Origin of the sequence: Streptomyces acidicola (assembly GCF_009377235.1) — a bacterium.
Taxonomy (GTDB): Bacteria; Actinomycetota; Actinomycetes; order Streptomycetales; family Streptomycetaceae; genus Streptomyces; species Streptomyces acidicola.
The window spans coordinates 1-40,886 of record NZ_VMNX01000067.1 but is presented as its reverse complement, the minus strand read 5'-3'; the positions used below and the strand labels follow the sequence as shown (position 1 = coordinate 40,886).

The following is a 40,886-nucleotide window of genomic DNA, read 5'->3' as shown; positions in this document are numbered from 1 at the left end:
CGCGGCATTGCCACCCGCTATGACAAGACCCCCGAGAGCTACCTTGCCGGACTCCACCTACGAGGCGCCGTCATCTGGATCCGCAGCCTTCAGCCAAGTCGCTGATCACGACTCCGTACAGGCCCTAGTGCGGCAGCCAGGTGAACTTGTCGCCGCCGACCCAGCGGACCACATCGGGGTCGTCGAGGTCGTGGACTCTGATGCCCGCCGCCGAAGCGGCGGCCAGGACGTCGGTGATGGCCGTGGCCTCGCCGACGACCTGGCCGTCGATCTCCACGATCCGGAACGGGGGTGTGCCGGGCTGCACCCCGAGCACCAGGATCCGCGGGTGAGGTACGCGGGGGCTCGCGATTTCGGTCATACAAGAGAGCGTAGATCGCATCGGGTCAATAGGACCCAAAGCGGACCCCATCTCCTCGGCGAGTGGGTCACGGACAGTGCGGCCCCGTGTGCGGTCCGGGCGCGGTTGGGCAACGCTGGACGAGGAGGTGCCCATGGAACCCGTCGAGGCCCTGGACAGGATCGCGTTCCTGCTGGAGCGGTCCCAGGCGCCGGACTATCGCGTACGGGCGTTCCGTACCGCGGCCGGCGTGCTGGGCGCGCTGCCCCCGGACGAGGTGGCCGAGCGTGCGGCCGACGGCTCGCTGGAGTCGCTGCGCGGGGTCGGCCCGAAGACCGCACAGGTGGTGTGTGAGGCGCTGGCCGGTGAGGTGCCCGATTACCTCCGGAAGCTGGAGGACGAGGCCGGGGGGCCGGTCGCGTCGGGCGGCGAACGGTTGCGGGCGCTGGTGCGCGGCGACTGCCACGTGCACTCCGACTGGTCGGACGGCGGGAGCCCGATCGAGGAGATGGGGCGGACGGCGGCCCGCCTCGGGCACGAGTGGGTGGCGCTGACGGACCACTCGCCCAGGCTGACGGTGGCCCGGGGGCTGTCCCCGGACCGGTTGCGCGAGCAGCTCGACGTGGTGGCCGGGCTCAACGAGCGGTGGGCTCCGTTCCGGCTGCTGACCGGCATCGAGTGCGACATCCTCGACGACGGGTCGCTCGACCAGGAGCCCGAGCTGCTGGAGCGGCTCGACGTCGTGGTGGTGTCCGTGCACTCGAAGCTGCGCATGGACGCGCGGGCGATGACCCGTCGCATGGTCACCGCCGTCCGCGATCCGCACGCCGACATCCTTGGGCACTGCACCGGACGGCGGCTGTCCGGGCAGGAACGGCCGGAGTCGGAGTTCGACGCGGAAGAGGTCTTCGCGGCCTGCGCCGAGTCCGGCACGGCCGTGGAGATCAACTGCCGCCCCGAGCGGCTCGACCCGCCCAGACGGCTGCTGCGCCGGGCGCTCGACGCGGGCGTGCTGTTCTCGATCGACACCGACGCGCACGCCCCCGGCCAGCTGGACTGGCAGCTCCACGGCTGCGCAAGAGCCGAGGAGTGCGGGGTGCCCGCCGAGCGCGTGATCACGACGTGGACCGCGGACGAAGTGCTGGCCTGGACGCGGGAGGGCCTGGTGCCGTCGCGCGTGGGGAGCGCGTGACGCGGTACCCGGGGCGCACAGGACCTGCGACGCCGGATTCGGGCCGTCAGCCGTGAGAAAGGAGGACACGTACATGGGCCGAGCAGCCGTGTTCGACGTCGACGGCACGCTAGTCGACACCAACCATCTCCACGTGACGACCTGGTGGGAGGCGTTCCGGCAGGCCGGTCACGACGTGGAGATGCACGCGATCCACCGGGCTGTGGGGCTCGCTCCGGGCGATCTGATCACCCACGTTCTGGGCGAGAACCCGGACTCGGACGAGGTGTCCGCGCTCAGCGCCGCTCACAGGGCCCTGTACGGCACGTACTTCGACCGGCTGCCCGCGCTGCGGGGCGCCGGGCGGCTGTTGCGGCGTCTGGACCGCGAGGGCTGGAGCGTGGTCCTCGCCACGTTGGCCGGCGGTTCGGAACTGTCCGCGCTGCGCCGGGCGATCGACGCCGACGACGCGATCACGGCCACGGCGAGCACCGACGACGTGGTCGCCGGGAAGCCCGCCCCCGAGCCGGTCGCGTACGCCCTGGAGCTGGCCGGGGTGCCCGCCGGGCGCGCGGTCTTCGTCGGCGACACGGTGTGGGACATGCGCGCGGGCACCCGCGCCGGAGTGCGCTGCGTGGGCGTACTGAGCGGCGGTATCCCCCGCGCCGACCTGGAGGCGGCGGGCGCCGAGGCGGTCTACCGCGACCCGGCGCATCTGCTGGCGTCCCTGGAGGAGAGTCCGCTGGCGGCGGACGTGTGACCGGGCGCGGCCTCGCGTTCCCGGCCGGTACCCGCACGGACCGCGTGACGGTGCCGCCCACGAACGACACGGTGCCGTTCCGTGGGCGGCGGCAGGTCGACGTACCGAAAAACCCGTCCGGCTTCCGTCGCTGGACTTCCCTCGGTGGACTGCAGTTGGTGGACTCAGTCGGTGGACTCGTACGGCACGGGCTGCTCGGGGTGGATGCTTCCCGGCTTCGGGACGCCTCGTCTGCCCGAGCCCGCCTCGTCCGTGTCCGGTACGTCGGTGGCGGGTGTGGCCTCGCCGTTCGGGTCGCCGTCCTCGGGGACGACGTCCCAGGGGTCGTCGCCGCCATGGGCCTGCTGGTCGGGCATGTCTCGCGGTACGGGCTCCCCGTTCGCGCCGGGACCCCCCTGACGGTGATCGGTCACGGCGTACTCCCTTCGTCTCGCCCCGGCGCGAGTACCTCGGGTGGGGCGGCCGAAACCAGGTGCGTCGGCCGGGACCCGTGTCAACCGCCGAGCTCGTCCAGGGCCGCCGTGAGCTGAGGTGCCACCACCTCGCGCACCCAGCCGACGTGCTCGTCACCCGCAGCGCGCGGCACCGTCTCGGTGAGCATGATCAGATAGAGGTAACTGCGGTAGAGGGCGAGACGCTGACGGGCAGTCGACGTGAACTCGACCTGTCCGCCGTCCTCTTGATACACGGTCAGGAACTCAGGGTCGTCCTCGATGTTCCCGAGCAGCGCGAGCGACACGAAGTCCGCCAGCGGGTCACCCCAGAACATGCGCTCGCCGTCGATCAGTCCGCCGACGCGCGGAGCGCCGTCGCGCTCCACGAGGATGTTGCCCTGCCACAGGTCGAAGTGGACGAGATGCGGGACGGTGACCTCGTCGAGTGCGTCGTACGCGGTCTTCGCCGTGCGCGCCACCTCGTCCACGGTGCGCGGCAGCCAGGCCCGGAAGCGGCGCGCGTCGGCGAGTACGGCGTCGTACATGGCGGTGAAGGCGGTGCGCCAGTCGGGGGCGAGCGGACCGAGGGCGCCGGACGGGTACCCGAAGCCGGGGCCGGTCACGCGGTGGAGCCGGGCCACCAGGCCGCCCAGCTCCCGGCGCAGCGTCCGCTGTTCGGCTTCCTCCAGGGAAGCGAGGTGCCAGGGCGTGCCGGGGCATGCGGTCATCAGGAGGCGGCCGTGCGCCAGGACGACCACGTGCGGAGCGGGTGCGCCGACGGTGGCGGCTCCCCGGTAGAACTCGGCCTCCGCCCCGAGGAGTTCATGTTCATGGCGCAGGGCGGGGGCCTGAGGCGGCGGTGGTGTTTTCAGGATCAGTCGACGGCCGTCGGTGAACACGAGTTCCTCGACCGTGTTGTAGGTACCGCCGTCGAGTGGCCGGACCGTCACGAGGTCGTCCTGGCCGAGCCCGGCCGCGGACAGGATCCGCCGTGCCCGTTCCACCGCGTCCGTCACCGTGCGCTTCCCCCTCGTCCATACCGCCGCCGGCCCACACTCTCGCAGGTCGGCAGTGCGCCCGTACACCGGTTGTCCGGTGCGAAATCCATTGGCTTTCCTCGATCTGCCTACATAACCTGTCTCACAGCCTAGTACCCCTAGGTTTTGGATCTGTCTGACTTCTCTCCCACCTTCCCCAGGAGGCTCCCCATGAGGTCACTCACCGAGCAGGACATCCGCACCTCGTTCGTCAACTGCACCAAGGGAGAGGCGAAACGGCTCGCGCTACCCCGTGATCTCGACCGGCGCCCCTGGGACGATCTGGACTTCCTCGGCTGGCGTGACCCCGGCGCACCCGACCGGAGCTATCTCGTGGCCGAGCACGGCGGCGATCTGGTCGGCGTCGCGTTGCGTTTCCCGTCCGTCCGGCGCGGTCTCCTGCACCGGAGCCTGTGTTCGGTGTGCCTGACCACGCACCCGGGCAGCGGTGTCTCCCTGATGACGGCACGCAAGGCGGGCGCGGCCGGGCGGGAGGGCAACTCGGTGGGGGTGTACATGTGCGCCGACCTCGCCTGCTCCCTCTACGTACGCGGCAAGAAGGTCCCCGAGTCAGGGGGTCGTTTCGAGGAGACCCTCACGCAGGAAGAACAGATCGCGCGGACGGTGGGCAATCTGTCCTCGTTCCTGCGGAAGTTGCACGAGTGAGCCGGGGGCGGGAGGCCATCCGCCCCCTCCTCCCCCTCCTCATCTCACCCCTTGGCGTCTCCGCTCATGACCGGCAGGTACGGCCTACTCTCCCAAGCGGACGATCAACGTCCGCGCAGAAACGTTCCGGGCAGCGGCAGAAGGGGAACAGCCCAAGGATGCGAGACGTACGTGGTGCGTGGGCCGTGGTCGGCCCACAGATGACGAAGTGGCGCCAGGACCCCATTGTCGTGCAGTCGGTGCGGTCGTCGGCGGCCGCGACGCTGGCGTATGTGGTCGCACTGCGGCTGAGCCCCGAGGCGGCGCCCCTGACGGCCCCGCTGACCGCGCTACTCGTCGTGCAGGTCACCCTCTACGCCACGCTCAAGACCGGCATCCGCCGTGTGAACGCGGTGGTGGCCGGCGTCGTCATCGCCATCCTGTTCAGCCTTCTGGTGGGGCTCACCTGGTGGAGCCTCGCGCTGATCATCCTCGCCTCGCTCGCCGTCGGGCATCTCGTGCGGGTCAGCGAGTTCGTGCCCGAGGTGGCGATCAGCGCCATGCTCGTGCTCGGCGTCACCCAGGTCGGGGGCACGGCCTGGACGCGGGTGCTGGAGACGCTGATCGGTGCCGCCGTGGGACTCGTCTTCAACCTCGTCCTCGCTCCCCCGGTGTGGGTGAAGACGGCCGGTGAGTCCATCGAGGACATGGCGCGCCGGATGCGGCAGTTGATGCTGCGCGTCGGCGAGGAGGCCGCCGGCCGCACTCCCTTCGTGCAGGCCGCCGCCCAGCTCCACGAGGCCCGTCAGCTCGACCACGACATCGTCGAGGTGGACGCGTCCCTCCGGCAGGCCGAGGACAGCCTGAAGCTCAACCCGCGGGTTCGGGAGGGGCTGCTGCACCGGGTCGTGCTGCGCACGGGCCTCGACACGCTGGAGATCTGCACGGTGGTCCTGCGGGTCATCGCCCGCACCCTCACCGATCTCGCCCGGGAGCGGGAGCCCGAGCCGCTGTTCGAGCCCGCGACGGGGGCGGTCCTCGAACAGCTCCTCGCGGAGATCGCGGACGCGGTCGTCAGCTTCGCGGTGCTGGTCACCACCGACGTCAGCAGCAACGCCGAGTCCGCCGAGTCCCGGCTCGCCGCCGAGCTGGCCACGGCGGCCGCGACCCGCGACAAGCTGGCCCAGCTGCTGCTGGAGGACGTGCAGCGGGACGCCCGCCAGTGGCAGCTGCGCGGGGCCGTCCTCACCGAGGTCAACCGCATCCTGGACGAGCTGGACACCGAGCACCGCTCCCGCCGTCTGCTGGAGGAACTCGACCGCGTCTCCCGCGAGGAACGCGAGCGCAGCCCCCGCCTCACCCGCCTGCGCGACCGGCTGCACCACGTCCGCACGCGCCTGCGGAACCGGGTGGTGCTCGTCCGGCGTGCCAAGTGACGATCGGGCGTCGTACACGGCGACGACGCGACACCGCACCACAGCGAGGGGGCGTACGGAATGGCCGACGGCACCGTGCGGATCGACGGCACCACACTGCACCTGCCGGGAGGTGTCCAGGTGCGGTTCAAACGGACCCTGCGGTTGCCCGAGACGGGCACGCACCCGCTGCCTCCGGGGCTCGGCGACTTCCCGGTCCGCCGCGTCGAGGACTACCCGGACACGGCACCCGAGCCGATGCGGGCGCGTGGCGGGGTGATGCTGCCGGTGTACCTGCGCGAGGCGATGTGGCTGCACTTCGGGGGCACGACGGAGCCGGCCGCGTTCCAGGTGGGCGTCGGCAAGGTGTGCGCGGTCTCCGGCGAGCCGTGGAGCGACCGGCTCGGTCGTGATCCGCAGAACTATGTGGTGCTGCCCCGACAGCCGTGGCTGGACGGCATCAACTCGGGGAAGGGCACGGTCCGCCAGTTCGTGGCCGTCCCGCTGGGCCTGGGTGCCACGGTCGAGGGCCAGGTCACCGGCGAGGAGGTGTGGGGTGGCGTACAGCTGCAGTCGTTCCCGCTGAACGGCGAGCAGCTGGCCGAGTGGCGCGAGGCGCAGCGGCGGATCGCCGAGGACCGGGCCGTCGTGCGGTCGGCGAGGCCGACTGGAGGCTACGGCGCGGCGTTTCCCATGGCGGCCCCGCCCGCGCCCGGTGCCGCGCCGGGCGCCGCGCAGGGCGGTGCTCCCGCCGGCCCGCCCCGCGCACCCGCCGCGATGGGGCTCGGTGTCGGCGGCTCGATGCGCCAGGAGGTCCACCAGGACGTGTGGCCGCGCGGCAGCTGGGTCGAGGCGCCCGCCGGGCGCGTCTTCGTACACCTGGTGACGCCGCCGGAGTGGCGCCGTATCACCGGGGAGGCGCCCCCGCCGTCGCCCGTGGACCGGGCGGCGTACACCCGGGCCGGGCTGCCGTGGTTCGACTACTACGACCAGGACGCCCACGACCTCGCGCCCAGCGACGCGCTGAGCTCCGTGCGGCCGGTCGGCGACTGGCTCGGCGACGACCACGAGCCCTGGCAGGAGCCCTCGCCCCACCAGGTGAAACCGCTGGGGGGCGCGTTGGGCAAGCCTGTCGGGGACGGCGACTGTTGAAGTTCTCTCCCACATGAATCCGGGAGATTCTCCCCTGGATCGCTCCGGGGAGTTTGACAGGTCATGCCTGTCCAGCGACGACCCTTCCGGCCGCCGGAGCAAGTACAGGACTCGCTCGAGTTGTTGGGGACTTGACTATCGCCCCCGATAATGCACTGAGCGTACCAGATGCGTTACGGAGTGATGCTTTTGCGCTTCGGAGGTCTCGCGGGTGAAAGTGGATCACGGACAGGACGACGACCGAGGGACCGAGGTGCGGCCAGTGACGAGTGAACCGGTGCGGGACCGACGCGAATGGACCAGGCGCCGTTTCCTGACTGCGGTCACGGCGTCGGCCGTCCCGGTGTCGCTGGCGGGATGCTCCGGGTCCACCACCGCGACCGACGGCGCCGCGCCTGCCACGCCGGGCGCCTCCGTGTCCCCTTCCGCGCAGAGCACCGCTCCCTCCCCTCGCCCCACGGGCCCGCACCCGCTCTACATCGGTACGTACACCTCGGCCGAGGGGGGCGGCGACGGCATCCGCGTGGCGACGTACGACGCGCGGACCGGCGGCATCAAGGGCGGGCAGACCATCACCGGTGTCGCCGATCCGTCGTACCTCGCGGCGCATCCGGACGGCCGCACGCTGTACGCCGTCAATGAGCGGACCGAGGGCACCGTGACCGCCGTACGGCTCTCCGACCACCATGTCCTCGGCACCCGGAGCACCGGTGGCGCGGCCCCCTGCCATCTGTCGGTGCACCCGAGCGGGCGCTGGCTGCTGAGTGCCGACTACGGCTCGGGCAGTGTGGCCGTGCACCCCATCGACGGTTCGGGTGCGCTCGGCGAGCGCACGGACCGCGTCGTGCACGACAGTCCGGCGCCCGGACCGGGGCAGGAGGGCCCGCACGCGCACCAGATCGTCACCAGCCCCGACGGCGGCCATGTCCTCGCCGTGGACCTCGGCACGGACACCGTGTACACGTACCGGCTCGACGAGGCGAAGGGCACGCTCACGGAGGTCTCGCGGGCGCGGACGCGGCCGGGCGCCGGGCCCCGGCATCTGACGTTCCACCCGGGGGGCCGCCACGCGTACCTCGCGGGCGAGCTCGACAACACGGTCGTGGTGTGCGGCTACGACCCGGGCAGTGGCCGGCTGACCCCGGGTGAGCCGCAGTCCACGGGGACGGGTTCCGGCACGAACTATCCCGCACAGCTCCTGGTGACGGCGGACGGGTCGTACGCCTATCTCGCCAATCGCGGCCACGACAGCCTGACGCGCTACGCGGTCGAGGCGGGCGGGGCGCGGCTGAAACTGTTGGACACGGTGCCGGTGGGCGGGGACTTCCCGCGTCAGATCGCGTTCTCGCCCGACGGGACGCTGCTGTTCGCCTCGCTCCAGCGGTCGAACGCGGTCAGTGTCTTCCACGTGGACCGCGAGAGCGGTGGGCTCCGGCGCGCGGGAGAGCCGTTCGCGTCACCCGTCGCCGTCTGTGTGCTGCCGCTGTAGCGCGCGGGGGCGGCGAGCGGCGCCGGCCTGGGCGAGCAGCATGTGCATGCGCTCGGTGAGCTGCGCCAGGTCGTCGGCGGGCCGGTGGAAGGTCAGGCGCACGTCGCCGTTGTCGCGGGCCCGCTCGATGCGCAGGGTGATGCCGTGCCGGTCGACGGCCAGCGGCTGGACGCGGACGGCGCCCTGCAGGCTGTCGGGGTCGACGAGGCGAGTGAGCCGCTCGACCGCGTCGGGGTGGGCTTCGGCGAGGTGGGTGAGCAGGTGGAACTCGGCCGTGGCGAGCGGGTCGGGCGTGGCGGCGGCGTACTCGTCGAGGTCGACGACGACCGCTCCGGTCGACGGGCGGAGCACGACCCGCGTGGGCCGGAACGCGAGCCGCCCGTCCTCGGGGGCGAACCAGCCGGCCATCCAGAGCCGGGCACGGATACGGCCCCGCATGGCCACGGGCGCCACGTCGGCGAACTCCAGCACCGCGGAGGGCTCGCCGCGCGGGGCGCAGACGGCGGCCGCGGCGAGCCTGCTGTCCTCCGGCACGTGCAGCAGCACACGGCCGTCCTCTGCCACGGTGTGCGCGCCGACGAACTCCTCGCGTCCGCCTTCCGCGGTCACCGCGCAGGACCACGCCGCGGCGAGCACCGAGCGGGCGCGCTCGGCCGCGGCGGGTGCGGCCGTCCAGGTCTGACCGTCAGCCATCCCAACCTCCCTTAGGCAAGCCTTGCCTAACCTATCGGAGATCGGGGTGTACGCCAACCGTCTCCCGGCACACCGCGAGCGGTCCGCTCCACGCGGCCGACACCCGTGTCAGGACCCCGCTGTCCAGTGAGCAGGGCGGGTGACCGTCCCCGGCAGCCTCGCCCCGGCGCTCCCCCGGGCCGAATCGAGCTGGGGCTGGGTGAGGAAGAAGGCGCCGGTCAGGTCGGCGTCGGTGAGGTCGGCGTCCCTCAGATCGGCGCCGATCAGGTCCGCACCCCGCAGGTCGGCCCCCGTCAGATCGGCGGCGATGAGGTACGCACCGCGCAGGTCGGCCTTGCGGAGGTCGGCGCCCCTCAGACGGGCTCCGATCAGATCGGCGCCCCGGCGCTGCTTCCGTCGCCCCGCACCCGCCCTCATCAGCTCGCTCGCCCGCAGCAGCGAGACGTTGACGCGCTGCCGGTGCGCGGGGACGTCCAACTCCCCCAGCTCCTGCGGGGTTCCGAGGGTGAGCCGTTCGGTCTCGGCGAGCAGGGCGCGTATGTCCGCGTGGACCTCACGGGCGGCGGTCAGAGTCAGAGCCTCCGCCAAGTACCGGAGCAGCTCGTGGAGTTGGCGTACGACAGGAAACACGTCGAACATCCGCCGCGCGTCCGCACGCGATCCCGTCCTCCAGTCCCGCCCGCCGAAGGTGACCTGGGAGACTTTCTGTCCGGCGCCGAAGCAGTCGTAGACCGTGCAGCCGGTGAAGCCCTTCTGCCGCAACTCGGTGTGGATGCCGCAGCGGAAGTCCTCCCGGAGGTTGGCGCACGGCTCGCCGGCCGCCTTGTCGACGGCGAAGTCCGCCGAGTGGGCGAAGGCCAGGGCCACACAGCACAGCCCGAAGCACCGGGAGCAGTCGGCTCGCAGGTCCAGGGGGCGGTCGGCGCTTGTCTGTTCCATACGGTTCAGCCTAACGACGAAGCGCTCTCACCCCTCCGTCCCGGTGCTCCCCGGTGGGAGACGCGGGCCGGTCGTCGTACAGCGCCGTGAGACCGAGCCGCGCGAGTCGCTCCGGGTCCGACAGGATGTGCATCGCGGTGATCTTCCCGTCCACCACCGTGAAGCTCGCGACCGACACTGGGGTGCCGTCGACGACCGTGAGCAGGCCCACCGATCCGTTGACGAGCACCGGCCGCGCGTACTGCGACAACTGCCGGAATATGAAGGCCCCTTCGGCCACCGGCTGCCTGCCCCGCACCTGCTTGGACGCGGCCGCGCCCACGGCCAGGGCTCCGGCGTCGGCGCGCAGCACCACCTCGGGGTCGAGCACCGACAGCAGCGCCTCGAAGTCCCCGCCGCGCGAGGCGGCGAGGAAGGCGTCGACCACCTGCCTCTGCCTCACCAGATCGGGGTCCGAGGCGGGCACGGAACCCTGCACGCGGCGCCGGGCGCGGCTCGCGAGCTGCCGGGTCGCGGCCGTGGAACGGTCCACGACCGGCGCGATGTCGTCGAAGGGCACCACGAACATGTCGTGGAGCACGAACGCGAGCCGCTCGGCGGGCTCCAGCGTCTCCATCACCACCAGCAGGGCGAGCCCGACGGCGTCCGCCTGGAGCACCTCCTGCTCGGGGTCCACCCGATCCAGGGAGCGGACGACCGGATCGGGCAGATACGTCTCGTACGCGTCCATGGACTCCTCGCGCCGGGTGCGTCGCGAGCGCAGCATGTCCAGGCACACCCGTCCGGTCACGGTCGTCAGCCAGCCCCCGAGGCTGTGCACGTCGCTCGTGTCGGAGCGGCTGAGCCGCAGCCACGCCTCCTGCACGGCGTCGTCGGCCTCGCTGAGCGAGCCGAGCATCCGGTAGGCCACCGCGCGCAGATGACCTCGGTGCTCCTCGAACCGCTCGGCGAGCAGTTCCTCCTCGGCCATCGGTCGCTCTCCCCTCGGTTCCGCGTCGTCCGTCATCGGCTGAACAGTTCGAACGCCACGGCCGGTTTCCCGCCGAAGCGCTCACCCGCGGCCCGGGCCTCCCCCGCCAGGAACTCTCGGGCGTACGTCTCCGGATCCTGGTCGGTCAACGCCTCGATGTACGTGCGGTGTTCGAGCAGGGAGCGCACCGCGCGGTCGAGTCCCCGGGTGGCGTCCGCCGCGTGGGTGGGCGTCGCGGAGGCGGCGACGGCGACCCAGCGGACGCCGTTCCAGGGCTCCAGGCCCTGCTCGGTGAGCTCGGGGAAGATCCACCGGTTGCCAGCATCGGCTGCCGCGTCCAGGGTGGCGCGGCCCACGGCCACATGGTCGGGGGTGTTCCAGGCGGTGCCGCCCCAGGTGTCGCGGTGGTTGAGGGTGATGACCAGCTCGGGCCGGTGTCTGCGGATGACGGCCGCGATGTCCCGGCGCAGCGCGGGGCCGTACTCGATGACGCCGTCCCTGTGGTCGAGGAACTCCACCTCGGTCACGCCCACGGCCGCCGCGCCGGCCCGCTGCTCCCGCTCGCGCAGCGGGCCGCACTCGTGGGGCTCCAGCGTGTCGATGCCGGCCTCGCCGCGGGTGGCGAGGACGTAGGTGACCTCGCGGCCCCCCTCGGTCCACGCGGCGATGGCCGCCGAACAGCCGTATTCGAGGTCGTCCGGGTGGGCCACGACGGCGAGGGCACGCTGCCAGTCCTCCGGCATGGGCTCCAGCTGATCGTTCGTCGGCTCCGTCATGACCGCACAGTAACCCGCGGCACCGACAACGGTCAGACCTCGTCCCGCGTCAGCGCCAGCAGCCGGTCCAGGACGCGGGGCCCGGAGGCGCGTACCCCGTCGTGCTCGTACTCGTCGGTGACCCAGGTGCGCAGGCCGCGGATCGCGCGGGCCGTCTGGAGCGAGTGTGCGGTGTCGACGTACATGTCGTCGTGGTAGACGGCCGCCGCGACCGGCACCTCGTTGACGGCGAGCCGGGCGGGGTCGTACAGGGGCTTCCAGTCGGTGCGGGCGGCCAGTTCCTCCGCGGTCTCGCGCAGGGGGCGCAGGGCCGGGTCGGTGTCGAAGGTCCAGGGGTGGATGGACTCGCCGGTGAACAGCAGCGGTCCGTCCCCGGTGAGCGTCTTGGCCGCGTCGAACTGCGGGAACTCGGCGCGCACCCGCTCCGCGGACCAGGCGGTGGGCCGCTCGCCCTGGCCGTAACAGGCCTCGTGGACGAGCGCGTAGAGCGGGTGGCCCGCGAACGACAGCAGTCCCAGGACCTCCTCCTGGAAGGCGTCGGAGAGTGCGGGCCCCTGCGGGGTGCGGACGAAGGCGTCCTCCAGGAGGTAGTGCAGGCGGTGGCTGCCGTCGCTCCTGCCGAGGGCGATGCCGAGGGACTGGAAGGCCTCGACGGTGAGCCGGTAGCCGTTCGGCAGGACGACCTCGTGCGCGAGCAGGTGCTCGGCGATCCGGCGGGCCCGCTCGACGTCCTGCGGGTAGCGGGCGTAGTGGGCGGCGACCTTGCGTTCGATGCGCGGGTAGGCGGCGCGGTAGACGTCGTCCGCGTGTGCGTCGAGGGAGGGCAGACCTCCGGTGATGACGGCGGCGCTCAGTCCCTCGGGTGCGGTGGACAGGTAGCTGACCGTGCAGAAGCCGCCGAAGCTCTGGCCGAGTACGGTCCAGGGGGCGCCGCCGGTGACCTCGGGGCGAATGGCCTCGCAGTCGCGGACGATGGAGTCGGCGCGGAAGTGGGCCAGGTAGTCGGCCTGTTCGCGGGGGCCGCCGCGCAGCGGGAGAGTCTGCCGGTCCGCGGGCGTGGAGGCGCCGGTGCCGCGCTGGTCGAGCAGCAGGACGCGGAACTCCTTGAGGGCCCGGCCGAGCCAGGCCTGGGTGCCGACGAACCGGTTCGCGCCGAAGCCGGGACCGCCCTGGAGGTAGACCAGCCAGGGCAGGTCCTGGTCCGTCTTGTCGCATCCGACGACTTCACGCGCGTAGAGCTCGATCCGCTCCCCTGCCGGGTCGTCGTGGTCGAGGGGCACGGTGAAGCGGCGGTCGGTGAGGACGACACCGGGCTGGCGGTAGCTGGCGGTCAACAGGGCTCCCGAGACGTACGGTTTCCAGGGCGCCCACCAGTCCACCACAGATTCTTCGCGTGGCCGACCCCGTGGATCAAGAAAATCCACGAAACGGGCGGTCAGCGCGCCGACAGGCTGGAGCTGCGCACCACCAGCTCCGGCTGGAGGACGACCCGCTTGTGCTCGTGCACCGCCGGTGCCGTCTCCGCCTCGGTCTCCTCCAGGAGCAGCTCCGCGGCCATGGCGCCCAGGGTCACGGCGGGTTGCCGTACGGAGGTGAGGGGGACGGCCGCGGCGGCGGCGAACTCGATGTCGTCGTAGCCGACGATCGCGAGGTCGTCCGGCACGCTCACCCCGGCCGCGAACATGGCCTGCAGCACGCCGAGGGCGAGGAGGTCGTTGGCGCAGAACACGGCGGTCGGGCGGTCGGCGAGACCGAGGAGCCGGGCGCCGGCGTCGCGGCCCGCGGCCACGTCGAGCCGCTCGGTGGGCAGCTCGCGCAGGGAGTCGGGGCCCAGCCCGGCCTCGGCCAGCGCGTTCAGGGCGCCGGTGCGGCGGTCGCGGACCTGGTTGAGGCCGGGCGGGCCGCTGACGTACGCGATGGAGCGGTGTCCGGCGTCCACCAGATGCCGTACGGCGAGCGCGCCGCCCGCGACGTCGTCGACGGACACCGAGCACTCGGTGGTGCCCTCGGCCACCCGGTCGACGAGGACGAAGGGGATGCCGTGGCGGCGGAACGTCTTGATGTTGCGGCCGGTCGCGTCGGCGGGGGTCAGCAGGACGCCCCGGACCCGCTGCTCCGCGAAGAGCGACAGGTACTCGGCCTCCTCGCTCGCGCTCTGCGCGCTGTTGCAGACCATCACGCCGAGCCCGGCCTCGCGTGCGGCCCGCTCGGCGCCGCGCGCCACGTCCACGAAGAAGGGGTTGCCCATGTCGAGCACGAGCAGGCCCATGATGCGGCTGCGCCCGGCCCTCAGCTGGCGTGCCGACTCGCTGCGGACATAGCCGAGGCGCTCTATCGCCGACAGCACACGGGCACGGGTCTCGGACGCGACCGTGTCCGGGCGGTTGATCACGTTCGACACCGTGCCCACGGAGACTCCGGCGGCACGGGCGACGTCCTTGATACCCACCGACTGGGCCATCGGTCGAGGACCTCCAGGGAGTTACGGAGCGGCGGGTGCGCGTTCACATTACCTTCGTGGCGCCGTGACCAGCGCACCCGCCACAGCGGCGCCGGTCACGGTCTCCCGGTCACGGCGCCATGGATCAGACGGGCAGGCGGAAGTCGAGGGTGCGCAGCGCCGAGGGCGTCGTACCGCTGGACCTCACCTGGTACATGACCGACAGGACGTCGTCCTGGGCGACCCGCGTCTCGTCGATCACGACCTCGCCGAAGGCGTCTCGTCCGGCGTCGACGCCGTCGTACAGGATCGTCCAGTCCGTGTACCCGGACGCCTTGGAGGCCCCCGCGACACGGCAGAAGGGGAGGATCGCGTACGCGTTGTCGTACCTGTCGAGGATCAGTTTGGTGCGCTGGCTGGAGTTCAGCGGGACCGGTATCTCGGTCTTCTGCCACGAGCCGGAGGCGTTCTTGCGGAGGTGGAAGGCGCGGCCGTTGTTCGTGCGGTCGGTGACGTAGTTCGTGGTGCACTGGCCGAAGCGGCCGGGCACGTAGCTGATGACGGCGTGCGGCAGGCCGGCCGAGTCCGTGAACTGGCTCTCCTGGTTCATCAGCGAGTGGTCCGGATTGAGCGGGTCCACGACCAGCCCGGGGTCGGTGACGGAGATCTTGTCGGAGCCGCCGGTGGTGCCGACGACTGTGCCCGCGTTGTTGCGCCAGGTACGGCCGCGGTCGTCGGAGTAGACGTAGCCGGTGTCGTGGTTGGTGATGCCGCCGCCGCTGCACATCACCGCGCTGTTCTGCTCGCGCCAGGTGAAGAACGCGTGCAGGCGCCCGTTCCTGTCGTAGTCGATGCCGTGCAGGTACATGTTGCGGGCCGTGCTGGAGCCGTGTTCGCTGGTGTAGGTGCCGGTGGAGCTGGTCCACTCGCCGAGGGCGGCCCAGGACGCGCCGTCGTACTCGGCCAGCGCGTTGCGGCCGTTGCCGGAGACGGCGACGCGATAGCTCAGCTGGAGCTTCCCCTCGGGCGTGGAGACGAACTGCGGGTACGTGAACTGCGAGGTGAGCGCGAGCCCGTCGAGCGTGGACTGCGGGGCGCCGAAGCGGCTCGCGGTCCAGCTCAGCCCGGACGGGTTGTCCATGAGCCCGGCCACGGACTTGACGTAGGTGAAGCCGTCGCTGTGGGAGTCCATGTTCAGGTGCAGCCGGCCGTCGGCCCTGGAGACACCCATGGAGATGACGTTGTGCGAGTCGTCGTACCTGAGGGTGTGGCCGGCCTTGACGGTCTCCCAGGTGCTCGCCCCGAGGACGCGGCGGCCCACGACGGCGTTGCGGTCGGCGGTGTACCAGGCGGCGTACTGGTGGCCCTTGTAGGTCAACAGCCCGTTCTTCTGGAACGAGTTGTTGTTGACCAGGCCGTCGTACGACACGAAGTAGATGGCCCTCGTATCGAGGGTGGTGCTGCCGGCCGGGGTGAGCGAGGGACCGGGGGCAGCGGCTCGGGCGACACCGGTGAGGCCGGGGGTGGCCGCGGTGCTCAGCAGGGCGGTCGCCAGCAGAGTGCGTCTTCTCATGTCCGGGGGCTCCTGTGTGGGGACTCCTGTGCGGAGGGAGGCGAACGAGCGGTGGGACGAGCCGGCGGGGTCAGGGCAGGTGGAACACCTCGGTGAGGGGTTTCATGGCTTCGTCGGGCCTGGCGCCGTCCAGCGACTCGAAGAACGGCGCCATCTCCGCCTGCCAGCGGGCGTTGACGTCGGTGGCCTCCATGCCGGCCCGGGCGGCCTCGAAGTCCTCGGTCTCCAGGTAGCCGACCAGCAGACCGTCCTCGCGCAGGAAGAGCGAGTAGTTGTGCCAGCCGGTGGCCGAGAGTGCCTCGCACATCTCGGGCCACACGGCGGCGTGCCGCTCGCGGTACTCGTCGAGGCGGTCCGCCCGCACCTTCAGCAGGAAGCACACGCGCTTCATCAACGACCCTCCGGGGATCAGAAGTCGAACTGGTCGATGTTCTTCTCGTCGAAAACGGTCGGCTTGCCGAGGCTGATCACGCCGTCCTTGCCGATGGTGTACTCGCCCATGTCACCGGCCGTGAACGTCTCGCCCTCCTTGCCGGTGATCTGACCGGAGACCAGCGCCACGGCCGTACGGGCGGCCAGCTCGCCGAGCTTCGCCGGGTCCCACAGCTCGAACGCGTCGACCGTGCCGTTCTTGATGTACTTGCGCATGTCGTTCGGGGTGCCGAGACCCGTCAGCTTGACCTTGCCCTTGTACTTGGAGCCCGACAGGTACTGGGCGGCCGCTTTGATGCCGACGGTGGTCGGGGAGATGATCCCCTTCAGGTCCGGGTACTCCTGGAGCAGGCCCTGGGTCTGCTGGAAGGACTTCTGGGCGTCGTCGTCACCGTAGGCGACCTTGACGAGCTTCATGTCCTTGTACTTGGGGTCCTTGAGCTCGTCCTTCATGAAGTCGATCCAGGTGTTCTGGTTCGTCGCGGTCTGCGCGGCGGACAGGATCGCGAACTCGCCCTTGTAGCCGATCTGTTCGGCGAGCAGCTGGACCTCGGTGCGGCCGAGGTCCTCGGCGCCGGCCTGCGAGACGAAGGCGTTGCGGCAGTCGGTCTTGGTGTCGGAGTCGTAGGTGACGACCTTGATGTCGTTCTTCATGGCCTGCTTGAGCGCGGTGCACAGGGCGCCCGGGTCCTGCGCGGACACGGCCATCGCGTCGACCTGCTGCTGGGTGAGGGTGTTGACGTAGTTCACCTGGCCGGCGGTGTCGGTGGCGCTGGACGGGCCGACCTCCTTGTAGCTGGAGCCCAGCTCCTTCACGGCCGCCTCGCCGCCCTTGTCGGCGGAGGTGAAGTACGGGTTGTTGACCTGCTTCGGCAGGAAGCCGACGGTCAGGCCCTTCTTCAGCTCGGCGTCGGGGTTGGCCTTGGCGTCCGAGGCGGCGGAGGCGTTCTCCTCGCTGACGTCCTTCTTGGTGGTGCCGCCGCAGGCGGTGGCCGCGAGGGTGAGGGAGGTGACGGCGGCGAGGGCCGCACAGGCACGGCGGACGGATGACTTGCGCATGGTGTGGGTCCTTTGGACGGAGGGGAGCGGGTGGCGCCCCGTGTGGGGTACGGTGCTGTTTCGGTGTGCGGCTCCGCCGCGCGGGGGCGGGCCTATCCGGTGGAGCGCGCGGCCCTCGCTGCCGAAATCTGCCGTGCGACCCGGGGGCCCAGCACGGAGAGAACGAGCAGGACGCCGGTGACGACGATCTGCGACTGCGCGGAGACGTCCGACAGGCTCATGACGTTCTGCAGCGCCCCCAGCAGGAACACACCGGCGATCGCGCCGCCCAGCGTGCCCTTGCCGCCGTCGAAGTCGATGCCGCCGAGCAACACGGCCGCCACGACGGAGAGTTCGAGGCCCGTGGCGTTGTCGTAGCGGGCGCTGGCGTAATGCAGCGCCCAGAAGATGCCGGTGAGGGAGGCCATCAGGCCGGTCACCGTGAACAGGATGAGCTTCTGACGTCTGACGCGGATGCCCGCGAACCGTGCGGCCTCCTCGCTCGCGCCGATCGCGAACAGCGACCGCCCGAACGGGGTGGCGTGCAGCGCGACCACGGCGATCGCGAGCAGCACCAGGAAGGGCAGGAAGGCGTACGGGACGAAGGTGTCCCCGATGCGTCCGGCCGCGAAGTCCAGGTACTGGGTGGGGAAGTCGGTCACCGCGTCGGAGCCGAGCACGATCTGCGCGATGCCCCGGTAGGCGGCGAGGGTGCCGATGGTGACGGCGAGGGAGGGCAGTCCGAGCCGGGTGACGAGGAGGCCGTTGACGAGGCCGCACACCACGCCGAGCAGCAGGCAGACCGGGATGATCGTCTCGATGGCCATGCCCTGGTTCCACAGGGCGCCCATCACCGCGCCGGACAGGCCGGCGGTGGAGGCCACCGAGAGGTCGATCTCGCCCGAGATCACGAGCAGGGTCATCGGCAGGGCGATCAGCGCGATCGGCAGGGTGTTGCCGATCAGGAACGACAGGTTGAGGGCGTTGCCGAAGCCGTCGACGGTGCCGAAGGACAGCAGCAGGACCACGATGAGGAGGGCGCCGACGGCCCCGTCCCACCTCAAGGAGGCGGACCAGCGGCCGGCGCGCGGATGCGTCGAGTCAGCCATGGCGGGCGTTCCTCTTCTTCAGGGCGGAGGCCACGCGCAGGGCGACGATCCGGTCGACCGCGATGGCGAGGATGAGCAGGATGCCGTTGATCGCGAGCACCCACACCGAGCTGACGCCGAGGGCGGGCAGCACACTGTTGATGGAGGTCAGCAGCAGGGCGCCGAGCGCGGCACCGTAGACGCTGCCGGAGCCGCCGGTGAAGACGACGCCACCGACCACGACGGCGCTGACGACGGTGAGTTCGTAGCCGTTGCCGGTGCCGGAGTCGACGTTGCCGAAGCGCGCCAGGTACAGGGCGCCCGCGAGTCCGGCGAGGGCGCCGCAGAAGGTGTAGGCCGCGAGGATCCGCTTGCGGACCGGGATGCCGGCGAGACGGGCGGCCTCCGGGTTCGACCCGAGCGCGTACAGCTCGCGGCCACCGCCGAAGTGTTTGAGGTAGTACGCCGTCGCCACGAGCACCGCGAGCGCGATCAGCGCCAGCCACGGCACCGCGGAGATGCCGCCGGAGCCGAAGTTCACGAATCCGTCCGGGAGGTCGGCCGCCGTGATCTGGCGGGAGCCGACCCAGATCGAGTCGATGCCGCGGATGATGTACAGCGTGCCGAGCGTGACAACGAGCGCGGGTACCTGGCCGAGGCTGACGAGGAGCCCGTTGAGCAGGCCGAAGCCGATGCCCATCAGGACCGCCAGGACCACGGCCACGAGCGTGTTCCCGCCGCCCTGGAGATATGTGCCGGCGGCGAAGGCGCTGATACCGAGCGTGGAGCCGACCGACAGGTCGACGTTCCGGGTGATGACGACCAGCGACTGACCGGTGGCGACCAGTACGAGGATGGTCGCGTTGAGCAGCAGGTCCTTGATGCCCTGCTCGGTGAGGAACTCGCTGTTGCCCAGCTGGGTGATGACGATCATCACCAGGAAGACGAGCAGGATGGCGAGTTCTCGCATCTTGAAGACGCGGTCGACGAGCCGGGTGCCGCTGGACTTGGGCACCTCGGCGGCGGGGGCTGGGTTCGGGGCGGTCACCGTCATGCTGCCCTCTTGTCGGTCGCTTCCGGGCCCGCGCGGCGCACGGGTGCGGGCAACGTGTTCGTCTGCGGGGCGGCAGTCGCGCGTGCTCCCCCACTGCCTGAAGGGCGTGGGCGGTACCCCCAGTTCACGCGGCCCTCCCCGTGGCTGCGGCCATCACGGATTCCTCGGTGGCGTCGGTGCGGGGGATCTCGGCGGTGAGGCGGCCCTCGTGCATCACGAGTACGCGGTCGGCCATGCCGAGGATCTCGGGCAGGTCGGAGGAGATCATCAGGACGGCCACCCCGTCGGCGGCCAACTCGCTGAGCAGTCGGTGCACTTCGGCCTTCGTTCCGACGTCGATGCCGCGGGTGGGCTCGTCGACGATCAGTACCTTGGGGCCGGTGGCCAGCCACTTGGCGAGGACGACCTTCTGCTGGTTGCCGCCGGACAGTGTGGAGACGGTGTCGGCGATCCGCGCGTACTTGACCTGGAGCTTCACGGCCCAGTCGAGGGAGCGGCTGCGTTCGGCGCCACGGTCCATCAGGCCGGCCTTCACGGTGGTGCGCAGGCCGGTGAGGCCGATGTTGCGCTCGATGGACATGTCCATCACCAGGCCCTGGGCACGTCGGTCCTCGGGGACGAGCGCGAGCCCGGCGGCCATGGCGGTGGAGGGGGCGCCGTTCGTCAGCGCCTTCCCGTCGACCTCGACCTCGCCCGCGTCCCAGCGGTCGACGCCGAACACGGCGCGGGCGACCTCCGTGCGTCCGGCGCCGACGAGTCCGGCCAGGCCGACGATCTCGCCGCGCCGCACGTCGAAGGAGACATCGGTGAACACGCCCTCCCGGGTCAGCCGGCGCACGCTCAGCGCCACCTCGCCCGCCTCGACCTCCTGCTTCGGGTAGAGCTCTTCGAGGTCGCGGCCGACCATCCGGCGCACGAGGTCGTCCTCGGTCATGCCGTCGATCAGCTCGCTGGAGATCCAGGCGCCGTCGCGCAGGGTCGTGACCCGCCCGCAGATCTGGAAGATCTCCTCAAGGCGGTGCGAGATGAACAGCACGGCGGCGCCCTGCTCGCGCAGTGTGCGGACGACGCCGAAGAGACGGGCGACCTCGCTACCGGTGAGGGCCGCGGTGGGCTCGTCCATGATCAGGACCCGGGCGTCGAAGGAGAGCGCCTTGGCGATCTCGACGATCTGCTGGTCCGCGATGGACAGGCCGCGGGCCGGGCGGTCGGGGTCGAGCTCGACGCCGAGACGCCGCATCAGGGCGAGGGTGGCGGCGTGCGTGGCCCTGTGGTCGATGCGGCCGAGGGCACGCTTCGGCTGGCGGCCCATGAAGATGTTCTCGGCGATCGACAGGTCGGGGAAGAGCGTGGGCTCCTGGTAGATCACGGCGATGCCGGCGTCACCGGCGTCGGCCGGGCCGTGGAAGACGGTCGGCTCACCGTCCAGCAGCACCTGGCCGGCGTCCGGACGGTGCACCCCGGCGAGCGTCTTGATGAGGGTCGACTTGCCCGCGCCGTTCTCACCCGCGAGGGCGTGCACCTCTCCGGGGAACAGCTCCAGGGACACGTCCCGCAGGGCGCGCACCGCTCCGAAGGACTTCGAGATGTCCCTGAGCGCCAGCACTGGGGCCGGACCCGTGTCGGACGGGTGGGTCATGGGGGCTCCTCGACGACGCCCGCAGGTCGGGCCTCACGGCGTCGTGAAAGGTTTCAACTGGGTTGCCGGGACGTTAGGCACGACGCGCAGGTCGCGTCAATGGGTTCGTATCGAAATTCTTTCGATAGCCAGAGGTCACATCCTGGTCACGACGGACACTCTGCGCGTGAGGGGTTGACAGCCCTTCCGGGGCCTCTTAGCTTCACTCTCTGAATCGTTTCAGACGGACGTCCTTCCAGACGGCCGTCGCCCGTTGTCCGGACCCGATGTCACAGGAGCCCTGAAGTGACCGAGCTCGCCGCGGTGAAGGCCGCGCTCAAGACCCAGGCCGTCGAGACGCCGTCGTGGGCGTACGGGAACTCGGGGACCCGCTTCAAGGTGTTCGCGCAGGCGGGTGTCCCCCGCACTCCACGGGAGAAACTGGCCGACGCGGCGAAGGTGCACGAGTACACGGGTGTCGCGCCGACCGTGGCGCTGCACATCCCGTGGGACACGGTGGACGACTATGCGGCGCTCGCGAAGTACGCCGAGGACCGCGGTGTGAAGCTGGGCGCGATCAACTCCAACACCTTCCAGGACGACGACTACAAGCTGGGGAGCATCTGCCACCCCAGCGCGGCGGTGCGGCGCAAGGCCGTTGATCATCTGCTGGAGTGCGTCGACATCATGGACGCGACGGGTTCGAGGGATCTGAAGCTGTGGTTCGCCGACGGTACGAACTATCCCGGTCAGGATGATGTGCGGGAGCGCCAGGACCGGCTCGCCGAAGGTCTCGCCGAGGTGTACGAGCGGCTCGGCGAGGGGCAGCGGATGCTGCTGGAGTACAAGTTCTTCGAGCCCGCCTTCTACACGACGGACGTCCCGGACTGGGGCACGGCCTACGCCCACTGCCTGAAGCTCGGGCCGAAGGCGCAGGTCGTCGTCGACACGGGGCACCACGCGCCGGGCACGAACATCGAGTTCATCGTCGCCACGCTGCTGCGGGAGGGCAAGCTCGGCGGGTTCGACTTCAACTCGCGGTTCTACGCGGACGACGACCTGATGGTGGGGGCCGCGGACCCGTTCCAGTTGTTCCGGATCATGTACGAGGTGGTGCGCGGGGGCGGGTTCACGCCCGAGGTCGCGTTCATGCTCGACCAGTGCCACAACATCGAGGCCAAGATCCCGGCGATCATCCGGTCGGTGATGAACGTGCAGGAGGCCACGGCGAAGGCGCTGCTGGTGGACCGGGAGGCGTTGCGCTCCGCGCAGGTGGCCGGGGATGTGCTGGGCGCCAATGCCGTGCTCATGGACGCCTACAACACCGACGTGCGGCCGTTGCTTCGTGAGGTGCGGGAGGAGATGGGGTTGGACCCCGACCCCATGGCGGCGTACGCCGCGTCCGGGTGGGCTGCGAAGGTTGTGGAGGAGCGGGTCGGTGGGCAGCAAGCGGGTTGGGGGGCGTGATCGCTGGGTCTCGTCTGCCGGGTGAGGCCCGGTCGCAGGCCGCGGGCCGGTTGTGGCTGGTCGCACCCACGCGGCGGAGCCGCACATTGAACACAGCCCCGCGCCCCTTGAGGGGCGCTCCCCGTACCCCATTCTTGAGAAGGACTGAACAGACATGGCACCTCACCCCGAAGCCGCCGCCCTCCTCGCCCGTTCGCACCGGCTCGGTGCCGACCCCCGTAACACCAACTACGCCGGCGGCAACGCCTCCGCGAAGGGCACCGAGACCGATCCGGTGACCGGCGGGGACGTCGAGCTGATGTGGGTGAAGGGGTCCGGGGGCGACCTCGGCACGCTCACCGAAGCAGGGCTCGCCGTGCTGCGCCTTGACCGGCTGCGGGCGCTCACCGAGGTGTATCCCGGTGTGGACCGCGAGGACGAGATGGTGGCCGCGTTCGACTACTGCCTGCACGGCAAGGGCGGTGCGGCTCCCTCCATCGACACGGCCATGCACGGGCTCGTGGACGCGGCCCACGTGGACCACCTGCACCCCGACTCCGGTATCGCGCTCGCCTGTGCGGCCGACGGCGAGAAGCTGACCGCCGAGTGCTTCGGGGACAGCGTGGTGTGGGTGCCGTGGCGTCGGCCCGGGTTCCAGCTCGGGCTGGACATCGCCGCGGTGAAGGCCGGCAACCCGGGGGCCATCGGGTGCGTCCTCGGCGGGCACGGGATCACGGCGTGGGGTGACACCGCCGAGGAGTGCGAGCGGAACTCGCTGCACATCATCCGGACCGCCGAGGCCTTCCTCGCCGAGCGGGGCAGGCCCGAGCCCTTCGGGCCCGTCATCGAGGGGTACGACGCGCTGCCCGAGGCCCAGCGGCGGGAGCGCGCCGCCGCGCTCGCGCCGTACGTCCGGGCGATCGCCTCTCAGGACCGGCCGCAGGTGGGGCACTTCGGCGACTCCGAGGTCGTCCTCGACTTCGTGGCCCGCGCCGAGCACCCGCGGCTGGCGGCGCTGGGGACGTCCTGCCCCGACCACTTCCTGCGGACCAAGGTGCGGCCGCTGGTGCTGGACCTGCCGCCCACGGCTCCGCTGGACGAGGCGGTCGCCCGGCTGGGCGAGCTGCACGCCGAGTACCGCGAGGAATACGCCGCCTACTACCAGCGGCACGCCGAGCCCGACTCCCCCGCCATGCGCGGCGCCGACCCGGCCATCGTCCTCATCCCCGGCGTGGGCATGTTCTCCTTCGGCAAGGACAAGCAGACCGCCCGGGTGGCCGGTGAGTTCTACGTCAACGCGATCAACGTGATGCGCGGGGCCGAGGCCGTGTCGACGTACGCGCCGATCGAGGAGTCGGAGAAGTTCCGTATCGAGTACTGGGCCCTGGAGGAGGCCAAGCTCCAGCGGATGCCGAAGCCCAAGCCGCTCGCGACACGGGTCGCGCTGGTGACGGGCGCGGGCAGCGGGATCGGGAAGGCCATCGCGCAGCGGCTCGTGGCCGAGGGGGCGTGTGTCGTCGTCGCCGATGTGAACGCCGAGGGCGCCGCCGCCGTCGCCGAGGAGCTGGGCGGGCCCGACAAGGCCGTCTCCGTCACCGTGGACGTCACGGACGAGGAGAGAATCGTCGCGGCCTTCAAGACGGCGGTGCTCGCCTTCGGCGGGGTCGACCTCGTCGTCAACAACGCCGGCATCTCCATCTCCAAGCCGCTGCTGGAGACGACCACGAAGGACTGGGACCTCCAGCACGACATCATGGCCCGCGGCTCGTTCCTCGTCTCGCGCGAGGCGGCCCGGGTGATGATCCGGCAGAAGCTCGGCGGCGACATCGTCTACATCGCCTCGAAGAACGCCGTCTTCGCCGGGCCCAACAACATCGCGTACTCCGCCACGAAGGCCGACCAGGCGCACCAGGTGCGGCTGCTGGCCGCCGAGCTGGGCGAGCACGGCATCCGCGTCAACGGGATCAACCCGGACGGGGTCGTGCGCGGCTCCGGGATCTTCGCCGGCGGGTGGGGAGCGAAGCGCGCCGCCGTGTACGGGGTGGAGGAGGAGAAGCTGGGCGAGTTCTACGCCCAGCGGACCATCCTCAAGCGGGAGGTGCTGCCGGAGCACGTCGCGAACGCGGTGTTCGCGCTGACGGGCGGCGACCTGACGCACACCACCGGGCTGCACGTCCCGGTCGACGCCGGCGTAGCCGCCGCCTTCCTGCGATGACTGCGGAGATGACCACGGACATGGGCACGGGCACGGGGGTGAAGGCCTTCGCCGCGGTCGATCTCGGCGCGTCCAGCGGGCGCGTCATGGTCGGCCGGGTGGGGGCCGGCTCCCTGGAGCTGACGGAGGCCCACCGCTTCCCGAACCGGCCGGTGCGCGTGCCGGAGGGGCTGCGGTGGGACGTCCTCGCGCTGTACGGGGGCGTGCTGGACGGGCTGCGGGCCGCCGGTGCCCGCTGCGGTGGCCGTCTCGACTCCGTCGGCATCGACAGTTGGGCCGTGGACTACGGCCTGCTGGACGCCGACGGTACCCTGCTCGGCAACCCGGTCCACTACCGGGACGCGCGCACCGAGGGCGTCGCCGAGAAGGTGTGGGCCACGCTGCCCGCCGCCGAGCTGTACGCGGCGACGGGGCTGCAGTACGCGCCCTTCAACACCCTGTACCAGCTGGCGGCCGCCCGCGAGTCTACCCAACTGGCGTACGCAAAACGGCTGTTGCTCATCCCCGACCTGCTGACGTACTGGCTCACGGGCGAGCCAGGCACCGAGCTCACCAACGCCTCGACCACCCAGCTGATCGACCCGCGCACCCGTGACTGGGCGTACGGCGTGGCGGCGCGCCTCGACATCGATCTGGAGCTGTTCGCGCCGCTGCGGCAGCCCGGGGACCCGGCGGGGCTGCTGCGGGAGCGGGTACTGGAGGAGACGGGGCTGACCGGTCCGGTGCCGGTGACGACGGTCGGCTCGCACGACACGGCGTCCGCGGTGGCCGCCGTCCCGGCTGCCGGTGAGCGCTTCGCGTACATCTGCACCGGCACCTGGTCCCTGGCGGGCCTGGAGCTGGACGCCCCCGTCCTCACCGAGGCGAGCCGGGCCGCCAACTTCACCAACGAGCTGGGCCTGGACGGCACGGTCCGCTACCTGCGGAACATCATGGGGCTGTGGCTGCTCCAGGAGTGCCTGCGGGAGTGGGGCGAACCGGATCTCGGTGAACTGCTGCGGGCGGCAGGCGAGTTGCCGGCGCTGCGGTCGGTGGTGGACGCGGGAGACGCGGCGTTCCTGGCGCCCGGACGGATGCCCGAGCGGATCGCCGAGGCGTGCCGGGAGTCGGGGCAGCCCGTGCCGGACACTCCCGCCGGGATCACCCGCTGCATCCTCGACTCGCTCGCCCTCGCCCACCGCCGGGCCGTCACCGAGGCCCAGGAGCTCGCCGATCACCCGGTCGACGTGGTCCACGTGGTCGGCGGCGGCACCCGCAACGCGCTGCTCTGCCAGCTCACCGCCGACGCCTGCGGGCTCCCGGTGGTGGCGGGCCCGGCGGAGGCGGCCGCGCTCGGCAACGTCCTCGTCCAGGCGCGGGCCCAGGGACTGGTCGGCGACCGCGTGGCGATGCGGCGGCTTCTCACCCGTACGCAGCCGCTGGAGCGATACGAGCCGCGCGGCGACACGGCGGCGTGGCGCGCGGCTCAGGCCCGGCTCACCACTCGCTGAGCGGGCCGGCTCACCACTCCGTGAGCGGGCCCCCTCCCCGTCAGGGCGCCCACGCCGTAACCTGCACTCATCCGATGATCGACCCCAAGGAGCCGCGATGCGTGTCGCCCTGTTCCTGACCTGCGTCAACGACACGCTCTATCCGGACACCGGCCGTGCCGTGGTGAAACTACTGACCAGGCTGGGCGTCGACGTCGACTTCCCCATGGGGCAGACCTGCTGCGGGCAGGCCCACTACAACACCGGGTACCGGCATGAGGCGGAGCCACTGGCCCGGCAGTTCTCCGATGTCTTCCGGGACTACGAGGCGATCGTGACGCCGTCCGGGTCGTGCGGCGCGATGGTGCGGGAGCTGTATCCACGCATGGGTGAGCGGGCGCGGGCGGAGGGGCGCGGGGACACGCTCGCACGCACGCTGGCGCCGGTCGTGCCGAAGACGTACGAGCTCACCGAGTTCCTGGTGGACGTGCTGGGCGTGACGGACGTGGGCGCGTACTACCCGCACACGGTGACCTACCACCCGACCTGCCACGGGCTGCGCAGCCTGGGCCTGGGCGACCGTCCCCGCCGGCTCCTGAAGGCGGTCAAGGGACTCGAACTGCGCGAGCTGCCCGGCGCCGACGAGTGCTGTGGCTTCGGTGGCACCTTCGCGGTGAAGAACTCCGATGTCTCGGCGGCCATGGGGACGGACAAGGTACACAACGCCGAGTCCACCGGAGCCGAGGTGCTGTGCGCGGCCGACAACTCCTGTCTGATGCACATCGGCGGCACGATGACCCGGCTGCGGACCGGGATGCGTCCGGTCCACATCGCCGAGATCCTGGCGAGTACGGAAGAGGAGCCTCTGGGATGAGCGAGACGTTCGTCGGGATGCCTGCGTTTCCCCCACCCGCCTTTCCTGCGTTCCCCAAGGCGGCCCGGGAGGCCGTCAACAACCCGACCCTGCGCGGCAACCTCCGCCACGCCACCCACACCATCCGCGCCAAGCGCGCCAGGGCGGTCGCCGAGGTCTCCGACTGGGCGGCGCTGCGCGAGGCGGGCAAGCAGATCAAGGACCACACGCTCCGCCATCTCGACCGCTACCTCGTGCAGTTGGAGGAGTCGGTCACACGGGCGGGCGGCACGGTCCACTGGGCGGCCGACGCCGACGAGGCCAACCGGATCGTGGCGGACCTCGTGAAGGCGACCGGCGAGAGAGAGGTCGTCAAGGTCAAGTCGATGGCCACGCAGGAGATCGGACTGAACGAGGCCCTGGAGGCCGAGGGCATCCACGCCTACGAGACCGATCTCGCCGAACTCATCGTGCAGTTGGGCAAGGACCGGCCCTCCCACATCCTCGTCCCGGCGATCCACCGCAACCGCGGCGAGATCCGCGACATCTTCGCCCGCGAGATGAGTGCGTGGGGCCGCCCGGCGCCCGAGGGCCTCACCGACACGCCCGCCGAACTCGCCGAGGCCGCCCGTCTCCATCTGCGAGAGAAGTTCCTGCGTGCCAAGGTCGGCATCTCCGGCGCCAACTTCATGGTCGCCGAGACCGGCACGCTGGTCGTCGTGGAGTCCGAGGGCAACGGCCGCATGTGCCTGACCCTGCCCGAGACACTGATCTCGGTGGTCGGCATCGAGAAGATCGTGCCCACCTGGCAGGACCTGGAGGTGTTCCTCCAGACCCTCCCCCGCTCCTCGACGGCCGAGCGCATGAACCCGTACACGTCGATGTGGACGGGCACGACGGACGCGGAGACGGCGGACGGTCCGCGCACCTTCCATCTGGTCCTGCTGGACAACGGCCGCACCGACACCCTCGCCGACGAGGTCGGACGCCAGGCCCTGCGCTGCATCCGCTGCTCGGCGTGCCTCAACGTCTGCCCGGTGTTCGAGCGGGCGGGCGGCCACGCGTACGGCTCGGTCTACCCGGGCCCGATCGGCGCCATCCTCAGTCCCCAACTCCGGGGCACGGCAAGCGAGATCGACGCTTCCCTGCCGTATGCATCGTCCCTGTGCGGCGCCTGCTACGAGGTGTGCCCGGTCGCCATCGACATCCCCGAGGTGCTGGTGCACCTGCGGGAGCGGGTCACGCAGGGCGGCCAGGTCACCCAGCGCGGCAACAAGGTCGTCCTCAAACCGGCCAAGGGCCACGCCGCCGAGCGCGCGGCGATGCGTGCGGCCCGCTGGGCGCTCAGCCGCCCCGGCGCCCTGCGCACCGGTCAGCGGCTCGCGTCCCGCACCCGCCGCCTCCACCCGCGCGCGTTGCCGGGGCCGGGGAAGGCGTGGACCGGGAGCCGCGACCTCCCCGCCGTCCCCGCGGAGCCGTTCCGCGACTGGTGGCAGCGCACCCACGGTGGAAAGGACAGCGGAAAGTGAGCAGCAGGGACGCGATCCTGGGCCGCGTACGGCGCGCACTCGCGGACGTACGCCAGGACGACACTCCCCCAGTGCCTGAACGGCCTGGGAGGTACCCCCAGTACGACGAGGCCATCGACCGGAGTTATCTGCGCGAGCACGGCGACCGGAGCGTCAAGGAGACGGTGGACCTCCTCGCCGAGAACCTGGCCGACTACCGGGCGCTCGTGCACCGCTGCACGGAGGAGGAGTTGCCGGAGGTGCTCATGCGGCTCCTCACCGAGCGAGGGTCGACGAGCGTGCTTGTCCCGCCGGAGCTGCCGCCCTCCTGGTTGAAGGCGGTGGACGCGACCCGTGTCCACGACCGTGCGGAGAGCACCCCGCATGAACTGGACCGTGTCGACAGCGTGGTGACGGGCTGCGCGGTCGCGATCGCCGAGACCGGCACCATCGTCCTGGACGGCTCGCCCGACCAGGGCCGCCGCCGCATCACCCTCGTCCCCGACCACCACATCTGCGTCGTACGCGTCCCCGGCCAGGTCGTCTCCTCGGTCCCGCAGGGCCTCGAACGCCTCGACGCGGCACGCCCGTTGACCTGGATCTCCGGTCCGTCGGCGACCAGTGACATCGAGTTGGACCGCGTCGAGGGGGTGCACGGTCCGCGCACCCTGGAGGTGGTGCTCGTGAGCGGTACGCCGCCCGAAGCCGAGGTCACCTCCCAGCACCTGGCTGTCTGAGGGACCCCGGGGGGTGTCGCTGGGTACACCCCCCGATACGGGTTCTGCGCCCAGTGTGGCCCCGCTCCGATCTCCGTAGCTTCGTTGGCGAGGCACACGGCGTGCCAGGACGGGGAGGGACGAGATGTTCCGGCGAAACAGGCGGGGCACGGCCGATGCGGGGCCCGCCCCGGAAGCGCTCCGGCTGGTCAAGGTCAGCAGGACGTACGGCAGCGACGACAGTGCCGTGACGGCGCTGGACGGGGTGACGCTCAGTCTGGCGCGGGGCACGTTCACCGCGGTGATGGGGCCTTCGGGGTCCGGCAAGTCCACGCTGTTGCAGTGCGCGGCGGGGCTGGACCGGCCCGACCGCGGCATCGTGGTGGTCGACGGCACGGAGATGACGGGTGACGGCGAGGCCGCGCTGACCCGGTTCCGGCGGGAGCGGATCGGGTTCGTGTTCCAGCAGTACAACCTGCTGCCGACGCTGACGGTGGCCCAGAACACCATCCTCCCGCTGAAGCTCGCCGGGCGGCGGGTCGACCGCCGCCGCGTGAAGGAGATGCTGACGGCGGTCGGTCTCGGTGACCGGCTCGGGCACCGGCCGGACCAGCTGTCCGGCGGGCAGCGGCAGCGGGTGGCGATCGCGCGGGCGCTGGTCACCGAACCGCGGGTGATCTTCGCGGACGAGCCGACGGGCGCGCTCGACACGCGCAGCGCGCGCGAGGTGCTGGAGCTGCTGCGGGATGCCGTACGGACGCACGGCCGGACCGTGGTGATGGTGACGCACGACCCGGTGGCCGCCTCGTACGCGGACTCCGTGGTGTTCCTCGCCGACGGACGGCTCGCGGGCGAGATGCCGGCACCCACGGTGGACGCGGTCGCGGAGCGGCTGGCGCACCTGGGCGACGGCGTGACGGCGGGGGTGTGAGCGATGTTCGTGCTGGCGATGCGTTCGATCCGGCAGCGGCCGGGGCGCTTCATGGCGACGCTGCTGTCCGCGTTCCTGGGCGCGGCGATCATCATGACGTTCAACTCGATGCACGACACGGCCGGGCAGCGGGGCGTCGACTCCGTGAGCGCGGAGACGCTGTCCACGACGGCGGCCGTCGTCGGCGGGTACGGCACGCTGCTGGTGTTCTTCGCTGTGGCGTCCACGGTGACGGTGAACATCCGTCAACGGACCGCTGAAATGGAGCTGTTGCGCTGCTCAGGGGCGACTCCGGGGCAGTTCAGGCGGATGGTCGTGGGTGAGTCGGTGGCGGTCGCCCTGATCGGGGCGGTCGTCGCGATCGGGCCCGCGATGCTGGGCGGGCGGCTGTTGCTGGAGATGTTCCAGGACACCGGTCAGGTCGCCGACTCGGTGTCGTACTCCTTCGGTCCCGTCGCCCTGCTGACGGGCATCGACATCACGCTGCTCGCGACGGTGGGCGCGGCCTTCCTCGCCGTACGGCGGGCGACACGGCGCCGACCACCGCGGGGCGGTGCGCGAACGCTGCTCGCGTACGCCGCGCTGGTCCTCGGTGCTCTGGGAGTGTGCTCCACGTTCGCGTTCTCCGCCACGGACGCCGCGCTGATGGCACCTCCCGTGTACGGGGCGGTCCTGCTGTCGGCCGGGTTCGCGCTTCTCACGCCGCGGCTGCTGTCGGGCATGCTCGGCCGGCTGCCGCTGGCCGGGGCGAGCGGCTGGGTGGCCGTGCGGACGCTGAGGGAGCGCGCGAGTCAGCTCTCCGGTGTACTCATGCCGTTGACTCTCTTCACCTGCTTGGCGACAGCGACGCTGTACATGCAGGCGGTCGAGAACGACGTCATCGACGCGTCCGGTGTGCCGAAGTCGGTCGACGCGAAGAACCTGGAGACCCTCAACCTCACGGTCGTCGGCATCATCGTGGTCTTCGCCTGCATCATGCTGGTCAACTCCCTGTACGCGGCGACGACGTACCGCCGCCGTGAGTTCGGCCAGCAGCGGCTGGCGGGCGCGACTCCGGGGCAGGTGCTGGGGGCGGTCGGCGTGGAGGGGCTGGTGCTGACGGCGACCGGTGTCTCCTTCGGTTCGGTGGCCGGGCTCGCCGGGATCCTGCCCTTCACGATGGTCCGTACGGACTCGGTGTGGCCGGAGCAGGGCCTGGGCATGTGGCTGGGCATCGTCGCGGTCGCGGCGGTGGCGACGCTGGGCACCAGCCTCGGCACGGCCCGGCGAACGCTGCGGACGCCGGCGGTGGAGGCGGTCGCGTTGGCCGCGTGAGCGTGTGGTCCCGCACGGCAACGGGCGGCTGCTTCGGGCGGCCGCCCGGGGCGTATGCCGCGACGACGGCGGCGGTCGATTTCGACGGTCTCGGCCTGCTGGAGCCCAGCCTGCTCTCCGTCGCCCACGGGCGCCCGGAGCAGACCGATGCGCAGCTGCCGGCCGAGGTGGACAGCGTCGCCGGTGTGGCCCGCAAGCCGTAGAGCGAACGGTCCGCGTGTGGCTGGTCAGGCCGTCGGCTCGCACTCCGCCAGTGCCTTCGCGGCCACGCTCAGGTCGGACACCAGCCCCGCGTACGCGGCCTCCCGGTCCTTGTCGGAGGCGCGCAGGATCGCCGACGGGTGCAGCGTCGCCACGACGTACGCACCCTGCTCCGCGCCCGGCATCCGGAGCAGGGCACCGCGGTCCTTCGTGACCCGGAACGAGCTGCCCATCAGGGCCTTGCCCGCGGTCGCGCCCAGGGCCACCACGACGTCGGGACGCGTCAGGTGCAGTTCGGCCAGCAGCCAGGGGCGGCAGGCGGAGATCTCACGCAGGTCCGGCGCCTTGTGGATGCGGCGTTTGCCGCCCGGGGTCACGGTGAACTTGAAGTGCTTGACCGCGTTGGTCACGTACGCCTCGTCCCGGTCGATGCCGGCCTCCTCCAGCGCCTTGCCGAGGAGCCGCCCGGCCGGCCCGACGAAGGGCTCGCCCCGCCTGTCCTCCTGGTCCCCGGGCTGTTCGCCGACCAGCATGATGCGGGCGGACTCGGGGCCCTTGCCGAAGACGGTCCGGGTGGCGTTCTCGTACAGGGGGCAGCCCTGGCAGCGCGCGGCGGCCCGCCGGTACGCGTCGAGGCCACCGCTGCGCGGCAGATACGGCCCGGCATCGTAGGCCTGGCTGCCGCTCGTGTTCTCCCGCGTGGTCTTCGAGGGGCACATGTGCGCTCACCTCCAGCGAGTCCGAGTACCCCCTCGGGTCCCGCGAACGCGTCGGGACCGCTCCTCAAGATGCGAACAGGCGCTCACCGCAGTGCCATGGAGACAAGAGACGGCTCGCGTCACGCGGGAGGGACGATGCCCTCACAGACCCATCCGGAAGGCAGCGACTTCCCGGAGACGGCGACGGACGCCACCGAACGGATCTTTGAGCTCGAAGAAGAGGTCCACCAGCTCAAGGAGGCCGTCACCTCGCATGCCGTCGTGGACCAGGCGATCGGCATGATCGTCGCCTGGGCCCGGGTCACGCCCGACCAGGGCTGGTCGGTCCTGCGGGAGGTTTCGCAGCACACGAACATCAAGCTGCGCAACATAGCCGAGATGATCATCATCTGGGGCCGCAACGGGGAACTGCCGCCGGAGATCCGGGCCGAGCTGGAGAACACCCTCGACCGCTACGGGCCCACCCAGTTCCCGGAGGAGCAGGCCGCACCCTAGGGGCGCGTGCCGGACACGTCGGAGTGGCGCCCGGGCGGCTCCGGCGTGTTTCAGCGGCTTCATCCTGGTTAGTTCGGAGCGTTGAGGCACGGTTCTGACGAACCCGTCCCGGGAGGGTTCGACAGTGAGCTCACCGTCCGGCCGCCCGGTCGAGGATTCTCGACCGGGCGGCTGGATCGACCGGGGTGGCTGGGCGGCTGGTTCGACGGCGCCAGACTCTTCTCGTGGGTCACACGGGCTCGGTGAGCATCTCGTCGCGCAGGCGGGCGCAGCAGCCGCTGATCAGCCGGGAGACGTGCATCTGGGAGATGCCGAGCTGCTGCGCGATGTGGCTCTGGGTCATACCGCGGAAGAACCGCAGGTAGAGAATGGTCCGCTCCCGTTCCGGGAGCGCGCGCAGGCATGGCTTGACGGACTCGCGGTCGACGACGAGGTCGAAGCCGCCGTCCGGTCCGCCGAGGGCGTCCCCCAGCGAGAAGCCGTCGTCGCTGCCCTGGAGCTCGGCGTCCAGCGACAGCGTGCTGAAGCAGTCCAGGGCCTCCATGCCGACGAGCACGTCCTCCTCGCTCAGATGGGCGTACTCGGCGATCTCGCCGACGGTCGGACTGCGCCCGGAGACCTCCTGCGACAGGTCCTTCGATGCCGAGCGCACCCGGTTGCGCAGGTCCTGGACGCGGCGCGGCACGTGCAGGACCCACATGTGGTCCCGGAAGTGCCGCTTGATCTCGCCGGTGATGGTGGGGACGGCGTAGCTCTCGAAGGCGTTGCCCCGCACCGGGTCGTAGCGGTCGACGGCCTTGACGAGGCCGAGCGCCGCCACCTGGCAGAGGTCTTCGAGGGACTCGCCGCGCCCCCGGAACCGGACGGCGATCCGCTCGGCCATGGGCAGCCACGCCTGGACGATCTCGTCACGCAGCGTCTGGCGCTCCGGCCCGTCCGGCAGCGCCCGGAGCCTGTCGAACGCGTCGGCCGTGTCGGGGGCGTCGTCGTGCGGGTGTTGCCTCGTTCTCACGGTGATGCGCATGTGCGTCGCATCTCCCTCCACGAGTGACCGGGCAGTCACCATGGGAGGGCGCGCACTCGGACCGTACGGGGAGACATTCGGGGCCTGGCGCACCAGCTCCCACGGACGTGCCTCCTGTCCGAAGCACTAAACGCTCATTTCCCGCCATTCGGACCAAAGAAACAATTCAGATGGCCCGATTTCCGGTAGCGGGTTCGGTGGCGCCGCCGATCGCGCAGGTGACCTGCGGCCACGCGTCGGCGCCGGAACGCTGTCCGGCGCCGGCGAGTCGCGTACTCAGTGGCCGGTGCTCTCGCCGCTCTCACCGCTCTCGGTGATGTGGATGTGCCGGGGCTTGTCGACCTCCGCCTTGGGGACGGTGATCGAGACCACGCCGTCCGACATGTCCGCCTTGATCTTCTCGGTGTCGATGTTTCCGGGGTATCCCGGCATCCGCAACCGGTACTCGAAGGCGCCGGTCCGGCGGGTGCTCCGGCGCAGGACTCCCTCGCGCTCCTTCTCCTCGACCGCTCCGGTGACGACCAGTTCCTGGCCACCGGCCTCGATGTCGACGTCCTTGCTCCTGACACCGGGGAGTTCGATCTCGACGTGGAACGCGTCGTCGGTTTCCCTGACGTCCGCGAGGGGTGTCCACGCGACCGCGGGGGCCGTGCCGCCCACCGTGGATTCGATCAGCCCGCTCATCTGGTTGAGGAGTTCATCGAATTCCAGCAGCGGATTGCGTGCCCACCCGAGGGGCCGCTCCGTCGTCGCTCCGCCACTCCGCCGGCTCCGCACGGGCAAGGTCATCGCCCATCACCTGCCCTTCTTTCCCGGATCCGTTCCGGGATTCGTTCGTGGATGGCGGCATGCCTCGCCTGCGGGGCGGCCCTGGTGGAGAAGTTCGACCACCGGCTCAACCTGCCGGGGGCGACAAGGGTCTGGAAGATCATGACGGGCGGTCCCGGCTGAGGCACTCACGGGCTGGGGCGCTCGCGCACCACAACGACCAGGGCCGCCCTGCGCGCATCGCCGCGCTGGTCGGCCGGCCTTTTGACGACACACCGTCCTTTCGGCGACTTCGTGCGGGTCGTCGGCCTAACCCTGTGACTTGGCGTAGTCCTTCGCCATGCCACCCGCGAAGTCGTAAATCACGCACTGTTCGTCACCCACGACCCATGCGTCGTGCCCGGGCGGGACGACGAAGGCCTCGCCTGCTTCGAGCTCGGCTTCCTCACCGTCCTCCATACGGATACGCATACGTCCCTGGACGACGTAGCCGTTGTGGTGGACTTGGCAGTGCTCCGTGCCCATGATCGGGGCCACGGACTCCGTCCAGCGCCAGCCGGGATCGAAGGTGGCCACGGCGAAGTCCAGTCCGGTCAGGTGGACTGCCTCCAGGTGTCCGCGCGGGAAATCGCGCCGTTCGTCGGGCTTGCCGACCATTTTCGCCTCAATCATGACGGCTCCCTGTATTCCGGCAATTCCGCTCCCCCTGTCCATCGTCCGTCTGTCAAGCCGGGACTGCCATCGGAGGGACAGCGGTGACGGGCTCCGCTGGTGCCGTCCCGTCCCGACCCGCTGAAGTCCACTCCCCCGGCGGTCTTCGGCGTGGGCCGCCCAGGGGAAAACACAGTTCATCAGCAGCCGGGTGCCGGGCCCGGTCCCGGGCCGTGCTTACCGTGGCGGACCATGCACGAGCTGTCGATCGCCGCCGTCGTCGTGGAGAGCGCCGAGGGCGTCGCCCGCGTGCACGGGGCGGACGCGGTGGCGGGTGTGGTCCCGGACGCGCTGCGCTGCTCGTTCTCGCTCGTCGCCGAGGGCATCGCGCTGGACCGCGCCGAACTGGTCGTCGAGGAGGTATCAGTGCGGGCCCGCTGCGGCGACTGCGACGCGCGGTTCGCGGTCGGTTCGCCGGCCGCGCTGTGGTGCCCGCGCTGCGACACCCCGGCGGCCGAACTGCTGACCGGGCGGGAACTGGAACTGGCGGAGGTACGAATGGCAGGGAGCCCGTGATGTGCCGCAGCGTCGACGTACGGACGGCCGTGCCGGCCAGGAACGACGGTCTGGCCGCGGAGCTCCGCGCCGATCTGGCGCGGCGGCGGGTGACCGCCGTCAGTCTGCTCTCCAGCCCCGGCAGCGGCAAGACCGCGCTGCTGGAGGTGGTGCTGCGCCGTGCCCGCGAGCGGGGACTGGCCGTCGCCGCGCTCACCGCGGGCCTGGCCACGGAGAACGACGCCCGCCGCCTCGCCCGCTCCGGAGCGCCCGTGAAGCAGGTGCTGACCGGTGGCCTGTGCCACCTTGAGGCCGCGCAGGTGTCCGGCCTCATCGACGGCTGGCTCCCGGACGGAACCCGCCTGCTGTTCGTGGAGAACGTCGGGAACCTGGTCTGTCCCGCCTCCTACGACCTGGGCGAGACGCTGCGCGTGACGCTGATGTCGGTGACGGAGGGCGAGGACAAGCCGCTGAAGTACCCGCCCGCCTTCGGCGCGGCCCATCTCGTGGTGCTGACGAAGACGGATCTCTCGGACGCCACCGGCTTCGACGACGCCGCCTTCGCGACGGCCGTGGAACGCGTCAATCCCGGCGTGGAGATCCTGCGCACCTCGTCCCGTGACGGGCGGGGCGTCGACATCCTGCTCGACCGCGTCCTCGCCGTCGCGGACGGAGCGGCGCCGCACGCCCCGCTGCTCGCGGTGGATCACCCGCGCCGCCAGGGCCACGACAACGGCCCCGCCGAGGCCCACGACGCTCACGGCCAGGGGCGGGTGTCCCGGGCCGCCGTCACGTGACCTCCGCGACGACGACCCCGAGCACGGCCGCCCCGAACACGGCCGCACCGTCCGCGGAACGGCGGCGGGTGACCGTGCGCGGGACCGTGCAGGGCGTGGGGTTCCGGCCCTTCGTGCACCGGCTGGCGGCGGAGCTGGGCCTCGCGGGCCACGTACGCAACGGCATCGAGGGCGTGGTCGCCGAGGTGGAGGGCGCCCCGGACTCGGTGGCCGAGTTCTGCCGGGCACTGGCCGAGAGACCACCGCCGCTGGCGGACGTGCAGGAGGTGGCGTACGAGACCGTCCCGGCTCTCGGCGCGGGCAGTTTCGTCATCCACACGTCCGAGGACGGCGGCACGGGCCGGACGCTCATTCCGCCGGACACCGCGACGTGCGAGGACTGTCTGCGGGAGCTGGCGGACCCGGCGGACCGCCGCCACCGGCACCCGTTCATCACGTGCACGCACTGCGGCCCCCGCTTCACCATCTCCACAGGCGTGCCCTACGACCGGGCGACGACCACCATGTCCGTGTTCCCCCTGTGCCGGGACTGCGCCACCGAGTACGCGAACCCGGCCGACCGCCGGTTCCACGCCCAGCCGGTGGCGTGCCACGACTGCGGGCCCAGGCTGCGGCTCACCGTCCCCGGCACACGCCCCCACGAGGGCGGGCCGGCTCTCGCCGAGGCCCGGCTGCTGCTGGCACGGGGTGCTGTACTGGCCGTCAAGGGGCTCGGCGGCTACCACCTGGCCTGCGACGCCGCCGACGAGCGGGCCGTCGCCGCCCTGCGCGCACGCAAGGAGCGCGGCGGCAAACCGTTCGCGGTCATGTGCGCCGACCTGGCGGCGGCCGAGCGGCTGGCCCACGTCGCCCCGGAGGAACAGTCGGTTCTGACGGGCCGTCGGCGCCCGATCGTGCTGCTGCGCCGTAGGGCTCAGGCCGCCGGGCTGGCGGAGGCGGTGTGCCCGGGCAGCCCGGACGTCGGGGTGATGCTCCCGTACACCCCCCTGCACCGGCTGCTGTTCGGCCTGCCGGGCGATCCGCCGGGTCCCCGGGTGCTGGTGATGACCAGCGGCAACCGTGCCGGGGAACCGATCGTCACCGACGACGCCGAGGCGCTGGAGCGGCTCACCGGGATCGCTGACGCCTGGCTGTGGCACGACCAGGTCATCGAGGCGCCCTGCGACGACTCCGTGGTGCGTGTCCGGGCGGACGGGGGCGGCGAGGTCGTACTGCGCCGGTCGCGCGGCCATGTCCCGGAGCCGGTCGCGCTGCCGGTGCCCATCACCCCGGCGCTGGCCGTGGGCGGTGATCTGAAGAACGCCCTGTGTCTCGGGGCGGACGGCGTCGCCTGGTTCTCCCCGCACATCGGCGACCTGGCCGACCTGACCGCCGTACGGACCTTCGAGCGGGCCGAGGGACGTCTGCGGGCGCTGACCGGGGTCGCCCCGGAGCTGCTGGCGGCCGACCGGCATCCGGGGTACCACTCGTCCCGCTGGGCGCGGCGTACGGCGCAGGCGCGCGGCATCGACCTGCACCCGGTGCAGCATCACCACGCCCATATCGCGTCCGTGATGGCCGAGCACGGTCTGGACGGCGGTGCGCGCGTCATCGGCGTCGCCTTCGACGGCACGGGGTACGGCGACGACGGGGCGATCTGGGGCGGTGAGGTGCTGATCGCCGGCTACGACGGCTACCGCCTCTTCGCCCGGCTGCCGTACGCGCAGCTGCCCGGCGGTGACGCGGGCGTGGCCGATCCGTGCCGTGTGGCGCTGGCGCGGTTGCGGGCCGCCTGCCTGCCCTGGGATGCGGACATGCCCTGCGTCGCCGCCTGCACGCCCGCCGAACTACGCCTGCTGGACCGGCAGTTGGACCTCGACATCGGCTGTGTGCCGACGTCCAGCATGGGCCGGCTCTTCGATGTGGTCGCCTCCCTGGCCGGGGTCTGCCACCGCGCACGCTACGAGGCGCAGGCCACGATCGAGCTGGAGGCGGCGGCGGTCCTCGCCTGGCCGGAGAAGACCGGGGCATACCACTTCGCCGGCGGCCTGGACCCGGGGCCGGTGCTGGCCGCGATCGTGGCCGACCTGCGGCACGGGGTGCCCGTTCCTGTGATCGCCGCCCGCTTCCACCGTGCGGTCGCGGCGGCGGTGGCGAAGGTCTGCCGGGCCGCCCGCCGGGAGACGGGAGCGGCCGTGGCCGCGCTGTCGGGCGGAGTGTTCGCCAACGCGCTGCTCGACTCCGCCTGCGCGGCGCTGCTGGCGGAGGACGGTTTCACGGTGCTCCGCCACCGGCGGGTCCCGCCGGGCGACGGCGGTCTCGCGCTCGGCCAGTTGGTCGCCGCAGCTCACAGGGACGACACGTAGGACGTTGAAGAGGGGCGCTGGAGACGGGCGCTGAAGGAGGACGCCGGCGAAGGGTGGGACGCCGGGTGGGGGTGGGTGTCGTCGGAGCGACGCCCACCCCCGTGGACGGTCAACTGCACTTACGTCCGGTGTTGATGCACTGGGTCATCTTCTTCATCAGCCGCTCGTCGAAGACGTTGATGAAGTCGTCGTGGTCGGTGACCGGCTTGTGCGCCTGCTCGGGGAAGCCGTCAACGGCGAAGAACGGACGGGTCTTCCCGTTGTCCTTCAGGCTGGGCGCGTCCACGTCGTAGACCAGACGGTGCACCAGTTGCGGAATGGCCTTGAAGCCGCTCGGGCACTTGCCGCTCGCGTCGGCGAAGGCCACGTGCGTACGGTGGTTGGCGCTGTCGATGTTGCTGCCGTCCCAGCAGCTCTGGTACTTGAACGTACGCACCACATCGCTGCCCGACGGGCAGAGGGGGTACTTGTCCTTCAGCTGCACCTTGTTCTCGAAGCCGGTGCAGCTCCAGGAGGCGTTGGCGTTGGCCGTCCCGTTGGTGAACGCCTTGGCGTCACCGGTGATGATGCGCAGGAACTTCGGCATCGCCACCACCTTGCCACGGGGGCTGCCGACGAAGGTCAGGGTGGACTGCTTGGCCGTCAGGATCTTGCCGATGTTGCCCTCGGCGCCGCCGCCCTGCTGGTCCGCGTCGAACTCCTTGCTGCCGTCCTGCAGACGCAGCACCGGCCAGTAGTAGGAGGACTTGTCGCTGCGGTTCTGGCAACTGGTCTTGGCCTTGGCGAAGTCCTGGTCGGTCGCGAAGGCGTCGTTGGACTGGTTGCCGACGTAGTCGTGCGTGTGGTGTGCGCCGTTGGTGACACCGGGCGCGACGATGACGTTGTCGGTGTTGTACAGCTTGTTGGCGTTCACGCCGCACTTGGTGGCGAACGCGCCCTTCGAAGCCTTCCCCGACTTGCGCTGTGCGCTCACATTGGGGCGGACCTTGGTGATGTCCACGTAGTCGGCGGCGGCGGGGCCGCCGACGGCCGGCTGTCCGGCATTGCCGTTGCCGCCACCCTGGTTGCCGCCCTGGTTGTTGCCACCCTGATTGTTGTTGCCGCCCTGGTTGTTGCCCTGACCGGCGTTGGTCTGGTTACCACCGGTGGACAGCAACTTGCAGGTGGCCAGAGCCTCAAGGCCCTGCGGCTTGGCCGCCGAGCGGCCGATGGCGATGACGATCCGGTCGATCGTGGCCGTCCGCTTGTCCTTCAGCGGACTCACGATCGCGTTCTGCGCGAAGTTGGCGTCCTGCTGAATCGCCCGCTGGGACGTGGCAAGACGCTGGTAGGCCTCGGATATCTGCTTGTCGAGGAGCGCCAGTTCCTTGTCCACCTGAGACCGCGCCTGGTCGGGAACCGCCTTCAACTGCTGGCCGACGTCGGGGCAGTCGATGGTGGAGGCCGCCGTCGCCGCCAACTGATTCTGGGCGGAACGCTGCGCCGTGTTGGTCTCACCGGCTGAGGCGTAGATGTTGGCCGCCACGATTCCACCGGCTCCCATGGCCAGTGCTGCCACCGCGCCCACCGCTCGAACGGTGGTCTTCGATCTCTTTCGCGTGTTGCGTCTCATCAGGCCTCTCTGAAACTTCCTCTGAGCCGGCGATTACGTCCGGTGTGTGTGAAGCTCCCTTGGATACGGATCTGAGCGCCGATTGTTCAGCGAATTCTCAGATTCATGGTTTCCTCCATGCGCGAAACCGGCATTGATCCCCGAATCCGGCGTGAGGCGACAGAGTCGGACTATCAGGGCGTGAAGCGCCCACCCCCGGCATC

39 protein-coding genes are annotated in these 40,886 nt (G+C 71.1%); 19 read left to right on the top strand and 20 right to left on the bottom strand.

The window, feature by feature from the left end; translation table 11 throughout:
* Positions 1-124: 124 nt before the first annotated feature.
* Complete coding sequence (locus tag FPZ41_RS19365) at positions 125-361, bottom strand: hypothetical protein (RefSeq protein WP_131561718.1); 237 nt, start codon at positions 359-361, stop codon at positions 125-127.
* Between the two features lie 133 nt (positions 362-494).
* On the opposite strand from FPZ41_RS19365, the gene FPZ41_RS19360 reads away from it, so the two are divergent.
* Together FPZ41_RS19360 and FPZ41_RS19355 are read left to right on the top strand one after the other, a co-directional pair.
* Positions 495-1,532: a PHP domain-containing protein gene (locus tag FPZ41_RS19360; RefSeq protein ID WP_152864285.1), complete on the top strand. Its 1,038-nt coding sequence runs from the start codon at positions 495-497 to the stop codon at positions 1,530-1,532.
* A 73-nt stretch (positions 1,533-1,605) separates the two neighbouring features.
* Positions 1,606-2,271: an HAD family hydrolase gene (locus tag FPZ41_RS19355; RefSeq protein WP_152864284.1), complete on the top strand. Its 666-nt coding sequence runs from the start codon at positions 1,606-1,608 to the stop codon at positions 2,269-2,271.
* 164 nt (positions 2,272-2,435) lie between these two features.
* Here the strand turns inward: FPZ41_RS19355 and FPZ41_RS19350 are convergent, their stop codons facing one another.
* Entirely contained in the window at positions 2,436-2,684 is a 249-nt protein-coding gene (locus FPZ41_RS19350) for a hypothetical protein (protein WP_322620433.1), read from the bottom strand.
* An 80-nt stretch (positions 2,685-2,764) separates the two neighbouring features.
* Positions 2,765-3,721, bottom strand: coding sequence for a phosphotransferase family protein (locus FPZ41_RS19345; protein ID WP_322620432.1), 957 nt, complete (start codon positions 3,719-3,721; stop codon positions 2,765-2,767).
* Between the two features lie 192 nt (positions 3,722-3,913).
* On the opposite strand from FPZ41_RS19345, the gene FPZ41_RS19340 reads away from it, so the two are divergent.
* The 4 genes from FPZ41_RS19340 to FPZ41_RS19325 all read left to right on the top strand — a co-directional run bounded on the left by FPZ41_RS19340 (position 3,914) and on the right by FPZ41_RS19325 (position 8,443).
* Positions 3,914-4,408 (top strand): FBP domain-containing protein, encoded by a 495-nt coding sequence (locus tag FPZ41_RS19340; protein ID WP_152864283.1) that lies wholly within the window; start codon positions 3,914-3,916, stop codon positions 4,406-4,408.
* A 158-nt stretch (positions 4,409-4,566) separates the two neighbouring features.
* Positions 4,567-5,823: an FUSC family protein gene (locus FPZ41_RS19335; protein WP_152864282.1), complete on the top strand. Its 1,257-nt coding sequence runs from the start codon at positions 4,567-4,569 to the stop codon at positions 5,821-5,823.
* Positions 5,824-5,883: 60 nt separating this feature from the next.
* A complete protein-coding gene (locus FPZ41_RS19330) occupies positions 5,884-6,954 on the top strand; it encodes a hypothetical protein (RefSeq protein WP_152864281.1) in 1,071 nt (356 codons plus the stop codon).
* A gap of 262 nt (positions 6,955-7,216) precedes the next feature.
* Positions 7,217-8,443, top strand: a complete 1,227-nt coding sequence (locus FPZ41_RS19325) for a lactonase family protein (protein WP_322620431.1) — start codon at positions 7,217-7,219, stop codon at positions 8,441-8,443.
* Here FPZ41_RS19325 and FPZ41_RS19320 read toward each other — a convergent pair.
* The 12 genes from FPZ41_RS19320 to FPZ41_RS19265 form a co-directional block, all read right to left on the bottom strand.
* Positions 8,411-9,136, bottom strand: a complete 726-nt coding sequence (locus tag FPZ41_RS19320) for a DUF2470 domain-containing protein (RefSeq protein WP_152864280.1) — start codon at positions 9,134-9,136, stop codon at positions 8,411-8,413. The genes FPZ41_RS19325 and FPZ41_RS19320 overlap by 33 nt on opposite strands.
* A 108-nt stretch (positions 9,137-9,244) precedes the next feature.
* On the bottom strand, positions 9,245-10,075 hold the full coding sequence (locus FPZ41_RS19315) for a pentapeptide repeat-containing protein (protein ID WP_152864279.1): 831 nt from the start codon (positions 10,073-10,075) through the stop codon (positions 9,245-9,247).
* A 10-nt stretch (positions 10,076-10,085) separates the two neighbouring features.
* A complete protein-coding gene (locus FPZ41_RS19310; RefSeq protein ID WP_152864277.1) occupies positions 10,086-11,045 on the bottom strand; it encodes a sigma-70 family RNA polymerase sigma factor in 960 nt (319 codons plus the stop codon).
* A 32-nt stretch (positions 11,046-11,077) separates the two neighbouring features.
* Positions 11,078-11,821 (bottom strand): PIG-L deacetylase family protein, encoded by a 744-nt coding sequence (locus FPZ41_RS19305; RefSeq protein ID WP_152864275.1) that lies wholly within the window; start codon positions 11,819-11,821, stop codon positions 11,078-11,080.
* Positions 11,822-11,853: 32 nt separating this feature from the next.
* Positions 11,854-13,155 carry an alpha/beta fold hydrolase gene (locus FPZ41_RS19300; protein WP_152864273.1) on the bottom strand — a complete coding sequence of 434 codons (1,302 nt, stop codon included), beginning with the start codon at positions 13,153-13,155 and terminating at the stop codon, positions 11,854-11,856.
* Between the two features lie 101 nt (positions 13,156-13,256).
* Complete coding sequence (locus tag FPZ41_RS19295; RefSeq protein WP_152864271.1) at positions 13,257-14,282, bottom strand: LacI family DNA-binding transcriptional regulator; 1,026 nt, start codon at positions 14,280-14,282, stop codon at positions 13,257-13,259.
* A 124-nt stretch (positions 14,283-14,406) separates the two neighbouring features.
* Positions 14,407-15,834, bottom strand: a complete 1,428-nt coding sequence (locus tag FPZ41_RS19290; protein ID WP_152864269.1) for a BNR repeat-containing protein — start codon at positions 15,832-15,834, stop codon at positions 14,407-14,409.
* Positions 15,835-15,904: 70 nt separating this feature from the next.
* Positions 15,905-16,225 carry an L-rhamnose mutarotase gene (locus FPZ41_RS19285; RefSeq protein WP_152864267.1) on the bottom strand — a complete coding sequence of 107 codons (321 nt, stop codon included), beginning with the start codon at positions 16,223-16,225 and terminating at the stop codon, positions 15,905-15,907.
* 17 nt (positions 16,226-16,242) lie between these two features.
* Positions 16,243-17,325, bottom strand: a complete 1,083-nt coding sequence (gene rhaS, locus FPZ41_RS19280) for a rhamnose ABC transporter substrate-binding protein (RefSeq protein WP_152864265.1) — start codon at positions 17,323-17,325, stop codon at positions 16,243-16,245.
* A 92-nt stretch (positions 17,326-17,417) separates the two neighbouring features.
* On the bottom strand, positions 17,418-18,413 hold the full coding sequence (locus tag FPZ41_RS19275) for an ABC transporter permease (protein WP_152864263.1): 996 nt from the start codon (positions 18,411-18,413) through the stop codon (positions 17,418-17,420).
* Positions 18,406-19,446 carry an ABC transporter permease gene (locus FPZ41_RS19270; protein ID WP_152864261.1) on the bottom strand — a complete coding sequence of 347 codons (1,041 nt, stop codon included), beginning with the start codon at positions 19,444-19,446 and terminating at the stop codon, positions 18,406-18,408. The genes FPZ41_RS19275 and FPZ41_RS19270 overlap by 8 nt, the downstream gene beginning before the upstream one ends.
* A gap of 124 nt (positions 19,447-19,570) precedes the next feature.
* A complete protein-coding gene (locus FPZ41_RS19265; RefSeq protein ID WP_152864259.1) occupies positions 19,571-21,085 on the bottom strand; it encodes a sugar ABC transporter ATP-binding protein in 1,515 nt (504 codons plus the stop codon).
* A gap of 285 nt (positions 21,086-21,370) precedes the next feature.
* Between FPZ41_RS19265 and rhaI the strand changes: the two genes are divergently transcribed.
* From rhaI to FPZ41_RS19220, 9 genes are all read left to right on the top strand, one after another.
* Positions 21,371-22,531 carry an L-rhamnose isomerase gene (rhaI, locus tag FPZ41_RS19260; protein WP_322620430.1) on the top strand — a complete coding sequence of 387 codons (1,161 nt, stop codon included), beginning with the start codon at positions 21,371-21,373 and terminating at the stop codon, positions 22,529-22,531.
* A gap of 154 nt (positions 22,532-22,685) precedes the next feature.
* Entirely contained in the window at positions 22,686-24,725 is a 2,040-nt protein-coding gene (locus FPZ41_RS19255) for a bifunctional aldolase/short-chain dehydrogenase (RefSeq protein WP_152864257.1), read from the top strand.
* Complete coding sequence (locus tag FPZ41_RS19250; RefSeq protein ID WP_228022834.1) at positions 24,722-26,215, top strand: rhamnulokinase; 1,494 nt, start codon at positions 24,722-24,724, stop codon at positions 26,213-26,215. Before FPZ41_RS19255 ends, FPZ41_RS19250 begins: the two co-directional genes overlap by 4 nt.
* A gap of 97 nt (positions 26,216-26,312) precedes the next feature.
* Positions 26,313-27,068, top strand: a complete 756-nt coding sequence (locus tag FPZ41_RS19245) for a (Fe-S)-binding protein (protein WP_152864255.1) — start codon at positions 26,313-26,315, stop codon at positions 27,066-27,068.
* Positions 27,065-28,576 (top strand): LutB/LldF family L-lactate oxidation iron-sulfur protein, encoded by a 1,512-nt coding sequence (locus FPZ41_RS19240; protein WP_152864253.1) that lies wholly within the window; start codon positions 27,065-27,067, stop codon positions 28,574-28,576. Before FPZ41_RS19245 ends, FPZ41_RS19240 begins: the two co-directional genes overlap by 4 nt.
* Positions 28,573-29,292, top strand: coding sequence for a LutC/YkgG family protein (locus FPZ41_RS19235; protein ID WP_322620429.1), 720 nt, complete (start codon positions 28,573-28,575; stop codon positions 29,290-29,292). The genes FPZ41_RS19240 and FPZ41_RS19235 overlap by 4 nt, the downstream gene beginning before the upstream one ends.
* 124 nt (positions 29,293-29,416) lie before the next feature.
* Positions 29,417-30,202, top strand: a complete 786-nt coding sequence (locus tag FPZ41_RS19230; RefSeq protein ID WP_152864251.1) for an ABC transporter ATP-binding protein — start codon at positions 29,417-29,419, stop codon at positions 30,200-30,202.
* 3 nt (positions 30,203-30,205) lie between these two features.
* A complete protein-coding gene (locus tag FPZ41_RS19225) occupies positions 30,206-31,516 on the top strand; it encodes an ABC transporter permease (RefSeq protein WP_152864249.1) in 1,311 nt (436 codons plus the stop codon).
* A complete protein-coding gene (locus FPZ41_RS19220; RefSeq protein ID WP_152864247.1) occupies positions 31,513-31,719 on the top strand; it encodes a hypothetical protein in 207 nt (68 codons plus the stop codon). Before FPZ41_RS19225 ends, FPZ41_RS19220 begins: the two co-directional genes overlap by 4 nt.
* Positions 31,720-31,743: 24 nt before the next feature.
* Here the strand turns inward: FPZ41_RS19220 and FPZ41_RS19215 are convergent, their stop codons facing one another.
* Entirely contained in the window at positions 31,744-32,436 is a 693-nt protein-coding gene (locus tag FPZ41_RS19215) for a UdgX family uracil-DNA binding protein (protein ID WP_152864245.1), read from the bottom strand.
* 135 nt (positions 32,437-32,571) lie between these two features.
* On the opposite strand from FPZ41_RS19215, the gene FPZ41_RS19210 reads away from it, so the two are divergent.
* Positions 32,572-32,931: an ANTAR domain-containing protein gene (locus FPZ41_RS19210; protein WP_152864243.1), complete on the top strand. Its 360-nt coding sequence runs from the start codon at positions 32,572-32,574 to the stop codon at positions 32,929-32,931.
* A gap of 229 nt (positions 32,932-33,160) precedes the next feature.
* On the opposite strand, the gene FPZ41_RS19205 is transcribed toward FPZ41_RS19210, so the two are convergent.
* The 3 genes from FPZ41_RS19205 to FPZ41_RS19195 all read right to left on the bottom strand — a co-directional run bounded on the left by FPZ41_RS19205 (position 33,161) and on the right by FPZ41_RS19195 (position 35,395).
* The gene (locus FPZ41_RS19205; protein ID WP_131561775.1) at positions 33,161-33,955 is read right to left on the bottom strand and encodes an RNA polymerase sigma factor SigF; all 795 of its coding nucleotides are present in this window, start codon (positions 33,953-33,955) and stop codon (positions 33,161-33,163) included.
* Between the two features lie 276 nt (positions 33,956-34,231).
* Entirely contained in the window at positions 34,232-34,744 is a 513-nt protein-coding gene (locus tag FPZ41_RS19200) for an Hsp20/alpha crystallin family protein (RefSeq protein ID WP_152864241.1), read from the bottom strand.
* Positions 34,745-35,032: 288 nt separating this feature from the next.
* On the bottom strand, positions 35,033-35,395 hold the full coding sequence (locus FPZ41_RS19195; RefSeq protein ID WP_131561778.1) for a cupin domain-containing protein: 363 nt from the start codon (positions 35,393-35,395) through the stop codon (positions 35,033-35,035).
* A 231-nt stretch (positions 35,396-35,626) separates the two neighbouring features.
* Between FPZ41_RS19195 and FPZ41_RS19190 the strand changes: the two genes are divergently transcribed.
* The 3 genes from FPZ41_RS19190 to hypF are packed head-to-tail and all read left to right on the top strand — an operon-like array spanning position 35,627 to position 39,071.
* Positions 35,627-35,950, top strand: coding sequence for a hydrogenase maturation nickel metallochaperone HypA/HybF (locus FPZ41_RS19190; protein WP_152864239.1), 324 nt, complete (start codon positions 35,627-35,629; stop codon positions 35,948-35,950).
* The gene (gene hypB / locus FPZ41_RS19185) at positions 35,950-36,726 is read left to right on the top strand and encodes a hydrogenase nickel incorporation protein HypB (RefSeq protein WP_152864237.1); all 777 of its coding nucleotides are present in this window, start codon (positions 35,950-35,952) and stop codon (positions 36,724-36,726) included. The genes FPZ41_RS19190 and hypB overlap by 1 nt, the downstream gene beginning before the upstream one ends.
* Entirely contained in the window at positions 36,723-39,071 is a 2,349-nt protein-coding gene (gene hypF / locus FPZ41_RS19180; protein ID WP_322620428.1) for a carbamoyltransferase HypF, read from the top strand. Before hypB ends, hypF begins: the two co-directional genes overlap by 4 nt.
* A 109-nt stretch (positions 39,072-39,180) precedes the next feature.
* Here the strand turns inward: hypF and FPZ41_RS19175 are convergent, their stop codons facing one another.
* A complete protein-coding gene (locus FPZ41_RS19175) occupies positions 39,181-40,683 on the bottom strand; it encodes a DUF1996 domain-containing protein (protein ID WP_152864235.1) in 1,503 nt (500 codons plus the stop codon).
* Positions 40,684-40,886 lie beyond the last annotated feature (203 nt).

Coding starts and splice junctions, on each gene's coding strand:
- FPZ41_RS19365 (WP_131561718.1), bottom strand. CDS start 361: ATGACCGAAATCGCGAGCCCCCGCGTACCTCACCCGCGGATCCTGGTG.
- FPZ41_RS19360 (WP_152864285.1), top strand. CDS start 495: ATGGAACCCGTCGAGGCCCTGGACAGGATCGCGTTCCTGCTGGAGCGG.
- FPZ41_RS19355 (WP_152864284.1), top strand. CDS start 1,606: ATGGGCCGAGCAGCCGTGTTCGACGTCGACGGCACGCTAGTCGACACC.
- FPZ41_RS19340 (WP_152864283.1), top strand. CDS start 3,914: ATGAGGTCACTCACCGAGCAGGACATCCGCACCTCGTTCGTCAACTGC.
- FPZ41_RS19335 (WP_152864282.1), top strand. CDS start 4,567: ATGCGAGACGTACGTGGTGCGTGGGCCGTGGTCGGCCCACAGATGACG.
- FPZ41_RS19330 (WP_152864281.1), top strand. CDS start 5,884: ATGGCCGACGGCACCGTGCGGATCGACGGCACCACACTGCACCTGCCG.
- FPZ41_RS19320 (WP_152864280.1), bottom strand. CDS start 9,136: ATGGCTGACGGTCAGACCTGGACGGCCGCACCCGCCGCGGCCGAGCGC.
- FPZ41_RS19315 (WP_152864279.1), bottom strand. CDS start 10,075: ATGGAACAGACAAGCGCCGACCGCCCCCTGGACCTGCGAGCCGACTGC.
- FPZ41_RS19310 (WP_152864277.1), bottom strand. CDS start 11,045: ATGGCCGAGGAGGAACTGCTCGCCGAGCGGTTCGAGGAGCACCGAGGT.
- FPZ41_RS19305 (WP_152864275.1), bottom strand. CDS start 11,821: ATGACGGAGCCGACGAACGATCAGCTGGAGCCCATGCCGGAGGACTGG.
- FPZ41_RS19295 (WP_152864271.1), bottom strand. CDS start 14,282: ATGGCCCAGTCGGTGGGTATCAAGGACGTCGCCCGTGCCGCCGGAGTC.
- FPZ41_RS19290 (WP_152864269.1), bottom strand. CDS start 15,834: ATGAGAAGACGCACTCTGCTGGCGACCGCCCTGCTGAGCACCGCGGCC.
- FPZ41_RS19285 (WP_152864267.1), bottom strand. CDS start 16,225: ATGAAGCGCGTGTGCTTCCTGCTGAAGGTGCGGGCGGACCGCCTCGAC.
- rhaS (WP_152864265.1), bottom strand. CDS start 17,325: ATGCGCAAGTCATCCGTCCGCCGTGCCTGTGCGGCCCTCGCCGCCGTC.
- FPZ41_RS19275 (WP_152864263.1), bottom strand. CDS start 18,413: ATGGCTGACTCGACGCATCCGCGCGCCGGCCGCTGGTCCGCCTCCTTG.
- FPZ41_RS19270 (WP_152864261.1), bottom strand. CDS start 19,446: ATGACGGTGACCGCCCCGAACCCAGCCCCCGCCGCCGAGGTGCCCAAG.
- FPZ41_RS19265 (WP_152864259.1), bottom strand. CDS start 21,085: ATGACCCACCCGTCCGACACGGGTCCGGCCCCAGTGCTGGCGCTCAGG.
- FPZ41_RS19255 (WP_152864257.1), top strand. CDS start 22,686: ATGGCACCTCACCCCGAAGCCGCCGCCCTCCTCGCCCGTTCGCACCGG.
- FPZ41_RS19250 (WP_228022834.1), top strand. CDS start 24,722: ATGACTGCGGAGATGACCACGGACATGGGCACGGGCACGGGGGTGAAG.
- FPZ41_RS19245 (WP_152864255.1), top strand. CDS start 26,313: ATGCGTGTCGCCCTGTTCCTGACCTGCGTCAACGACACGCTCTATCCG.
- FPZ41_RS19240 (WP_152864253.1), top strand. CDS start 27,065: ATGAGCGAGACGTTCGTCGGGATGCCTGCGTTTCCCCCACCCGCCTTT.
- FPZ41_RS19230 (WP_152864251.1), top strand. CDS start 29,417: ATGTTCCGGCGAAACAGGCGGGGCACGGCCGATGCGGGGCCCGCCCCG.
- FPZ41_RS19225 (WP_152864249.1), top strand. CDS start 30,206: ATGTTCGTGCTGGCGATGCGTTCGATCCGGCAGCGGCCGGGGCGCTTC.
- FPZ41_RS19215 (WP_152864245.1), bottom strand. CDS start 32,436: ATGTGCCCCTCGAAGACCACGCGGGAGAACACGAGCGGCAGCCAGGCC.
- FPZ41_RS19210 (WP_152864243.1), top strand. CDS start 32,572: ATGCCCTCACAGACCCATCCGGAAGGCAGCGACTTCCCGGAGACGGCG.
- FPZ41_RS19205 (WP_131561775.1), bottom strand. CDS start 33,955: ATGCGCATCACCGTGAGAACGAGGCAACACCCGCACGACGACGCCCCC.
- FPZ41_RS19200 (WP_152864241.1), bottom strand. CDS start 34,744: ATGACCTTGCCCGTGCGGAGCCGGCGGAGTGGCGGAGCGACGACGGAG.
- FPZ41_RS19195 (WP_131561778.1), bottom strand. CDS start 35,395: ATGATTGAGGCGAAAATGGTCGGCAAGCCCGACGAACGGCGCGATTTC.
- FPZ41_RS19190 (WP_152864239.1), top strand. CDS start 35,627: ATGCACGAGCTGTCGATCGCCGCCGTCGTCGTGGAGAGCGCCGAGGGC.
- hypB (WP_152864237.1), top strand. CDS start 35,950: ATGTGCCGCAGCGTCGACGTACGGACGGCCGTGCCGGCCAGGAACGAC.
- FPZ41_RS19175 (WP_152864235.1), bottom strand. CDS start 40,683: ATGAGACGCAACACGCGAAAGAGATCGAAGACCACCGTTCGAGCGGTG.